A 57,671-nucleotide genomic window follows, 5' to 3' on the forward strand; every position below is an offset into this window, starting at 1 on the left:
AATCTAAACATTCCATCAAATATACTATCACTGTCTATATCTCCACTAAAATCAATATCATCCCCGGCATCGATGCCATCATCCATTCCAGTAAAGCTTAATACTAATTGAATAGTAAATACCAGTGTAAAAGGTATAGCGAAATACCAATAAATTTTTTCAAACCCGTCAATATTAGCCCACCATTCAGCCAATATACATCCCCCCTATAAAAATGAGATAATCACATAAAAATTCAACTTACATGTTATATATTACCATAAAGAACTTGACATTACTATTAATAAAATCTTAATTGAATAAACTGCATATAGTAATGCTATTATAAAAATTAATAAATACAAATATTAAAAAGACTGAAAGCTTTGGAAAGAATGGAAAGCTTTCAGTCTTTATATTAATTAATCATTATTCATCTAATTCATAGGTGTATGGATAAACGTCTTCTACACTTTTATTTAATTTATTTGCAAATTTATTTACGTCGATTTCTTCAAAGGTTTTACCATCTTTAAGAATCCTTGCATTCCAAACCTGTCCATCTTCTTTAACTAATAATTCTGCTGGATGAACGGTTCCATCGTCTAATTTGATTTTTCCTTTTTTCCAAGGCATAATATTTTCCTCCTTTCATTATACTATTATGGATAACCAACATTAGAATTTAATATAAGTTTCGCAGAAAATAATGAAGGCTTTTGCATTTTTTCTGTGAAATTTATATTATTTTAGAGTAGGTTATCTATATAGATTTCCCATAGTAAAACTTAATTTTAAATTTGTTTCATTATATATTGTTTTGTAAAAAATAAATAATTATAATTGAGAATAATTGGAGATATAATAACATTAAGATTTCTTTAAAAAATGATGGGTATATTATAAAAAAACAAAGGGTGATTTTATGGGGTTTTATGAGGAGCTAAGTAAATACTATGATGTGATTTTCCCCCTTGGAGAAGAAAAGCTTAAATTTATGAAGGATCGCATTAATGGTAAAGGAAATATATTGGATTTGGCAGCTGGGACTGGAAATTATTCTATCGAATTATCAAAGCTTGGTCATAATGTTGTTGCTGTAGATTTAGACGAAGAAATGATTAATAAAATAGAAGACAAAAACAAAAAAGAAAAAACAAATGTAAAACCATATAAACTAGATATGAAGAATATAGATAATCTAAGAAATTACGAGTTTGATGCAATAATATGTATCGGCAATTCCTTGGTGCATTTAGATAATCGTAAGGAAATTAAAGATGTACTTAAAAAGATGTATAATATACTAGACTATGAGGGCGTAGTAATTTTACAAATAGTAAACTATGACAGAATATTAGAATATAATGTAAAACAATTACCACTGATTGACAGGCCAGAAGCTAAGGTGAAATTTATAAGAAATTATGAATTAGAAAATGGTAAGATTTTATTTAAGACAAAATTAGTTATTAATGAGGATGAAATATATAATAATTGTATAAGTCTTTATCCATTAAAAAGTAAAGAGTTTGTTGATATATTAAAGAAATTAGGGTTTAAGAATATAAGATTATATGGAGGTTTTGATGAAAGGGAATTCAATTTAGATTCATTTCCATTAGTGGTAGAAGCCCATAAATAAGTGAGGAAATTGCACAATTACTTTTTGTAAATACTATCTATTATTTCTACATTTAAAATCTCTAGAGATATACCATATATATTATGCAATTCTGCCAAGTTAGAATTATGCAATTTCCTCATGTAATTATCTCAAGCATGTAATAATAAAGAAATAAGCCTTTAGGTGAGATGAGGGCTTATTTTTTTGATGGATTCGTTGGTAGTATATACATTGTCATATAAAATGGTATAATATGGTTAACACTATACATAAAAAAACATGTTTTTATTACTATATTATAAACACTCAGAAGAACTAGGTTTTGTTCATTTTAAAGTATGAAAATTATATTTTATATATGAAGAAGTAGTAAAAGAAATAAAAATTTGTAAACCATCAAATAAAGTTCGCTACGTGAAGTACTTGATGGAATAAAAAATATTAAAGGAGGGATTAAATGCAAACTGTAGTAATAAAAGAATGTGAAAATATTAAAACTCCAAACGTTTTTACACTTGATTTATCAAAAAAAATTGTAAAAGATTGCATTGGTTGTTGGTCTTGTTGGTGGAAAACACCTGGGAGATGTATCTATAAGGATTTAGATGAATTTTATCATCAGTATATAAAAGCGGATAGGGCTATTTATTTTCCAAAAATTACAAAGGGATTTGTCAGCGGCAATTTGAAAACTCTTTTTGATAGAATGATACCACTTTATCTGCCATATACTACCTATGCTACAGGTGAGTCTATGCATGTTCCACGATACGAAAAATATCCTGATATTGAATTCTATTATGATGGTAAATTTAAGAATGTTGCTGGTCGTCAGATTTTTGTGGATTATATAAACCGAGTATTTTATCAGTTTTACTCAAAAAACATTACCGTAAAACCTATTGAGGAATATATTGCAGAGGGAGGCGACAAAATGTGAATACTATAATTTTAAATGGTTCACCTAAAGGAAACTCTAAAAATAGTAATTCTCAAATTTTCGCAAAGGAGTTTGTAAGAAATATGAAAAATCCTTGTGAAATAAAATGTATAGCCAAAGCCGATCCTAGAGAGCTTGCGAAGTATGTTGAGAGTTTTGATACGATAATTATTATATTGCCCCTTTATATTCATGCTATGCCTGGAATTGTTATGAAGTTTATCGAAGGACTGGAGCCTGCAACAGACGAAGGTAAATACATAGGTTTTATTGTTCAGGCAGGATTTATAGAAACTGCACAGCATAGGTTTATTGAAAGATACTTTGCAGATTTAGCAAAGCAGCTCAATTATAAATATTTGGGTACAGTTTCAAAGGGTGAAGCTGCTGGGATCTACATGTTTCCTAAATTATTTAGAAAAGTTTTAAAACTAATTACTGAGCTAGGTATGGCATATGAAAAAAACCATTCTTTTGATAAAGATATTGTAAAAAGACTAGGCAAACCCTATGAGTTAACAAAGTTTCAGTCGATGATATTCGAGTTAGCTAATAAATTAGGATTAAACAATGTGGGTTGGCATAGAGTGTTAAGGAAAAACAATGCTTTAGATAAAAGATTAGATAGACCATTTTTGTAATAGTAAATGATGCTTTGTAATTGTAAAAATTGAGTATCAAGTTCTTAAAGGCTACCAAAGGCAAAATTTTTGAGATATTAGTGATGGGTAAGGAGCGATATCAATGAGAAATAATAAAGAAGTAGCTAGGTTATATGGACGGTTAAAGCAAGAATTATCTAAACGATACCCTAATGATATTAACTCCTATATTGAAGGTGAAACCGAGCTAATAACTTCAATTTTAAAATCGGAAGGTATGGCCTTAGAAGAATTAGAGCGGATTGATGAAATAAATAGGAAAAAATAGACAGGACACACCAGAAATAGAAGCAGTAAAAAATAAAGAGTATAAGTGATTATGAAGATAAAATTTTGACTTCAAATATAATTAAATAATATTTTAAGGGGGAGAAATAGAATGAGTAATTTGAACTTGCTTTTTCCACAATGGCAGGGTTCAGGGAGAACAAGAGATTTATATTATGGAGCATTAAAGATAGAAGAGGTACATCTCTCAGATGTTAAACTGGAAGAAATAGAAATATGTGATAATGATAGTTTGGTTATTGAAAATGATATTCTGGGATATAAGGAAATTTTAGAGCAATTGAAAGAAGTAACAAAACTAATAAATGATATTAAACCTGATACAATATTTACTGTAGGAGGAGGTTGTGATGTTGAATTAGCACCTGTTTCTTATCTTAATAAGAAGTATGATGGAAATTTAACAGTAATTTGGTTTGATGCCCATGGTGATTTAAATACGCCGAGTTCATCGCCAAGTAAAAAATTTCATGGTATGCCATTAAGGACTTTACTTGGAGATGGAAATCAAAATATAGTTAGACAATGTTTTTCACACATTAATCCTGAACAACTAATATTAATTGGCACTAGAGACTTGGATATTCCTGAAAAAGAATACATTAAAGAAAATAATATAATTACTTTTCCAGTTGAACTTATTCAAAAAGATACAATTTTAGATTCAATTGAGCATATGGGATTTGATAATGTATATATTCATATAGATTTAGATGTCCTTGATCCAAATATATTTCCAAGTGTTACATGTCCTACGCCAAATGGCATAAATTTTGAGAAACTAAATGATATCTTGATACATATTAAAAATAATTATAATATTGTCGGCTTAAGTCTATTGGAATATGCACCTGAAAAAGGAGATAATATTGATAATTTAAAAAGCATTGTTAATTTAGGTATAAATTTGTAAACATATGATTTAGAATCTTATAAATATAAAATTCTGAATTGAATATATTGAGATATTAAAGTTCAAGAAATTGAGTAATGGGAAATACCAATTTCAGTTCTACGACTCACAGAAAGTATACCAAATGTTGAAAAAAACCATTCTATTAGATTATGTTAAAGAGAGAATTAAAATATTTAATGAGAATGGGCAAGAAGTGAGGAATCAAATATGAAGATATGTCCAAAATGCAAATCAGAATACAGAAAAGGCTTTGAGTATTGCAGTGATTGTAATTTAAAGCTAGAAGATAAAAAAGATATTTCTGTTATCAAGAAATCAGATAAAGTTGAAATAGAGTATTTAATGTCAGTATCCAATGAAATTGAAGCAAAACAGATTGAAGATATATTAAAGTACAATGGTATTAATATATTAAAGAAGCATAGGGGGGCAGGAGAATATCTCCAGTTATATTTAGGTATGTCTAATTTAGGTATAGACATATATGTTTCTTCTGATTTAAAGGAAGTAGCAGAAAATATTATAATTGAGAATTTGAATATGCAGAAGTATTATGAAGAAAATATAGACCCAAAGAATAAAGAAGATTTTAATCAAGTGGGGGATAATTATAATAGAGAAAGAAAGATATGGATATTTCTTATCGTTTTTAGTATTCTTACAATAATAGGATTATTAATATATTTACTTTAGTAAATATATTAGAACTTGATATAAAGCCCAAGAGAATTATATAAAATATAGTTATAAAAGTAGTAAATATGATAAATTTGAAAAGTATTATTATATTGAAAAATCTTTATACACAATTGAATATGTAAAGTTTGCCAAAATGAATTTAATAATTGAAAGTCATACTTTTACTAGAGTTTTTGAGATTGAAGGGAGAAAATATCAAAGGCAGATAGTAAGGAATATATATTATTGGATGATGATATACAGATGTTTCAATCAATATTGAGTTTTTATACTAATACAAGGAAAGAAATTAATGATTTAATATATAATAATGTTTTGTAATAAAATAATCAAAATTATATAGCAAAGTAATTTTCATATAGTCTATCATTAAATCATTTATGGATGGGCATAAATATAAACCATTATTCTATCTCTGAGGAGGATTAGCTATGAATTATAGAAAAATTGAAATTAAAGATGATAGTACCAATAAGGAGCTAGAGTTACTTTTAGTTAAAATCGCAAAATGGCATAATCTTACACCTAAACTATGGAAATCAAATTACAGAGTATCAAGTTTAGATATAGAAAAAACAGTGCAAAGGATTAAAAGTACAAAAAGTGAAGAGTTATTTCTTATGATTGCAGAAGATGAGTACGACCAAATACAAGGATTTATATGGTCATATAAACAAGAAAAACCTCAAGATAGTGTTATGATTTTATCATTATATGTCACAGAAGGCTATAGAGGGAAAGGTATAGCAACAAATCTAAAGGTACTATTAGAAAAATGGTGTGGAGATGAAGGGATTAAAACCATACATACAACAGTTCATTATAATAATCATAATATGATTGGATTGAATCAAAAGCTTGGATATAGACCGGGTATGGTAAATATGACAAAGAACTTATAAGATACTATATAAGAAATTATTAAAGGAAATCTATTATGCTTGGAGGGTAATAGGGTGAAAAGAAAAGCTGTGAAAGGATTTTTCTTTATTGGATTTATTTTATTGGTTTTATTTACATATTGGGGTTTTAAGAATAAATTTATAGTTATCAATAGTTCAGAATTGTCAGTTAAAGATTTTATCCCTAGCAAGCCCATGATTAAGGTTTTTAAAAATCAATCTAATAGCCCTAGTAGGATAGATTTTGTTGATATTGTTTCAGAAAACAAAGTTCAAATAAGAAGCATTAGTAGTAATAATAAAAAATTAAAAATCAAGACCTTGGGAAAAAGCTTTGATATTAGTGGAAATATTAAAGTTTATGAAAAAATCGATGAATATTTTAGGCTTATATATATGAATCTTGGTATAGGACCTTTGTCAGAGAGTTATATAAATGAACCACAGGATATGGATTTAATATTTTTAAAAGGACCATTAAAAAAAGGGAATAAGTGGAATAATGAACTTGGAAACTTTGAAATAACAGCTGTAAATGTAAAAGTAAAAACCTCAATAGGTGAATTTCAAGCAATAGAAGTAAAACATGAGCAAGGGTCAGAAAGTGTAAAATTATATTATGCAATGGGAATTGGACTTGTAAAGATTGGGAGTGAAAATAAATTTACTGAAATAAGTGAATTAGACTACAATGTAAAAAAAATAAAGAGCATTAATGATTTAACAAAGCTTCTATTGTTTGAATAAGTACGGGATTTAGTTTTTTATGATATTAGCAGAGGAGAAAAGAAAACTATAGAAAAGGGAACTAGAGAATATGATTTTATACCCCAAAATGGGATGAAGACAGAACCCTTCATTATGAAAAGTATTATTATATTGAAAAATCCATTGAAGAATTGACATATTTATATAAATATGTTTTAAAGGGAGGAGATAATCATGAGCGAAATTTTTGATATTTCTTATGACCAAATTGAAACAATAAAGAATCTTTGGGAAAAAAATAGACAATATCATGAAAAAAGTTCAGAACATTTTAAAGAGTTGTACCGTTGTATTAACTTTGATCATATAATAAAAGCTTTAGATGGATTAAATAGGGAATCCTTGAAAATAACTGTGGCAAAATGTGATGATATATATGTTGGATATTGTATATCTACAATAATTGAGGGAAAGGGAGAAGTTAAATCACTTCATGTTGATGAGATTTATAGAGGAAATGGAATTGGAAAGAAAATTGTAGATAAACATATAAAATGGATGAGAGAAAATAATTGTAAAGTGATTGGGGTAATGGTATCTCAAGAGAATCAATCTACAATATGCTTTTATAGAAAACTTGGATTCTATCCAAATACCCTGTATATGCAAATTAAATAAAGAGCTATAAATGATATAATATAAAAGTTTTGTGGAGGACTAAATAGGAAAAACATCAAATTAAGTACCAGAGAATTCATTCCTTTATAGAAAGTCTTTGTAGAAGGGGGGCACAGCAGTGAAAAAAAAGTAGTTTTAATATATTTTTTAGTAGTATTATTATTAATAATTATTTCAGCACCATATCTTATTTCAAGAGGTTTTGATTCTATCATTGGTAAAGATATAACTCCAAAGAGTTTTGATGAACTTCATATAGGAAAAAAAGATTTCTATTATCCTGCTAAAAAAATAGTAATTAGAACAGATAAGAAAATAGAAGAAATTTTTAAATATTTCAAGAGTTTTAAATATTATCTATCATCTCAAAAATCATTTAAGATTGAAGAAGATCCCTTTGAGTTTATATTTGTAGATCAAGAAAGCAATTCATATATAAAGATATTTGTTTATAATAGGAGAAGTATCTCAATAAGAACTGGTAAAGAACACAAAGAGTATAAAATAAAAGGTGATAATGAATTTGATTTTAATTATTTTAAACAAATTTTACCTAAGAGCTAATTAGTAATTATAAAAATAGCCTGCTGAAGAGAAGGAAACTAAGGTGGAAATTTATGAAAATTTTTTTAAAGATTATTATAGGAATAATTATATTTGGAGTATTAGAACTTTTTTTCTATTTCTTAATTCAACCAAAGAATTTAGGACTTTTTTTCATCATATGGGCTGTAATACATTTTATATTTTTACTAAGTAATTTTAGTGGGAATAGAAGAAATGGTTCATATATGGGCAGTGGTAGCTTAAATGGTTTTGGTGATATATGTAGATATGATATGTATGATTCAGCTATGAATGAAATAACATTTAAAAAGAAAAAAAGTGAATATATAGGAAACAAATGGCCCGTAACAGACCCGTTGAATTTTATAAATTTGTTATTTATAGTAGTTAACGGTATTGGATTTGTTTTTTATAGATAACAAACTCAAAAGTATTATAAATTTCAAATGAAGAAGGTAGAAGCTTTCATTATTTCAGATAAAGAATTATTGAAGTAAGACAAGTTGGAAATAAAATTAATTAATAGTAAGGTTAGATATTCATTATTTAGTATCATATTGCGAGTAATTGTTATTACAATTTTAATTAAAGAATTTGTATTATCCAAATTATAAAACCAAAAAAGATATAGATAAAAAAGCATTGGTATTATTGTGGTGTATGGAATAATACGGTAAAAAATTGAGGTCGAAAAGGGTGATAAAACATGATCAGACCTTTGGAAAAGGAAGATTATAATATATGGCTACAATTAGCTAAAGAGGTAGAATCACTATTTGGTGAAATGGTAGGAAATAAAGATTTTGAAAGGGGAATACAGGAATGCATATCTAGCTTTTCAGCTTTCTGTATTGTAGATAACTGTAATGAAATTCAAGGAATAATTGCAGTTAATAAAACTGAAAATGAAATATGTTGGCTTGCAGTCAGAGAAAGAAGTAGGGGAAAAGGATATGGGTATCAACTATTGAAAACAGCAATTAGCTTTTTAGATGATAAAAAACCTATATATGTACAGACTTTTTCTCCAAATGTAAAGGCTGGTAAAGCAGCAAGAAAGATATACATGAGGTTTGGATTTAAAGATTATAAAGATGGCGGGAAAAATCCTGCTGGTATTAATACAATGATAATGAAACTAGAAAAAATAAATAGAAATTGAATAAATTAAATCCATCAATCTTTGTTTTATAAAAGTTTAATAAATTGCTAAAAATACAAACAGAGGTAATTATACAATTTCCTTTATAAGCAAAGATATGGAGTGATGATATGGCATTGATTTTAAAAACTGCAATTTTATTTGCTACTGGAATTTTACTTATGAGGGTGATGGGGAAGTCTGCAATTACTCAATTAACTCCCTATGATTTAATGGCTATAATAATTATTGGTACTGTTGTTGCAGAGCCTTTAATTAATACAAAGTTAAAGCCAACATTAATTGTACTAGGTGCTTTACTAGTACTATATATAATCTTTTCTGAACTATCATTAAATCAATTTTTTAATAAAATACTATTAGGAAGGCCAACAATTTTAATAAAACATGGAAAGATTATTGAAGAAAATATTGAAAAGGAAAAGATTTCTCTAATTCAGCTAACGGCAATTCTTAGAGTTAATGGATATCCAAAGGTTAATGATATTGAATATGCCATATTGGAACCTACAGGAGAAATAAGTATTCTTCCAAAGGCAGATATAAGAAGTGTTACTCCTTCAGATTTAGGTATTAATGTAGAATATGAAGGTCTACCAATTGGAGTAATTATCGATGGAAAAATTCAAAGGAAAAATTTAAAGCTTATAAATAAGGATGAAGAATGGCTGAAAAACAAAATGAGGGAAGAAGGAATAGATAATATAAAGAATATTATATATGCCTATGCCAGCGATGAAAAGGATGAGATTGTTTTTGACTTAAGAGAAAAATAACACTATATAAATTAACCTGTTGTGCTATTGAATCAAATTTTTGCTTTTAAATATAACTTAGGAAATATTAATACTCCCGATATAGGAACTAGCACAACCAGTTAAAATACTGTATATGAATACTTGCATATTTCAGGATCACTGTTGAATTTATTCCATTAAAGATATATAATGTTTATATAATTTCAAAATGTCGAAATTTTAAAAATTAATACTGTAACTCTCTTCGATTCCTTTTATCTAAGAACTCTAGGTTTATGATTTAAGGAACGTTAGGGTATGATTGGAAACGATTATGCCTCCCAGTGTGGAAAGAAGAGAAGTGATAGAGTATAACTAGAATGATGCTCAATTGATTGTTTGTTTTGGTAATAATATATCATCTTTGATTATTTTGACCATAACATTAAACTTGAGTAATTCTTTCCTTGTTCTATTTCTTATACTCAAATATCACCTTCTTTTTTGATAAACTCCTGGGAAATAATTATTACATCAAGTTTATTGACTAAGGAGGATTTTTTATGTCTAATGGGTATTTCAAAGTAAAAAAACCAGAAAATGAACCAGTGCTTTCTTATGGGGCCTATAGTAATGAGAGGGCCCAGCTTAAAGCCAAGCTTAGGGAGTTAAAAGAAACACAAATTGAAATTCCCTTAATAGTTGGAGGAAAAGAAATTTATACGGGTAATACAAAAAAGTGTTTAATTCCCCATAATAAAGACCATGTCCTTGGTATTTATCATATGGCTGGGGAACAGGAAATTGAAATGGCTATTGAAGCTGCATTACAGGCAAAAAAGGAATGGGATGAAATGCCTTGGCAGCATAGGGCTTCTATATTTTTAAAGGCTGCTGAGCTTTTATCTGGGCCATGGAGATATACCCTCAATGCAGCCACAATGCTGGGACAAAGTAAAACTGCTTATCAAGCAGAAATAGATTCAGCATGTGAGTTAATAGACTTTATAAGGTTTAATACTTATTTTATGACGGAGATTTATGATGACCAACTAATATCTACAAATGAATGCTGGAATAGAATAGAATATAGACCCCTTGAAGGATTTGTATTTTCAGTTACACCATTTAATTTTACTGCTATAGGAGGAAATTTAGCAATATCACCTGCTTTAATGGGAAATGTAGTTTTATGGAAACCTTCTAGGACGGCAGTGTATTCAAATTATTTTGTTATGAAATTGCTTCAGGAGGCAGGACTACCAGATGGAGTAATCAATTTTGTACCAAGTTCTGGAGGCTTAATAGGAAATAAAGTTTTCAATCACGAATCATTGGCGGGAATCCATTTTACTGGGTCTACTGGAGTATTTAATACTATGTGGAAAACCATAGGAGAAAATATAGATAAATATAAATCATACCCTAAAATTGTAGGAGAAACAGGAGGGAAAGACTTTATATTTGCCCATAGCTTAGCAAATATTAACAAGCTTGTTACAGCATTAATACGAGGCGCATTTGAATATCAGGGACAAAAATGTTCGGCAGCTTCCAGGGCATATATACCAAATAGCATATGGACTGTTTTAAAATGTAAATTAATTAGCGAAGCTTCTACTATAAAAATGGGAGATATAGAAGATTTCACTAATTTCATGGGTGCTGTTATAGATAAAGAATCCTTTGATAAAATCAAATCCTATATTGACTTTGCTAGAAATTCTGATGAAGCTGAAATAATATGGGGAGGAAAATGTGACGATAGAGTAGGTTATTTTATTGAGCCAACAATCATAGCTACTAAAGATCCATATTTTAAAACAATGACAGAAGAAATTTTTGGACCAGTACTTACAATATATGTATATGAAGATGAAAAATTTGAAGAAACCCTTAAAATATGCAATGAATCAACTCCATATGGATTAACAGGTGGAATTTTTTCACAGGATAGGAAAGCATTAATTCTAATGGAAAGACTGCTTAAATATGCAGCAGGAAATTTGTATATAAATGATAAGCCTACAGGAGCAGTAGTAGGACAACAGCCCTTTGGAGGAGCAAGAGCCTCTGGAACAAATGATAAGGCTGGCAGTAAATTAAATCTTTTAAGATGGGCGAATCCCAGAGTAATAAAAGAAACCTTTGACTCAGAAGATGATTATAGATATTCATTTATGGATGCAATTTAAAGATAATATAATTTACAAATCAGAGAACAGTATATAAAGATATGCTGTTCTTTTTTGGCTCTTTGTCCCTCTATTGACAAATATCTTTCACGGAGATATAATAGACCATATAGTCTAGACTGCATGGTCTATTAATTTTTTACAATATTAGTTTGCTGGAGTGAGTTGATTTGAAGAAGAAGAATTTAACACGAAAGGAAAAACTTATTAATGTGGCAATGGATGAATTTATTGAAAATAGTTACGATGAAGCTTCCCTTAATAACATACTAAAAGAAGCTAGGATTAGCAAAGGCTCATTTTATTATCATTTTAAGAACAAAAAAGAATTATACTTATATATATATGATCAAGTAGTAAAGGATAAGATTTCTTACTTAAATGAAGCTATGAAAGAAACAATGGGAGATATTTCAAGGAAAGATATCTTTACTATTTTAAGATTTTTAGGAAAAATTTCTTTGGAGTTTGCAGTAAAATATCCCAAATATTATAAATTAGGTAAGAGAATATTTGAAGAGAAAAATGAAGAAATAAAGGTGTTGACTATAGTAAAAGCAAAAAGTGATGAAAGTTTGATACTAATTGAAAAATTAATTAAAAAAGCAATAAATAATAATGAACTGAGGGATGATTTTTCAGTAGACTTTATCACTAGATTATTAAGACATTTAATGACAAATTTTTCAACTATATGTTTAGATGATATGAAGGATGAAATTGAGGGTTTTGATCTGGATAAGATTTTAGAAGTATATGACAGCTATATAGATTTTATAGAAAATGGACTTGGTAAGAAAAAATAAGGGGGGGTAAAATGGAAAAGAAGCCTTTGATGAAAATAGAGGATTTGAGCAAGTTCTATCAGATGGGAGAAGTTACTGTAAAGGCTTTAAAGAATTCATCCTTTGAAATATATGAAGGTGAGTTTGTTGTAATACTTGGACCTAGCGGTTCAGGGAAAAGTACCTTACTCAATATTTTAGGGGGCATGGATAAACCTACTACTGGAAGATTTTTTTTAAGGGAAGAAGAGGTTACAAAATATAATGAGAAAATGCTAACTAATTACAGAAGAGATAAAATAGGCTTCGTATTTCAGTTTTATAATCTTATGGCAAACCTTACTGCTAAAGAAAATGTTGAACTGGCCACTGAAATATGCAAAGACCCTTTAAATATTGAAAATGTCTTAAATGATGTTGGATTAGCTGATAGAAAAAATCATTTTCCTTCACAATTAAGCGGTGGAGAACAGCAAAGAGTAGCCATAGCCAGAGCTGTTGCCAAAAACCCCCTTGTGCTTTTATGTGATGAACCTACAGGAGCCTTAGATTATAAGACGGGTATAGCTATACTTTCACTTCTTAGTAAAATAAATAGGCAGTATAAAAAGACAGTTATGCTGATAACACATAATGCTCCTATAGCTCAAATGGCAGATAGAATAATAAAAATGAGAAGTGGAGAAATAGTTGAAAATGAAATAAATGAAAACCAAATAGATCCTGAAGGGATTGAATGGTAATGAAAAAATTAAATTTAAGATTGATGAGACTTATAAAAAAGTCCTATGGTCAAGTAATAGCAGTAATAACAGTGATTGCTGTAGGATTATTGGTATATACAGCAATGAAAATGGCTGCATTGAATTTGGAAAGTACCCTTAATAAATATTATAATGAAACAAATTTTGCAGATATGTATGCCCAGGTAGTGAAAATTCCTACAGGCGCAATAGAAGATCTTAAAAATAAATATGGAATAACAGATGCACAGGGGCGTATAGTATCTGATGTTCCGTTGAAGGTTGAAAAGGGAGAAGAAAAGGTAACTATTAGAGTTGTATCTTTGCCAAATAGTGATAAAAAAATAAACGGAACCTATTTAGTTAATGGTGAGGAAATACAAAATAAAAATAAAGAGGTATTAGTAGTTGAACAATTTGCCAATGCACGAAATATAAAGACAGGTGATTTTTTAGAAGTTCAAATAAATGGAAGACTATACGATCTAAAGGTTTCCGGTATAGTGGCCAGTCCCGAATATATTTATCTTATGGAGAGCGAACAAAGTCTTTTGCCTTTGCCAGAAAAATTTGGAGTTGTTTTTGTAGCCGATGAATTTGCAAGACAAAGCTTTGGATTTGGCGACAGCTATAATGAAATTATATTTAATGTTAATGATGAAAATCAATTAGATCAGATAAAGGATAAGCTAGAAAAGGTTTTGAAAAAATACGGTGTTAAGAGAATTATTGTTAAAGAAGACCAGCTGAGCAATAGAATGATATCAGAAGAGATAAAACAGCTGAAAAACATGTCAAAAATAATACCAATTATATTTCTTGGAGTGGCAGCTGTAATAATTGCAGTTATGATATCGAGAATGGTAAAGAAAGATAGAATCCCAATAGGTGTTATGAAGGCCCTTGGTTATAAAAATATAGATATTATTTCCCACTATACAAAGTATTCGCTGATTATAGGAATAATAGGGGCAATAATAGGAACAAACCTAGGGATGCTGTTGGCAGGTGCAATGACTAAACTTTATCTTCAGTTTTTCAACATTCCTATATTAAGGGTTAATTACTATTATAGATATACATTTTATTCAGTAGTATTATCAAGTATGTTTTGTATTGCGGCAGGATTCTTAGGTGGAAGGAAGGTTTTAAAGATACTTCCAGCTGAATCAATGAGACCTGAGGCTCCAAAGTCTGGTAAAAGAATACTTATAGAGAATATAAAAATATTATGGAATATATTATCCTTTAGCTGGAAAATAGTTGTAAGAAATATTTTTAGAAATAAAAAAAGAGTCATATTTGTACTTATGGGTATAGCATTATCTTTTAGCATGCTATTATTAACCTTCCATCAGTTAAATGCTTTTTTCCATATATTTAGAACCCATTATGGTGATTTTCAAAGAATGGATTATAGTATAAATTTTTCTAAGCCCATGAATAAGAGAGTTATAAAAGATATTAATCACTTAATTGATATTGATGAAATTGAGCCCAAGAGTGAATTTCCCTTTGAAATAATCAATGGCTGGAAAAGCAAAGTAGTTAATATTATTGGTGCTGAAAATGATACTGTTTTTTATAAGTTTATAAATTTAGAGGGTGAAGTAATAAATTTACCTCAAAAGGGTATAGTGATTACTGAAAATCTAGCAAAGTATTTACAGGTTGAAAAAGGCGATAGGGTAATAATAAATAGCTTTATTCCCCATAGGGAAGATATAAAGATTGAAGTTAAGGATATAGTAAAACAAAGTCTTGGAATCAATGCATATATGGATATTGAAGAAATGGATGAAATATTACTAGATAAAGAATTAATTACTGGGGCTTATTTTAATTCTGGGGATTATGTAAAGAAAAAGCTTGATAATCTCAAAAACGTAACTAGCTTGCAATCCCTTGAAGATTTGAAAAATGTATTTGAACAATTTTTAAGTCTGACCTATTCTTCTATCGGTATGCTTGTGGTCTTTTCAAGTATTCTAGGCTTTGCTGTAGTATACAATACAACTGTTATGGGAATATCAGAAAGAAGATTGGAATTTTCGTCTTTAAGGGTTATGGGTTTTTCAAGAAAACAGATATTCTGGATGATTGTAAAGGAAAATCTAGTTTTAACTGTTATTGGCATAGTAGTAGGTATTCCAATGGGAAGAGTTTTTATTACAGGAATTGAAGAGGCAATGAGTAATGATTTGTATACGCTGCATGTGGCAGTAAATCCTACAACCTATGTTTTTGCAGGATTATTCACTGTATTGTTTGTGGCAGCAGCACAATTATTTACCTTGAAGAAAATATATGGACTTGATTTTATGGAAGCTCTTAAGAGTAGAATTTCATAGTGGGGTGTGAAAATGAATAAAAAAATAATTAAAATAACTTCAATATCTTTAATAGTACTAATTGTTGTTTTTGGATTATATTATAAAGTGAAAAATGACAGCGCAGTAGTGGCTGAAATATATGAAGTGGGCCGGGGAGAAATATCTGAATATGTAGAGGAAACTGGAACAGTGAAATCCAGAGGAGAAAAAATTATTTATTCAAATGGAATTGGAGAAGTTAAAAATATAAATGTAGATGAAGGGGATTTTGTAAGAATAGGAGAAATATTGGCACAAATAGATTCATCTAAGACTGATCTCGAAATAAAAGCACTAAATGCTCAAATTCAGGGATTAAGAGCTACTTATAAGGAAGCTGTAAAGCCTGTTGATAAGTCAAAAATAGCTGGGGCCCAGGCAAAGGTTGAAACCATGAAGATTAATTTAGAAGAAGCTAGGAGAAATTTGGAAAATAGCAAAAAGCTTTATGAGGATGGAGCTATTTCCTTAGATGATTATAAAGGGGCTCAAAATAATTTTGCACTTCAGGAAAATTCCTTAAAAATAGCAGAAAATGAATTAAAACTCCTTGAAAAAGGGGTGTCGGGCAATATAAAAAATCAATATGAAGCGGAAATAGCTGGGCTAATATATAAAAAAGAGATTCTTGAAAAAAACAAAGAAGATCTTACGATAAAAGCGACTTCAAATGGAACTATAACTGAATTGTTTGTAAAGGAAGGCTTTTATGTGCAGCCTGGTGTAAACATATTAGAGATGGGAAATATTGAGGAGCTTTATGTAGGGGTAGATGTTTTAGCCAGTGAAGTTAGAGATATCAAGGTAGGTGGAGAGGTAATTATATATAATGATGATCTTGGTATTGATGAATTAAAGGGTAAGGTTGAAAAAATATATCCCAAAGCCTTTAGTAAGGTTTCGGATTTAGGAATCGAGCAAAAGAGGGTGAAAATAGATGTAAATATACCTCAAAATGAAAATCTAAAAATAGGATATGATATTGATACTAAATTTAAGCTATGGTCAAAGACAGATACATTAGTTGTACCCGATAACAGTGTGTTTGAAATTGAAAATAATAATTTTGTATTTGCTGTAGAAGACAATAAAGCTGTATTAAGAAAAGTAGAAATAGGACTTAAAGGTGAAGAATATATTGAAATCAAATCGGGACTAAAAGAAGGGAATAAGATTATTATTTCTCCCGATGAGGATATAGAAGAAGGAGTTACAATAAAAGAAGAAAAGAAATAACTATATAGATTTCCCATAGTAAAACTTAAGAAAGGAAGTGGCCACTGAAGTTTCTTTCCTCAGCCAAAAGGATTCTCAGTGGCTACGACCGCAAATTAAACTTTTAAGGGCGTACATCTATAAAGTTGCTTTTGTTAATGCATCTTAGAATTTTCAACAATCTTTTTATAAAGAGGATTATCTCCCATATATTTTTGTAAATAGGATATAAGTTTTTGGGAATTAACCCCTGAATACTCTAGCATTTTATCAGCTATATGATCTATAACCTCAGGTTCTTCACATTCAGATACTACTTCAAATATTTCTGATATATTTTGAGCCAGATGTGAAGTTGTATCATTATTTAAGTTTATGTCAGGTGTTATATTATTTTCTGACATATATTTTATAGCATCACATAGAATCCAGCCAGTTCCTTCTACGGTTTTTAAAAGATTGTGCAAATGTTTTTTATGTTCGGTTATACCTGTTGTCATAAAATATCACCTTCCGTATAATTTTATCTTCCAATAAATATTTGGGTAAATATTTTTCCATACTTAGATCCTTCCTTTATACCTACGCCAATATGAGTAAAGTTTGGATTAAGTATATTTTTCTTATGTCCTTCAGACTTCATTAAAGACTCATGGGCTGATTTAACAGTAGGGTCTCCAGCAATATTTTCACCGGCATAAATATACTTAATTCCAAAGTTTTTTAACATTTCAAAGGGACTGCCATAGGTAGGAGAATAGTGACTAAAATAATCATTATCTATCATATCCTGGGATTTATTTCTAGAAACGTCACAAAGCTCTAAATCAGCTTTTAGAGGAGTTAGCCCTCGTTTTGATCTTTCGGCATTAACAAGTCTTACCATTTCCTGTTCATTTGGGGTTAATTTCTTAATATTTGATTTTTGGCCTTGTAGGTTTGGTTTTTCTACTATGGGAGTTACTTCTTCTGGTTTTATAGCACCGATTTTTCCATTATCAAGGATGATTATATACCATTTACCCACTAATCCAGCCACATCTAATACATCATCTTTTTTTACAGTTGCCACAACGGGAAAGTTTTCAGAGTTACCGTTTCTAATATAAGCACTTTCCACATTAACCTTTACCTTTTCAACATTTCCTTTTTGAAATATTGAAGAAGCCATTGGATCTAAGGGCTTTTCTTGGGGATATCTTAAGCAACCGACAAAAGCTAATGATAATGTCAAGCTAAAAATGAGTATTAATAATTTGAGTTTTTTCATAGTAATCACCTCAAAATATAGTATCTCCCCTTAAAATCAAAAAAATACAAAAAGCCCTTAATTTTACCTAATGAAAGGTCAAATTTAGGGCTATAAGTACTTTATATTTTATATTTTTTTAGCTCAGTTTTTAAATTATTAGTAAGATTTTCTAGCTGGTCAACATAATCCAAAAGCTCAGTAATTTTATAAGAGTATTCAGTTACGCTAGCACTCATCTCTTCGGAAGAAGCAGAATTTTCCTGGGCTATAGCAGCTAGAGAATGAATATTTTCAAATACTTCTGAAATTTTCTTAGTTTCATATGTAAGATTATCAACAAGCTCAACAATTCCATTTGAGACATCGGTTATTTGCATGGTTGCATTTTTATTATCATTTGCAACAACTTGTAGGGTTGTACTACTTTCGTCTAATTGATAAAATTGATTAGAAACCTGATTTACCATATCCCTTACTTCCATAGTAAATTCATTTAAATTATTATTAATAGTTTTTACAGCCGTTTTGGAATCTTCAGCTAATTTTCTAATTTCCTCAGCAACAACTGTGAAGCCTCTACCCATTTCTCCGGCACGAGCAGCTTCTATAGCAGCATTTAATGCTAAGAGATTGGTTTGTTCAGAAATCTGTTCAACAGTAATAACAATACTAATAATATCCTGTACTTTTTTTGATAGCTCTTCTCCTTGAGTATTTACAGTTGAAAAGTTATTTTTAACAGTTAAAAGTTTGCCAGAAACATCGTTTAATTCTTCATAGGATTTTTCAATATCCTTTACAGCTTTCTCAAGCTGCTGTTTTCTGACACTTTCTTCGCCTGCTAAATTATTTAAATTTTCTATATTTTCATTCAAAACATATACGGATTTTTCTGTTTCTTCAGCTTGATGAACAGCTCCGTTTGCCACTTCTTGTACAGCATTGGATATCCCTTCAGAAACTTCCTTCATGCTACCGGCAATGCCTGAAAAGGTTTTAGTAAAATTATGTACATCATCCATACCGCCTTTTAAATATATGAAGTCCTTTTTTATAGTATCTTTTATACTATTAATATCCTTTATATGGTTTTCAAATTTATCTCCTGTTTTGATTTTCATATCCCCAACAAAATTCAAATCCTGAAGCTTTGCAAGTTCATCCTTTATAGATTGAAGAGGAGATATTACAATATTTGAAAATATTAAAGAAGAAAAGAAAACTATAACTGTAAAAATGAGGTTTTGGGTTAAGTTTTCTCCCCTATCATATAGTATAGAAACTAAAAAAAATACTATTGTAGTTGGAAAAGCAATTTTTAAAGATAGATTTTTAATAAATCCCATAGAAATAATATTAGACAATTTAAAGCTTTTATACTCCGATGTATCCTTTTCTAGCTTTATACTTACTTTCATAAAGCTTCTTCCATCATCATAGAGACCTTTATCTAATATATTTATGTCTATTTTTTCATTGAAAAAGTTAGCACTACCTTCTAATAGGCCTAAAAAATAGTCATACATACCCCTCTTGGATTCATATAGGAGCTCTATTTCTTTATGACCCGTTTCAGAAGCAATTAATCTTGGAGGTTTAGCTCCTCTTATCATTTTTGTTAGCTGAGAATGAACATCATCCATCATCATTAGGAATCCTTTTAAACTAAATCTCTCAAAATAGGAAGGAAACCATTTGCTAAAGGTTTCGATATTTCTTTTTCCTATTTCGCGCCAAATCTTACCTGTATCTTCGTCTAAAGAGACAGCAACTTTATCAATAATTTTTTTTACCTCATCATCGGGAATGTCTTCAAGGGGGGTGATAATTCTACCTGTGTCCCACCCGACGTTAATTAATGCTGAATCTACAATCTCATTGTCAAACAGCTGCCTGAGGGTTTTTATCCATGTAGAAACTACTGTACCTTTCATTTGAGTCATCCTTTCTATTTGAAAAAGATTATATACATATTATAATATAATAAATTAAATTTGTCGCATTAGTAATACAAATATCAAAAAAGACTTTTTTATAAAATCAAATTATACAATTATCTTATGTATAATTTGATTACTACTATGTGAAAAATATATATAAGATTGACACTGTAGACTTTGGAAACTATAATTGAAGGTATATGAAACAATTTTAAATATTCATATAAATTGACCTTTCAATATGTTTTACTATGTAAATCCTATATATAGTGAAATAAATTCAAAAGTAAATTTATACGTCAAAAAATCCCAGAAGCATCCATATTTTTAGGATGTATAAATTAAGTTTTAAGATTGATTCACTATAATTGACGATATAGTGACGTCTTTAAATTATAATTTAAATTAATAAATAAATAGATTTAAGATTTTATAATCCAAAGGAATGGAAAAAAATTTTTGAGGGGGAAATGAAATGAAAACAGATGTTCAAATTGCCCAAGAGGCTAAAATGCTTCCAATAGTTGAAATAGGCAGCAAATTGAATTTAAGGGAAGATGATCTGGAGCTTTATGGTAAGTATAAGGCTAAAATTTCCTTAGATGTGTATGAAAGGCTAAAGGATAAGGAAGATGGAAAGCTTGTTCTTGTAACTGCTATTAATCCAACACCAGCAGGTGAAGGAAAGACAACTACAAATGTTGGGCTAAGCATGGCATTAAATAAAATAGGTAAAAAAACAGTGACAACCTTAAGAGAACCTTCCCTTGGACCTTGTTTTGGAGTTAAGGGAGGAGCAGCAGGTGGAGGATATGCTCAGGTAGTACCAATGGAGGATATTAACCTACACTTTACTGGAGATATTCATGCTATAACTACAGCAAACAATCTTTTAGCAGCTCTATTAGATAATCATATCCATCAGGGAAATAAATTGGATATCGATCCTAGAAGGGTAACTTGGAAAAGAGCATTAGATATGAATGATAGAGCCTTAAGAGACATAGTTATAGGTTTAGGTGGTAGAGGAAATGGTATGCCTAGAGAAGATGGATTCGATATATCAGTTGCTTCAGAAATAATGGCTATACTTTGTCTTGCCACTGATATGGATGACTTAAAGGAAAGACTTTCAAAAATGATAGTTGGCTATACATATGATAATGAGCCAGTTACAGCAGGAGAGCTTGAAGCAACGGGATCTCTGGCACTCCTTTTAAAGGATGCAATCAAACCAAACCTAGTACAAACCTTAGAAAATACCCCTGCCATTATACATGGTGGACCATTTGCCAATATAGCCCATGGATGCAACTCAGTAGTAGCCACTAAACTAGGGTTAAAATTAGCCGATTACGTAGTGACTGAAGCAGGTTTTGGAGCTGACTTAGGAGCAGAAAAGTTTTTCAATATAAAATGTAGATATGCAGGATTAAACCCCGATGCAGTAGTTGTAGTTGCCACAGTAAGGGCCCTTAAAAATCACGGAGGAGTACCTAAAGCTGAACTTGGCAAAGAAAATCTTGAAGCATTGTCAGAAGGATTTGGAAATCTTGAAAAGCATATAGAAAATGTTCAAAAATTCGGAGTTCCAGTTGTTGTAGCATTGAATAAATTCCCAACCGATACCGATGAAGAGCTAAAATTATTAGAGGATAGATGTAAAAAATCAGGTGCAAATGTTGTATTATCAGATGTTTGGGCAAAAGGTGGAGAAGGTGGAATAGAGCTTGCAGAGAAGGTAGTAGAATTGGTTGAAAGCAATAGGGGAGAATTTAAACCCATCTATGATCTTAATCTGCCAATAAAGGAAAAGATAGAAGTTATAGCTAAAGAAATATATGGAGCTGATGGAGTTGAATTTTCTTCAAAGGCATTAAAAGAAATACAGAAGTATGAAAGAATAGGATTAGATAAGCTGCCAATTTGTATGGCAAAAACACAGTATTCCTTATCGGACAATCCAAAACTTTTAGCTAGACCACGAGGGTTCAAAATAACTGTTAAGGAAATTAGAGCTTCAGCAGGAGCAGGATTCTTAGTGGCTCTTACTGGAAACATAATGACTATGCCAGGACTGCCTAAGGTTCCTGCAGCAAATAATATGGATATATTGCCCGATGGAGAGATAGTTGGTTTATTTTAGGTTTTATGATTTATGAAATGAAACAAAAAAACCAGACAAAAACTATAGTTTTTGTCTGGTTTTTTAGTGCCTTTTAAAAAATACATAATAAAATTAACAAAACAAAGGTTAATAACAAATAGTTACATATCTATTAGCTAAAATTTTCAACTTAGACAAAAGCTGACGAACTTAGACAAAGGAAAATATTTTGTTGTATAGAATAGAGATATGTATGTCGATTCAACATAGATATTGAAGATTTATTTTATATAAATTTTTTTGCCATTCATTGGGAGGGCTAAAGTATATGTATAGGAAAAATAAAGGAGTAAGCAATATAATTATATATTGCTGTTTAGTATTAATTTTATGTATTTTTTTAGGAAATATATCTTTTTCACGAGCTAGTCAAAGAAAAAATATATTAATTTTAAGAGCAGAATGTAAAAATTACATAAATATCAATGAGCTTATGGAAGGAATAAGGGATAAACTAGGAAATAATAAAGATTTTAATATTCATATAGATATTATTAATTCTAGGAATAATAATATCTATGAGATGTACAAAATCTATAAAGAAAGGTTTCAACATAATAAATTTGATATAGTCATCCCATGTGATAATATTAGTCTAGAATTTACTAGAAAATATCAAAATCAGCTTTTCAAAAACATGCCTATAATATTTTGTAATATTACAGATGATTTCAACTATACAAAATTAGACCATTCCTATTTTACCGGAATTATAAATCAGCCGGATATAAAAAGCACTTTAAATACAGCATTAAAACTACATCCAGATACAAGAAAAATAATGATAGTAAATGACCAATCCTTTGAAACAATTAATAAGGAAAAAATTAGAAAAACATTAGACAGTGGATACGATATAGAATATATTTCTTGTGAGAATGTTAATTCAAAGGAATTCCAAGATAGAATACAAGCTGTTAATGGTAATGTTGTTCTATTATGTTTTGGAGTATCCAAGAATAATGCTAAAGACATGTGTATTTTTAACATAAAAAACATTTCTTCTACCTATAGAATTCCATCATACAGTATATCAGAAGCACTAATCGATAAGGGTATAATTGGGGGAATGATGCCTAGTGGCTATGAGCATGGTGAAAATGTGGCAGAAATAATATTACGCATTTTAAATGGAGAAAAAGTTAAAGATATTCCAATAATTAAGGATGATTCCAATAGATTTTTATTTGATTATATTGAAATGAACAAATTTGGAATTGAATTGTCTGATATACCAAAAGACAGTGAAGTCATCAATAAAGACAATTATGGCTTTTATGTTTCCAGAAAGCAGTTTTTTTATAAAATTATTCCGACATTTATATTTTTCTTAATAGTAATCATTGTTATTCAACTTATAAATATATCTAAATTGAAGAAGGTAAAACAAAAACTAAAGAAAAGTGAAGAAAGACTTCGTACAATTATTAATGCAACACCAGATTTGATTTTTATTAAGGATGGAGAAGGAAAACTCTTAGATTGTAATAAATCTTTTCTAAATGCATTTAGTTTAAATTATAAAGGGTGTATAGGAAAGTACGCCTTTGAGTTGGCTCAAACAAATGATATTTATAGACAATCCTATGTAAGCTCAATAAATAAAGATCAGAAAGTCTGGGAAAAGGGTAGGTTAATACAAGTAGAAGATAAAATAGTTTATAGTGATGGAAGAACAAAGGTTTTTGACTTGATAAAAGTTCCCATCTATGAAGATAATGGTAATCCTAGAGGAATAGTTGGTTTAGCTAGGGATATAACTACTCGAAAACAAATAGAAAATAAGCTTAGGGAGAGTGAAGAACGCTATAGAACTCTTTTAGAGCTTTTGCCTGTAACGGTTTGCTTGCACTATGAAGATATTATTCATTTTGTCAACAAGGCAGGAGCTGAAATAGTTGGAACAAAAGATGCAGATGAGCTAATTGGACGAAGTATTTATGAGTTTTTACACCCTAACTATCATGAAATGTTTAAGGAAAAAATAGAACAATTGTATAATAAAGGGATAACAATTACATCCCTAGATAAAGAAAAGCTTATAACAGTTGATGGTGAGTGCATTGATATTGAATGCATATCAAAGTGTCTTTTTTATGATGGAAAGGAAATGATACTATCGGTTATGAGTGATATCAGGGAAAGGAAAAGAGTTGAGGAATTAAGTAAAAATATAAAAGATAAAGAGAAATTATTAAATGAAACATTGGAGTATGATAAATTGAGAACTGAGTTTTTTGCAAATGTTTCCCATGAATTAAGAACTCCACTAAATATAATATTAGGTGTGGCTCAAATGTTTAAAATTCTTATAGATGATAAATCTTTAGATAATAACCCTAAAAGCTTAAAGAAGTATTTAAATATGATTGAACAAAACACCTATAGATTAATAAGGATTGTTAATAATCTAATTGATATAACTAAGATGGACTCAGGTTTTTATGAAATTAATTTTCAAAATTGTGATATTGTAAATATTGTTGAAAATATAACTTCTTCTGTAGCAAAATATATAGAGGACAAAAAAATAGAACTTATATTTGATACAGATGTAGAAGAAAAGATAATAGCATGTGATCCGGATAAGATAGAAAAAATAATGTTAAATTTATTATCTAATGCAACAAAGTTTAGTAAAGACAATGGAAAAATAAGAGTTAATATGTACGACAAAGTGGATTCAGTAGTTATTTCTGTTAAAGACAATGGAATAGGTATTCCTAATGAAAAATTAAAGGAGGTATTTGAAAAATTTAAACAAGTTGATAAATCCTTTAAGAGAAGTCATGAAGGTTGTGGTGTAGGATTATCCCTTGTAAAGGTTTTAGTTGAAATGCATGGAGGGATTATCTATGCCAAAAGTCAGTATAACGTGGGTAGTGAATTTATAATTGAACTGCCAGCCCATGTCATAACTGATAAAGGCATAAATCCAATAGATGGTGATATGAAGGAAAATCATGTTGAAAGAATAAATATTGAATTTTCTGATATATACAAATAAATTTTCAAAGGAATAACAAGAAAAATAGCGAACTTAATATATTATTAAAATTAGGAAGTGTTACTTTAAATGAATAAGGAGATATTTAAGAAAATCATTTTAGTTTCTATTGCTACAACATTAATGGGGCAGGTTTATATAAATCCATTCAATTCTGATTTTAGACTATCAATTGGTATAGCTATTCTTATATTTTTATTATTGAAATTTAATGATATATCTATTTTGCTAACAACAATGTGTACTGCATTATCAGTTTTTATTTTTAGATTTTCTATTGATTTTATACAATTAAATAAAATTGCCAGTGTATCAGATATAGCTTTAAAGCATCTTCCTTCAGCAGTATTTTATATAGTTTTTGGTATGGCACTTTATCAATTACATATAAGGGATTATAAGGAGCAACCAATTTTTTTTATATTTTTAGTTGCAATTTCAGATATACTTTCTAATGTATCTGAAGTTGCTGTGAGACAAGAATTTACAAAAGCTTCTATAGAGAGTATATTAACCAGTATTTTTACAGCTGGATTTTTGAGAGCTACTATTGCTTTTTTATTGCTTTCCAGCATTAAAGCATATAATATGCTTATTCTAAAGGAAGAACATCAGAAAAGATATATGAGTTTGCTTCTATTTACTGCTAATATGAAATCTGAAGTGTTTTTCCTTAAAAAAACTATGCAGGACATAGAACAGGCAATGGAAAGATGCTATTCTATTTATAGTGAATTGAAATATAAAGATGAGGTTTTAAACATAGATTATACTAATAGATTAAAAGATAGAATATTAAATCTTTCTAAGGATATTCATGAAATTAAAAAGGATAATAAAAGAGTTGTATCAGGTATAGAGAGACTGCTCCCCCAAAAGGAAAAGGAAAATGTCATGAAAATATCGACTATATTCAAATTGCTCAGCGATAATACTGTCAGATATATTGAAGATATAGGAAAAGAGATTGATATTTTTACTGACCATATTGATAATTATATTGTAAAGGATTATTATCCCCTTATATCAATAATTAATAATCTTATAAGTAATAGTATAGATGCCATAGAGAATAACGGATATATTAGAATTTCTCAATATACAAAAAACAACTATATAGTATTTAAAATTATAGATACAGGGATAGGAATAAAAAAAGAAGATATTAAAGTTATTTTTGAACCAGGATTTTCTACAAAATTTGATAAAAACACTGGTCATATGTCCACGGGTTTAGGACTTACCCATATAAAACATATTGTAGACAATTATTTTAAAGGAAAGATTGAAGTGATTTCACAAATGAGGCAAGGTACTAGTTTCATTATCTATATTCCAATTAATAATATAGTTGTAGAGGAGGCTAGAGAATGAAGCCATCATTTTATATTGTTGATGATGATCCGGGAATAAGAAGGATACTTTCAAATATCATTGACAATTATAGATTAGGTTATGTTATAGGACAAGCTAAAGATGGAAAGGAAGCGATAAATGAGATAGAAGAATTAATACCAGATATAGCTTTAGTGGATCTTTTATTACCGTCTGCTGATGGTATAGAGATTGTAAAAAAGATTAAGAATAAGAATATTAATACACAATTAATTATGATTTCAGAGGTTACTTCTAAAGAAATGATAAGTGATGCTTACAAAAGTGGAATTGAGTTTTTCATTAATAAACCAATTAATGTAATAGAAGTAGTATCAATAGTTGAAAATGCCATCGAAACTTTAAATCTTAAAAAGGCTCTAACTTTAATTGGAAAAACAATGAAAAACAGCAATTATAGAATTTTTAAGGATAATACAAATAATGTTGAAAATGATATTAAAGAAGAAATAGGTAAAGTATTTTCGGATATTGGAATTTTAGGAGAAGCAGGTAGCAATGATTTAATGAATATAATAAAGATTATTGCCGATGAAAGAAAACAGTTGGGAGTAAAGTTTCATAAATACAGAGCAAGTGATCTATATAGAAAATTAAACCAAAAATATAAAGATGAAAATAAACCTGTGGTATCTGTCAAAGCTATTGAACAAAGAGTCAGAAGAGTTATTCAGTCATCTTTAGAAAATATAGCTAGTCTAGGGATAGAAGACTATGGAAATATAAAATTTGAAAAGTATTCTACTTCGCTTTTTGATTTTACAGAAGTTAAAAGACAAATGGACTATATTAGAAAAAAATCTTCCTACAGGGGAAAAATTAGTGTTAAAAAATTTATTGAAGGAATATTCAATCATATAGATACATAGTTTGCAAATTAGAGAGAAAGACCTATTTACATTAAAGAATAATAAAAATAGGTCTTCTTATTATTTTTAAATTATTAGTATGTTTATTGAATGAGAAACTTGCATAATTAAAATTCTTTACATGTATTATGCAATTTCCTCGAATATGTAAAAAGGTAAAACATTTAAAAATTTCTATATGTAATTATTAGTAGTTATACGTAGTAAAATGTAGCAGGTGAGATATAATTATAGAAATTTAATAAAGATAACCAACTTTAGGGTTTAATAAATTTAAAATAAAAAATTTAACAGTATTCATTATTTTCTTTGAAACTTATTTTAAATGACATGTTGTTTATCTATAAAAGGTGGAGACATATGAAAAAGAAGATGAATATTACTTCTAAGATTTTTATTGGACTTATTTCAGGTATTATCGCTGGACTTATAGTCTATCAACTAAAGGGTAATACATTTGTGGATAACTATATTATTGGATTCTTCTTTTATTTAGTTGGTACAGTTTTTATTAATTCTATAAAGATGGTGGTTGTTCCACTAGTATTTGTTTCATTGACTATTGGAGTAACTTCAGTAAGCAATGCCAAAAAGCTTGGTAGAATAGGTGTTAAAACCATTGCATTCTATCTTATAACCACTGCTATAGCAGTGGCTATATCAATTGTATTATCTTCATATATGCAACCTGGTTCAGGCTTTGAACTTTCAAGTAATTCTGTATATGAAGCCAAAGAAGTTCCTAAGCTTATTGAGGTTATTATAAATATAATTCAAATTAACCCTATTAACTGGCTAGCAAAGGGTAAGATAATTCAAATTATAGTATTATCATTCTTTTTAGGAATTGCTATTACTTTTCTAGGTGATAAAGCAATTAAAGTAAAGGAGGGATTTGAAGCCCTTAATAAAGTCATTCTTAAACTAGTGATGATCATAATGAAGTTTGCTCCCTATGGTGTATTTGCATGGGTTGGAAAAATTTTTTTTGAGTTTGGCTATGGGGCAATGCTGCCATTACTTAAATATATGGGCTGTGTATTATTGGCATTAATAATTCATGTAATTATAACCTATCAAGGATTATTGTTTGTATTTACCAGATTAAATCCATTTAGGTTTTTCAAAAACTTTGTACCAGCTATGATGGTGGCTTTTTCAACTGTAAGTTCATTATCAACTCTTCCCATTACTATGGAAATTGCTGAAGAAAGGTTTGGTGTTTCAAAATCTGTAGCTTCATTTACATTGCCCCTTGGTGCCAAAATAAATATGGATGGCACAGCTATTATGCAAGGTGTTGCAACTGTATTCCTTGCCCAGGCCTATGGTTTACCCCTTGGTATAGATGATTTTTTAACAGTTATTTTTTTAATAATTATTTTAACAGCAACGATTGCATCAATAGGTAGGGCTGATATTCCTGGTGTTGGAGTAATTATGCTTTCAATGATACTTACTGAAATTAATATTCCTGTAGAAGGTATAGTAATCATAATGGGTATAGACAGAATACTGGATATGTGTAGAACTGTAATAAATATAACTGGCGATGTTGTTTGTACATTGATTATATCTAAGCAGGAAGGTAAGCTTAATCAAGAATTATACAATGCCAAATATCAGAAAATTAAAACTTAATAATCTATATAACAATAAAACGAAGCAGCTAAAAGATGCTTCGCTCTCATTTAATCTGCTTATATATTTTTAGTCAACTTTTTTAATTGGTGTGCCTTTAGATTCTTCTTCAGTCGTAACATTACTCCAACCTTTATGATTCATATATTCAATAAATTGTTTTTTAGGATCAGTTATATTTTCAGTTTTGCTTTCATAAGGCTTATCAGATTTAATATTATTTTTCTTAATGTCAGATTTGTAATATATATTTGTTCCATCAGCCTTCTTAGAAGCTACAATTACTTTTGTTCCATCCTTTTTAATGTATACTATAGGTATTATTGAACCTTTAGGTAATTTCCTTTTATTTAATTGAATTACATGGGAGATATAACTAAAATGTTCTTTTGACAAGTTTAAATATTCTTCTGGATTGCGATATAAGTCTTTTGAGTTAAAAAGAGTTACAGTGATATATTCATTTTTGTCTATGGAAATGTTTTTTTCTATATTCTTCCATGAATCTTCTATCCTATTCTTAACTTTTTCTAGCTTATCAACTCTTTTTGTAGTCAATTCTTTTGTCTCATTTTGCATTTTTTTTGCTTTTGAATTTTCATAGTGATTATATAATCCTGTATAAATATTTTGTTTACTATATGCAAAAACACTTAAACTAGTCATTAGTATTGTTAGTACACCTATTAATATTAATACTTTCTTTTTATTCACAATCACACCACCTTAAATTTAATATAATTATCTATAATTATACTGTTAAATTCCTAATTAGGTATTACGTATATTATAATATATGTGTATATATATAGCTAATTTTTTTTTACATTATATTAATTATTTAACAATTTATATAATATTACGGATATTTTTTAATATTTAGCAATAAATTAAAATATCAAAACTTGCAACCATAAAGTCATCATGGTAAAATAAAAATGGATAGTATCGTATATACGAGCTATACCACTTTAAATATTCATAATTTTCACAAAAATCAATATGGTTATTAATCTGCTCTGAGCCTATGCTATGGACCGAGACAGAAGGTATTAGTGTGAAAAATACCCTTCTTTGCTTATGCTCTGAAGGTTTTTTTATTATACACTATTATACACTCTTTTTATGTCTATTTATCCAAGTTAGGCTTAGAAAGGGTTTTTTTATATTATAAAAATTTATGGGGTGATCAATATGTCAAATAAAAAGTTTACAGTGAGTTCATTTTTAAAGGCTAAGAAGGATGATGAGAAAATTTCAATGCTTACTGCCTATGATTATTCTACAGCAAAACTATTAGATGAAGCTGGTGTTGATAGTTTACTTGTAGGAGATTCCCTTGGAATGGTTATGCTTGGGTATGAAAATACACTGCAGGTAACAGTAGATGATATGGTGCATCATTGTAAAGCTGTTACTAGAGGTGCAAAAAGAGCTATGGTAATAGGAGATATGCCATTTCTTTCTTATCATATTAGCGTTGAAGATACTATAAGAAATGCAGGCAGACTTGTTCAGGAAGGTGGGGCCCATGCTGTTAAGCTTGAAGGAGGTAGAGAAGTTGTTGATAAGATTAAAGCAATTGTTGATGCCCAAATACCAGTTATAGGACATCTTGGACTTACTCCCCAATCCATAAATATTTTTGGTGGATTTAAGGTACAGGGGAAAAATGAAGAGCAGGCCCAAAAAATTGTTGAAGATGCATTGCTGCTTCAGGAAGCTGGAGTCTTTGCTATAGTTTTAGAATGTGTTCCAGAGAAGCTGGCAAAACTAATTAGTGAAAAACTTAAAGTACCAACTATAGGAATTGGAGCTGGCAAATATTGTGATGGTCAAGTTTTGGTCACACAGGATATGTTAGGTATGTATACTGATTTTGTTCCCAAATTTGTTAAGCAATATTCTAATCTGTGTGATTCAATAAAAGAGTCGACAAAAAGATATATAGAAGAAATAAAGGAAGGTCAGTTCCCAGCTAAAGAACATACTTTTAAGATGGATGATGAAGTCCTTGAGAAGCTCTATTAAGAGCTGTTATTATCGATTGGAGGAATACTATGAAAATATTAAATTCAATAAAAGATGTTAGAGCGGAAATTAAACAAGCACGAAAAAATAGTAAATCCATAGGTATGGTTCCTACTATGGGATATTTACATGAAGGTCATCTTTCCCTTGTAAAAAGAGCCAGAGAGGAAAATAATATTGTTATAGTAAGTATATTTGTGAATCCTACACAATTTGGCCCTGATGAAGATTATGTAGCCTACCCTAGAGATATAGAAAGAGATAGTAGATTAGTAGAGGGAGAGGGAGCTGATATAGTTTTTGCACCAGAGGTTAATGAAATGTATCCTGATGGATGCAGCACATATGTTGAGGTAGAAGGTAATATTACTAAAAAGCTCTGTGGAGCTTCTAGACCTGGTCATTTTAAAGGAGTTACAACGATAGTAACAAAATTATTTAATATTATTACACCTGATAGAGCATATTTTGGACAAAAAGATGCTCAGCAGGTTGCTGTTATTGAAAAAATGGTTAAAGATCTATGCTTTGATATAGAAATAGTTCCATGTCCTATTATTAGAGAAGAAGATGGTCTTGCAAAGAGTTCAAGGAATATGTATTTGAATGAAAAAGAAAGAAAAGCAGCTACTATACTTTCCAAGGCATTATTTAATGTTAAAGAAATTATTGGGAAAGGTGAAATAAATCCATCGAAAATAGAAAAATTTATTGTTGATACCATAAATACAGAGGCACTTACAGATATTGATTATGTTGAAATTGTAAATGCCAGGACTTTAGAATCGATTAGAAAGATAAAAGGTGATGTTCTAATAGCACTGGCTGTAAAAATTGGTAAAGCAAGACTGATTGATAATATTAGATTGGAGGCATAATAAATTGCTAGTTAATATGTTTAAAAGTAAAATCCATAGAGCAACGGTTACTGAGGCAAATTTGAATTATGTAGGGAGTATAACAATAGATAGAACTTTAATGGAAGCTGCTGGAATTATTCCTGGTGAAAGAGTTCAAATAGTCAATAATTATAATGGCGCAAGACTTGAAACCTATGTCATAGAAGGGCCTCCCAAAAGTGGTATAATATGCTTAAATGGTGCAGCAGCAAGATTAGTTCAACCAGGAGATAATATTATAATAATTGCATACTGTTGGGTAACTAAAGAAGAAGCTAAAAAGATAAGGCCTAAAATAGTTTTTGTAGATAAAAATAATGGGATAATAGAAAAAACTGACATAGAGATTCACGGAGAAGAGAGATAAAAAAACGACTCAATTGAGTCGTTTTTCTTTACATAATAATCTGTGCAAGGATTCCTGCAGTTAAGAATGATATTATAAAACTGCCTACATAAATTAGTACTGATTCTTGCCAGCTTCTTTCTTTAAATATTACCATTATAGCTGCAATGCAAGGAACAAATAGAGTGATTGCAACTAGAGATGTTATAAGCTGTGGGCCGCTTAACAGTCCCTGGGATGCAAGATCGTTGAGTCCGGCAGCTCCAAAGTCTCTTCTTACTATTCCCATAATAAAGGCCTGTGAAACTTCAGGAGGTAACTTCAGAAAGCCTACAGTAAATGGAGACAATCCACTGGCAATACTATCTAATAAACCGGTATATTGAAGTACAGTAATAAGCAGACCACCTATGATAAATAGAGGAGTAGCTTCTTTTAAGAACATTATAGACTTAACATAGGTTTTCTTCAAAACATTACTTAGCCTAGGGAGTCTAAGAGGAGGAATATCTATTAAGAGATCACTGGATTCACCTGGCATTAATTTATTTAGTAATGTTCCTGTAAGTACAAATACAATAAATATTGTTAGGCAGTAAATAATTAGAGCCTTTAATCCCAATGGAGCAATGAGGCCCATAATTACACCTAATTGAGCAGAACAAGGTATGGCTAAGCCAAGAAGCATTGTTGCAATAAATTTTTCTCTTTTTGATCCTAATAATCTAGTAGTAATAGTTGCCATAGTAACGCAACCAAACCCTAATATCATAGGAATAATAGCTCTACCATTTAACCCTAATGAAGTTAATGCTCTATCAACAAGAGCAGCTATTCTGGGAAGATACCCTGAGTCTTCCAAAATAGAAAGAAAGAAATAAAAACCAACTACTAGGGGCAATAAGAGTCCAAGAATATAAATAGGAACCATAGTTATAAGTCCAAATTCACCAATTAATAATTGTCCAATCAAACTAGAATCCTTTAGCAAACTGCCTAAAATATTCATTATAAAGTTATAATAGTACTTACCCATAATAACTTCTTCAGTTATACCAACTACAGTTTGGGCCATAAAAACGCCTATTGCTTGATACATGATATATAGAGTAACAAATAATATTGGTATACCAGTTAATGGCTTAAGCATCATTCTACTTAGTTTAGTTTTAAAGGAAGCATTTTGATTGACTTCAAAAACGGTACTGTCTACTATTTCATCCACTCTATATCGTCTGAGTTTATATATATATTCTCTTTGGCCATTAAAATCTTTAATATTATGTCTGTCTATAATATTTTCATCTTCTTCAGCCAAAAGAAGAGCTTCTGATTCAGTATCTACTTTATTTATAATCTTATCAATAATTTCCTTAACTTCCTCTATTCTATTACCAGGCTTGGCCCTATATAATGCATCCTTTATTTTATCTAATCCTTCATTTTTTATGGCAGTCGTTGGAATAATTTCAACACCTAATTTTTTAGACAAAAGTTCTATATCGATTTTAAGTCCATTTCTTTGTACATCATCCATCATATTTAAGGCAACAACAACAGGTTTACCCATATCTATAATTTGCTGAGTTAAAAATAAATCTCTTTCTAAGTGTACAGCGTCTACAACATTTAATATAATATCTGCATAAAGTATAATATCCCTAGCAACTTTTTCTTCGTCATTAAATGAGGATACACCATAAACACCTGGAGTATCCATTACTACGTCTTTATTAAGTTTTCCAGAGCTTATATCAATAGTTGTTCCAGGAAAATTTGAAACATCTACATATAAACCAGTAAGATAATTAAAAAATACAGATTTACCTACATTGGGATTTCCTGCTAAAACTATTTTTTTTGCTTCTTTTGGTATATCTATTTTTGCAGCTGGATTATGACAGCTCATATATATCCTCCTTTATCGGTATGTATACTGGTATAAACCATAGTTGAATTACGGTATTATTTAAAATAATATTTTAATAATTAGATACGCTTTATTTCAATTGTTTTAGCCAGATTTCTACCAATAGCTATTTCTTGCATTCTATTTTGTAAAATCACAGGTCCAGCAGGAAGTTTTTCAGAGCATAAAAGTTTAGAACCTTCATAAATACCCAATCTGATTGCTTGTATTCTAATATTTGAATCGGGAATATTAATAATTTCAATTTTTTCACCTTTATTTGCAAGATCTAAAGTCATAAGATGGCCTCCTTTAAAATAAAAGATAATTTAAGCTAATAATAATCATTATCAAAACTATAATAAAAAAATATTTTTTATAAATTTTCTTTTATATAGATTTCCTATAGTAAAACCTAATTTATACGTATGAAAATATCCAATGTTTCTGAGGCTTTTTCATATGTATAAATTAATTGTTTTACTGGAATATCTATAATACCTTTCTTAAGCATACTATAAATGATAATGAATGTCAATATTGATAATTGTATTTTGATAAAAATAAAATATCCTATTTTTGAAAATAGGATATTTTATTAGAAGGTTCATCATGGATATTGTTAATAAATACCAGAGTTTTATGAGAGTTATGGTTAAAAGATTTAATAGGTTGAATAGGTAATATTATTGATATAGATAATATTAATAATGTAAATAGTTTAGTTGTTTTCATTATTATCCCCCATTTCTATTATTAAAATTTAATATTGTTTCACTGTAATTAATCGGTTTACTTGAATCTATATAATTAGTTTCTCACATTATTCTTTTTATATGTTAGAAATATTAGGGGGATATAGCAAAATTTAAATTTTTCTAAAATTTAGAAGGATATTTTGACTTTACGTAGAATAAGATTATTAAGAAAAACGTTACCAACATTTCTTGAAAACGTTATAGGGATTGCACCGAAAGGTGCTATTTTTTTGTCTTATTTTCTTTTATTTTTCTTTCTATATCATCAGCAAAGCTCACATGTTCATCAGTAAAGCTTAATCCTACACCTACATCTTCTCTATTATGGAAAGTAGGATTTTTTTTGCCAACAACACCTTTTCTATTTTTTCTAGTCATTAAAGAGCCTCCTCATAATAATTTATAATTTTATTTATATGAGCAAATTGCATAATTACCTTCTTGAAAAATCATCTACTACATATAGTTTTAAAATCTGCAAAGATATGCCACCTATATTATGCAACCCAGCCAAATTAGAGTTATGCAATTTCTTCATATAACTATTATGAGTAAAATTATATAATCATATTCTTATAAGGTGAAGTTATATTGTGAATGTAGATTTTTATAAGTTTGATAAAAGAAATAGGAAAAGTCTTATTTCCTTTATTCTTATAGTATTTCCACATTTCCATCCAGCTTATATATAACATCTTTTCTTTCAACAATAATTGTAATTTTTTCAAGTAATTCTTCATCGGTTTTTATGTTTTTAAGCAGCTCCTTAGATGGATTGATAGCAATAGGATGACCAAGCATTTTTAACATAGAATAATCACCATTTGTGTCTCCATAAGAATAGCTTTTATTTAAATCAACATCATATTTTTCTACAAAATTCATAATTGCTTTGTGTTTACTTTCAGAATCCCACATTTGTATGATTTCACCGGTAAAATTATTATTTTCATCTACAATATATTTAGTACCACAGTAGTCTGTTGCCTCGTATTTTTCTGCCATTCTTTCTACTAAATATGCTGGGCCTCCAGATATAAAGAATATTTTATGGTTTAGCGATTTATGCCAAGCTATTCTAGCTCTAGTATATCTATAAACTTTATCTCCCTTAAGATTTATTACTTGATCATTAATAAATTCTAGATGATTTTTGTTTAATCCCTTTAAAGATTGAATGTAAGCTTTTGCCAGTTCTAGTAAATAATCATCAAAGTTTCCACGACGCTTTTGCCAATCGTAATAGGTATGCTTAACATGACTGTGCCATAGGGCGGGGTCTATAACTTCGTATTTAAGCAATTTTTTAAAATGCTCTACCATAAGAGAATTTCTATATAATGTTCCATCAATATCAAAAAATGCACCAATTTTCCCCATTAATATCACCTCTTTAAATTTATATATAAATTCATAAAATATTGAAAATAAAGTTTAACGTTATTTCTATTTACAGTTATAGGGTTTTCTCAATTATATCAATTATTTGGTAACAAAAAACTTTTAAAACAATAATATGTATTAAAAAATGTTTATAATAATGATTAAATATTGAAAAAAATGGTATTAATTAAATATATAACATTAATTATTATATTAAAATAAATATAGTAAAAATCCAAGTATCATAACTATATAATAGTATATATCCCCTAAATTTCTACATTTAAACTCAATATAAGGATAAATAGCGATAAATTTATTAAATTAGGAAATTACATAAATTCCTCTTGTAAAAACCAACTACTATATTCAGATTTAAACACTCTAAAGTACTATCATATACCTTATGTGATTGTCTCAATTTAAAATTATGAGTTTATCCTAGATATTAAAATTATTTATCTTTATAGAGCTTATATAGTAAAATTTTTACATAGTTTCAAAATTAATGTGGGGTGATTATAATGTTAATTGCAATTATTTATGCTTTTATGCTAACCATTTTTATCGGGTTTATTATCGAAAATTTTAAACTAAGCTTTGATCTTAAAAAAGTAGAATTGATAAATTTCAAAATTATAAATATTATTTCTAAAATATTTTCAGGAAAAACCGACTTTGACATATTTATGATTAATGATCTTAGAAGGATTTTCAACGAAGAATTTTTAAATACAAAGATGCTAGATAAATATGAACTATACAAAGTAGATGATTCTAAAATAAAAGTAAAATATTTTAAAGGACATGTAATAGAAGAATTAGAGATATTAGCTTACAAAGGAGAAATCAAATTAATTGAGATAAATAAAGAAGTTTTAGAGTGAAATAAAAATGAGAATTATTTTCAAAAGCCTTTAGATATTTAATACAAGTGTAATTATTAAATAGATAACTCCTTTAAATATATTAATATGTCAGTTACTTAGCCCCTAACTAATGGAACCGACCTATTTATTCTTAAATAGGTCGGTTCCATTTAATATATAAATCAAATTATGAACTATTCTTGCAGTCATTCCCCAAATTATATAATTATTATATTCATAAAAATATATAGGATATTCTCCAGTTCTAAAATTATAAACTTTTCCGTTTTGAATTTTGTGAAATGGAAAGTTTTCTGGAATTTCTAATTTACTTTTTACTACATGTTTTTCAGGTTTAGTATCTAAAAAAAAATCTAGAGGTACTGTAAAAATTGAACCAACTTCATTGAGATTAAAATTAATATTCTGGGGATCAATAATATCTATAAATCCCACAAAAGGATATAATATAACATTGAATGGAGTAACTATGTAATCTGTTTTTCCAAATATTTTTATGCAAGATTTCTTTATATTCAATTCTTCACATGTTTCTCTTACTGCTGATTGTAGTGGAGTTTCATTTTTTTCAATTTTTCCTCCAGGAAAGCATATTTCACCTGGTTGAGTTTTTAAATTTTCAGAGCGAACTTCGAATAGAAGATGTATTTTTCCATCTACATAAATTAAAGGGATTAGTACTGCATAAGAGTTATATATTCCTTCAGGATTGGAAATCCTTGAATTTAATTTCATATATATATTGTCTAGTTTCATTAAATCACCTCAGATGATATTTATTATTATTATAACATCTAATTGTTAAAATACTATAGTGAAACATATTGAAAGGTCAATTTATACATTATAGAAAATCCTAAAAGCATAGATATTTTTAAAATCCCTTAAATTATATTTGAAATTAAATATTTAATTTACTAGCATAACAGGTTAAGTTAATGTTGTTTATCTATATATAAAATAAAAGATATATGTTTTTCAAATTTAAATGTATATATTATTGGAATAAAGTATAAAATACAAAAAAATATTAATATGGAGGTTTTAATATGAGTAAAATTGATCATTTGAGTGTAATGAGTATAAGTGTGGATCAGAGAACAAATTCAGCACCAAAGGTTCAGGAAATATTAACTAAGAATGGTGAGTTAATATTAGGAAGGTTTGGGATACATGATCCCAGAGAAGAAAATACAGGACTAATTACAGTTAATCTGAGGGGGGAAAGAAGTCGAATAAATAATATGATGGATCAATTAAATGGATTAGAAGGGGTAAAGGTTAATCATATGGAGGCATAAAATTTTAATTGAAAATAAATTTCAAAAAAAGTTTAAAGATACGATCGGGGGGTATAAGAATAATAAATCCCCCTTTTAAATATATATTTTGTTTTTTATTCCCTAGTTATTTCAATCGACCTATTTACAAATAATAGGTCGATTGATTTATTTTTGATATGATTTAAAAAACAAGGAGTATGATTCTGAAAGATTATTTTTAAAATTAAATGACCATTATATATTGACAATAATATCTATAAAGAGTATTATTATATCATATTAATAACACCACTGGAGAAATTATTAATAAAAATATTAATGTATCATACAAAAATTGGGTCTAAAAATATATTTTGCATTAAAATTCAATCTATTAATAATACGGTGTTATAAACTATAGGTTGGAGAGTGAAATATGAAAAAAATAAAAAAGAGAGATCAAGAGTATATAAAACAGAATAATTTGAAAATGATATTAGATATCATTAAAGATAAACGACCTATATCAAGGGCGGAAATAGTAAAAATAGCAAATATGAGTCCTACTTCAGTCAGCAGGATAGTAGGAAGCTTGATGGATTTAGGATTGGTTAAAGAGACGGAAACTTATTCTAATGGAGTAGGAAGAAAGGCGATTTTATTAGATTTAGATTTAGAGTCTGTAATAACTATAGGTGTGTATATTAACAAGCATATCATTAATGTAGGAGTTGTGAATTTTGGAGGTGAAATCTTATATAAAGATAAGATTGATCTAAATCCTAAAGATATATATCCAGATATACTAATAAAAAAAGCATGTGGTCTTATTAATGATGTAATTAAAAATTCTAAAATAGATTCCTCAAAGGTTATAGGTATAGGGGTTAGCTTACCTGGTATCATTAACTCTAAAAATGGTGAGGTTATTTTTTCAGCACCTTTAAACTGGAAAAACATACATATAGCTCAAGCTATTGAGAGTGAATTAAATATTAGAACAATAGTGGATAATGATGTGAAACTCAAAGCTTTAGCTGAAAGTTTGTATGGGGTAGGCAAAAATTCTGGAAAGACTGCTTTAGTTAACTTTGGAAAAGGCGTTGGGTCGGCTCTGATAATAAATGGTGAGATATTTAGAGGAGTAACAAATATCGCAGGAGAAATAGGGCATATAACAATTGATCCTAATGGAATCCTGTGTGAATGTGGAAGGCGTGGATGTCTTCAAACATTTATAGTTGAAGATAATTTAATTGAAGAAGCAAATAAAGTGAAAAAGATAGTTGATATCGAAGAAATATTTGAAGAGGCACGTATGGGAGAAGACTGGGCAGTAAGTATTTTAGAGCGTGCTGTAACATATATGTGCGTAACTATCAATAATATAGTTTGCATGTACAACCCTGACACTATAGTTGTAAGTGGAAGCTTAGTTGAAGCCTATCCAGAAATACTCAAAGAAGTTGAAGAAAAATGTAAAACATTTATTTGGGCTCCTCTTAGAGGAACTTTTAAAATATTATATTCTGAGTTGAAAAGTCAGTCCGATATTATTGGACCATCAACTTTAGCTTCAAATACTTTCCTGAGTTTTGATATTTAAAAATTTAAAGTTTTTATGACCAAATCAAATATAGTTTCACTATAGACTATTTGCTTATATTTCCTACTCAATATTTAAATTAAAATCTATTTTGATATTGAATATGTGAAATGTAGGTTTTAAATAGTATATATTTAAATGATCTATATGGGAGGTGGAATGAAGAAGCTATAATATAATAGATTCAAATTCAAATAATTCAGAAGGATAACAAGAAATATAATAGCTAACAAAAAAACGTTTTTCTTGTTAATCCGATGAAAACGAGTGAATGAAAAAATTGGGGGGATTATTTATGAAGAAACTAATTGCTTTGTTTATTGTGATCATAATGTCTGTTGCTTTTGTTGCATGTTCTAATGACATTGAAAAAGCAGAAACTAAGGCGTCAGATGAAACAACAGCAAATGCACCAGTGGAAAACGAAGATGTTAATATGACCATAGCAGTAAATGCTGAAATAATTTCGCTTGACCCACATGATATATCTGATACTTTATCAGGTTCAGCTACTAGTACAATGTACGAGCCACTATATGACTATAAACTAGATATGACTTTAGAACCTACTTTAGCTACAAGCTATGAAGTATCTGAAGATGGATTGGAATATACTTTTTACATAAGAGAAGGAGTTAAATTCCATGATGGAACTCCATTAAATGCAGAGGCTGTGAAATATAATTTTGATAGAGTTACCGATAAAGAGAAGAACTTGAAAAGACGTAGGAATCTTTTACATGTTGTTAGTACAGAAGTGATAGACGAATATACCTTGCTAGTTAAATTAGATGCTCCATTTGCACCAATGCTTAATAGAATTGCTTCTATTTCAATAATAAGTCCAGCTGCTCTTGAAAAGCATGGAGATAAGGGCATTATTACTAACCCGGTTGGGACTGGTCCATATGTATTTGAAGCGTGGACTCCAGGAGACAAAATGGTTGTAAGAACTAATGAAAATTATTGGAGAGAAGGACCAAAGATTGATACCCTTACATTTAAGCCTGTAACTGAGAATGGAGCTAGAATAGCAATGCTGCAAACAGGGGAGGCGGATTTTATTTATCCCATGCCTGCAGAACAGGTTAAAGCTGTAGAAGGTGATAAGAATATAGAAATAATAGAAGGACCGTCTACTATTGCAAGATTCACATTTTTAAATATGTCAAAGGATGTTTTTTCAGATGTAAGAGTTAGACAAGCTATTAATTATGCAATAGATAAGGAAGCTTATGCTAAGGTTGTAAAGGCAGGTTATGCAGAACCACTTACTTCTCATGTACCTTCAACTATAAATTATCATGCTCCGCAGCCAGAGTACGAATATAATTTAGAAAAAGCTAAGAAACTTATGGCTGAAGCAGGATATCCTGATGGATTTAAAACCCATGTTTGGGCACCAAATGATACCGAAAATATGAAAGGTATGCAGTTTATAAGGCAGCAATTAGCTGAAATAGGTATAGATGTAGAAGTAGTTCCGATGGAAGAAGGCACCCTATCAGATTCTATCTATAAGGCTCAAACTCCAGAAGAATCAGAAGTTAATATGTGGTATGTAAGCTGGTCAGCCTTTGATTTTGATGGTGCAACTGAGAAATTATTCCACAGTGCTAATATACCTCCAACTGCTCCTAATGTATCCTATTATATGAATCCTGAGGCTGATGCTCTTATTGAGGCAGGTGCTGTAGAGGTAAATCCTGAAAAGAGGGCTAAAATCTATGCAGATCTACAGGAAATTATTTGGAATGATGCACCATGGATTTTTATGGGATCAGATGTACTATTGGCAGCTGAGAGAAATACTACAGAAGGAATCTTTGTTGATCCAAGTGGTGGCATAATTGCCACAGAAGCATCTACTAGTAAATAGTTAGTAAAATTAAGGGCGGTTAAAGAGATTTAACTGCTCTTAAAATTTCATTAGAGAGTGGGGGAAAAAGTGAAACAATATGTTTTAAAAAGACTTTTAAATATAATTCCCATAATGATAGTTGTATCAATTATAATATTTATGTTTATTCATTTGATACCAGGTGATCCAGCTAGAATTGTCGCTGGACAAAAAGCAACTCTAGAAGAGATAGAGATTATGAGAGAACAGTTAGGGCTAAATGACCCTTATATTGTACAATATAAGGATTTTATGCTTGGAATATTCACAGGTGATTGGGGAAATTCGATTAAAACAGGACTACCGGTTTGGAAAGTGATAATACCAAGGGTGAAACCTACTTTAATCCTTGCAATATTCTCGATTGTATGGTCTGTTATTGCAGGAATAAGTATAGGTGTAGTATCTGCTATTAAGCGAGGGAAGCTGCTTGATTATATTGTTATGATTGGTGCGTCATCTGGTATTTCTTTGCCACTGTTTTGGCTGGGACTTATGCTTATGCAAATATTCTCAGTAAAACTTGGTTGGTTCCCTACAACGGGAGTAGATTCACTTTCAAGCTATATATTACCCTCGATTACATTAGGTGCAGGTATCACAGCTATGATTGCACGCTATACTAGATCATCAATGATTGAAATATTAAAAGAAAATTATATTAGGACATCTAGGGCAAAGGGTTTGAGTGAATTTATTGTTATAAATAAACATGCCCTTAGAAACTCACTTGTGGATGTAATAACTATAGTAGGCTTGCAGTTCGGTTTTTTATTAGCAGGATCAGTACTAGTAGAAACAGTTTTTGCAATACCTGGACTTGGGAGACTACTCATAGATTCAATATTATTTAGAGACTATACAGTTGTTCAAACTGTTTTGCTAATTTTCACATTCCAGTTTATTATAATTAATCTAATTGTGGATGTGCTTTATGGAGTGGCTAATCCGAAGATTAGATATCAATAAGGGGAAATGATTATGGAAGAAGTTAAGATGCAAGAAGCTAAGCATGAAGATTTTAAAATAGAAAATCCAATTAAGGAGTTTGTAAGAAAATTTCTTAAAAAGAAGTCTGCAGTAGTGGCCTTAGGGTTCATATTTTTTTTAGTAATTTTAGCTATTTTTGAGCCAACACCATATGATATTGACGAAACTGATTATGATAATATATTGAGCGAACCAAATTCAGAGCATTTTTTTGGAACCGATGAATATGGTAGAGATGTGTTAAGTCGCATTGTTACAGGGACGAGATTATCATTATCTGTTGCACTAACAGCTGTTACTATTGGTGCCTTTGTTGGTTCTGTCTTAGGAATTATTGCAGGTTATTATGGTGGCTTATTAGGGAGTTTAATAATGAGATTTTGCGATATTTTATTCTCCTTTCCGGGACTTCTATTGGCTATAGGAATTGTTGCTATAATAGGCCCAGGATTAACTAATGTGGTTGTGGCAATATCAATTTATGGGATACCGACTTTTACTAGGATTATTAGAAGTGCCACATTATCAATAAAAGAACTGCTCTATATAGAAGCAAGCAGATCAATTGGTGTAAGTGATACTAGACTATTGGTTAAGCATGTTTTCCCTGGAACTTTACCGTCACTTATAGTTGCTTATACAATGAGAATGGGTACTGCAATTATATCGGCTTCTTCTCTTAGTTTTTTAGGATTCGGAGCAAGTCCAACTAATCCTGATTGGGGAGCCATGTTATCAACGGGTAGAGATTATATTGGGGTTGCACCACATATGTTATTGTATCCCGGACTTATGATATTTTTTACTGTGTTGGCATTTAATTTATTAGGTGATGGTCTCAGAGACACTCTAGACCCCAAACTAGATTAAGGAGGGTAAATAGTGTCAGAAAAATTATTAGATGTGAAAAATTTAAGAACAGAATTTAATACAGATAAAGGAAGTCTCGTTGCGGTAAATGATGTTTCTTTCTATGTGGGAAAAGAAGAAATTGTTGGGCTGGTTGGTGAGTCGGGAAGTGGAAAATCAGTTACATCTTTATCTGTTTTAAGACTGCTTCCAGAACAAGGGAATATATCAGCAGGGGAAGTTTTTTTAGAAGGTAAAGATTTATTAAAAATGAATAAAAAAGATATTAGAAATATTAGGGGGAGAGATATAGCAATGATCTTTCAAGATCCTATGTCATCCCTTAATCCAGTGTTAAGAGTAGGGGAACAACTTATGGAGTGTACAAAACTTCATTTGAAATATAATAATAGTGAGGCAAGAAAGCATGCTATTAATATGATAAAGCGAGTGGGAATACCTGTTCCTGAGGATGTAATGAATAGATATCCTCATCAGCTATCTGGTGGAATGTCTCAAAGAATAATGATAGCTATGGCAATGTCTTGTAATCCAAAGGTGTTAATTGCAGATGAACCTACAACTGCTCTTGATGTGACAATTCAGGCACAAGTGATGGAGCTTATGTTGGAATTAAAAGAAAAAAATAAAATTGGGGTATTACTTATTACCCATGATTTAGGTGTAGTTGCAGAAATGTGTGACAGAGTAATGGTGATGTATTGTGGTAGGATTGTAGAGATGGCTGATGTTGTTTCTTTATTCAGGAATCCATTACATCCATATACAAAAGGCTTAATTGCTTCTGTTCCCAAGATAGGGAGAAATACAGATACTTTACCTTATATTACTGGCAGGGTCCCAGACCTTTCTCAAATGCCAAAGGGATGTAAATTTGCTCCCAGATGTAGTAAGGCAATAGAAAAATGTCATAGGGAAGAGCCTAATCTTATTGATATAGGTAGTAATAGACAATGTCGTTGTCATCTTATCCATGAGAGGAGTGAGATTAATGAGTAATCCTCTTGTTGAATTAAAAGATATTTATAAGACTTTTTTGGCATCAAAAACATTGTTTGGCGAGGATAAATATGTACATGCCCTCAATGGGGTTTCTCTTGAAATACAAAGTGGCGAAACTCTTTCTATTGTTGGTGAAAGTGGATGTGGAAAGAGTACAATGGGTAGAATCCTCAATAAACTATTACATCCAGACTCTGGAGAAGTATGGTTTGAGAATAAGAATATTACTGATTATACTTCTTATCAAATGAAATCTATTAGAAAAAAGATGCAGATGGTTTTTCAAGATCCATATGGCTGTCTTAACCCTAGAATGAAGATTAAAGATATAGTAGGTGAACCTTTATTGGTACATACAAATATGTCTAAGAAGGAAAGATATAAGACTGTTATAAAGCTTTTAGAAACCGTTGGACTCAATGAAAGACATGCTCAAGGCTATGCCCATGAGTTTTCTGGTGGACAAAGGCAGAGAATAGGAGTAGCTAGGGCGTTATCAGTGAAACCAAGTCTTATAATTGCTGATGAGCCTGTTTCTGCCCTTGATGTTTCGATACAGGCTCAGGTTATCAATATATTTAAGAAATTACAAAAGGAATTTAATTTAACATATTTATTTATATCCCATGATTTGAGTGTAGTAGAGGTAATATCAGATAGGATTGGTGTAATGTACCTTGGATATTTAGTAGAAATAACTACTAAAGAAAAATTATACAAAGATCCAATGCATCCATATACACAAGCGTTATTATCAGCTGTACCTATTGCAGATCCAATGCATAAAAGAAAGCGTATAATTTTAAAAGGAGATATACCTAGTCCAATTGATATGCCAAAGGGGTGTCCATTTAGTACTAGGTGTATGTATGCAAAGGATGAATGTTTTGAAACAATACCTTCACTTGTAGAAGTAGAGCCAGGTCATAAGGTTGCTTGTCATTTAAAATCGTTATAAATGGGGGATGAATTATAATGAAAAGAATTTTAATTGCAGGAATGCACCATGAATCGAATTCTTTTAATCCAATAACAGCTTGTGAAAAGGATTTTAATGTAATATATGGAGAGGATATTTTTAATAATTTACGTGATAATGACTCTGTAACAGGAATTATAAAGACTTTACAGAGGGAAGGATATGAAATAATTCCTACTGTATTTGCTAGAGCAGTTCCTAATGGTGAAGTAGATTATGATTTTTATATTAAGATAAAAAATGAAATCATAAAAAGAGCCAAGGCTGCTCAAAAAGAAGCTCCTATAGATGCTATAACCCTTTCATTACATGGGTCTATGAGAGTTAAGAAACAAGGAGAGGCAGAAGGATACTTTATTGAAGAATTGAGGACTATATTTCCTGATATACCCATTTTTTCTTCCCTTGATATGCACACTACTATGACTACAAGAATGCATGACAATTGTGATGGTTTTGTGGGATATAAATGTGCCCCACATACAGATTGCTTTGAAACAGGTGAGCATGCTGCAAAGATGACAATAGATACCCTTGAGAATAATGCAAATGCAAAATCAGCTTGGGTGAAAGTACCAATTTTAATTGCGGGAGAAAAGTCATCAACTAATGTAGAACCTATGATAGAACTTATAAATGCTCTCAGAGAATGTGAAAGAAAAGAAGGAATAATGGCGGCTTCATATTTGATGGGCTTTCCTTGGGCGGATAATGAAGATAGTTCTATTGCTGTTTATGTAGTTGCAGATGGGGATCTTGAGTTAGCCCAAAGGGAAGCTGTAAGATTAGCAGAGCTTATTTGGTCTAAAAAGGATGATTTCCGTTTTCATACAGAAACATATCATGAAAAAGAAGCTTTAGATATTGCTTTTGAGGCAGTAAAAGAAGGGAAATTACCTATTTATATTTCTGATTCTGGAGACAATCCAACTGCTGGAGCTTCTTCTGATTGTACTGATTTTTTAAGATTAATAATGGCTGATAATAGAACTGATAAACTTAGAAAACCTGTAATATATGGTGGAATATATGATCCAGTGGCTACAAAACAATGTGAAGGAAAAGTTGGTGAAGAAATAATCCTTACATTTGGTGCCAAGTTTGATACAGTTACTACATCTCCTATTACGGCAACTGGAACAGTAAAGGCTTATATTAAGGACTGGTCCAGAGGAGGAATGATTAAAGGAGATTTGGTTTTATTTAACAGCTGTGGAGTAGATATAGTAATTGCTGAGGCCCATGTGGGATATACACTACCTGAGATGTTTACAGATTTAGGAGTAGATCCTAAGGATGTAGAAATAGTAGTTTGTAAACTTGGATATCTTACACATCAACATAGTTTGGTAGCTAAACGTAGCATCATGGCACTTACTAAAGGTAATACAAATGAGGATCTAAAAACTCTTAATTATAATAAAGTTAAGAGGCCAATATTTCCATTAGATAGTAATTTTGAATATAATGCCTTAGACAATTTAATAAAGAAGGAAGGGTAAGTTTATGATATTAGAAATATGTGTAGATTCTTATACATCTATGGTAACGGCTAAAAATGCTGGAGCAGATAGGATAGAATTATGTTCTGCACTAAATATAGGTGGATTGACACCAAGCTATGGACTAATGAAAAAAGCAAAAGAAATTAAAGATATAGAAATTTTTGTGATGATACGCCCTCGCTGTGGAGATTTTTTATATGATGATAATGAGTTTGAAACAATGAAGCAGGACATTAGCATTGCAAAACAAATGGGATTTGACGGTATTGTTACGGGTATTTTATTAAGTAATGGCAGGATAGATATTGACAGAATGAGTCAGCTTGTAAAAATTGCATATCCCCTTAAAGTATCACTTCATAGAGCTTTTGATGATGCAAGAAATCCTATGGAAGATATTCCTAGACTCATTGAAATGGGAGTATGCAGAATTCTCACATCAGGACAAAGGGCAAATGCATTAGAGGGTGCAGATTACATTGCAAGATTACAAGAAAAGTTTGGAGATTCTATAACTATTATGCCCGGTTGTGGAGTAAATGCTGGAAATATAAAACAAATATATAAAATAACCAAATGTACCCATTATCACATGTCGGGAAAGATTAATGTAGATAGTAAAATGGAATACAGAGAGTGTATTAAAAGAATGAATACTCCTAAGAGTGAATTTGTAGTAGAAAGAGCAGATTATGATCTTATTAATAAGGTAAGGGACATTATTAATGATATTGAAAATGATATAATAACAAAATCATAGGACTAAGTAAAGTTCAAATTATAACTTATACTATTTATTGGAGGAGCAGTATGAAAAAGGTAGCTTGTTTTGATGTTGGAGGTACTTTTATTAAATATGGAGTAGTAAATGAGCAAGGAGAGATTTTAACAAAATCAAAATTACATACACCAAAAAAAAATTGCAAGAAAGAAATACCCGAAATAATTATACAGGAAATAGAGAAATTAAGTAATCATCACAATATTAATTCTGTTGGAATTAGTACTGCTGGTAAGGTAGATAGTGCTAGTGGAGAAATAATATTTGCAAGTGAAAACTTACCTGGATATAGTGGTACAAAGCTTTCTAAAAAGATTAAAAACAATACTGGATTAGAGTGTTTTGTTGAAAACGATGTGAATTCTGCAGCATTAGCGGAGAGCTGGAGGGGTGCAGGTAAGGAATTAAGTACATTTGTATGCCTTACACTTGGCACTGGTGTAGGAGGAGCAATAATAATTAACAATAAGCTTTATAAAGGAGTTATGGGAGGAGCAGGAGAAATAGGACACATGGTTATTAATGAAACAGGAGATAACTGTAACTGCGGTAGTAAAGGCTGTTTTGAGAGATATGCTTCAACATCAGCATTAGTAAGAAGCTATTCAATAAAATCTGGTGTACCTAAAGAGGATTTAAGTGGAAAGGATATTTTTGATAAAATTGAAAATGGAGATAAGCTAGCAATAGAAGTATATAAAGAATTTTTAAGTCATATTGTTACAGGTCTTGTTAATATAACTCATATATTTGATCCGGGTCTTATTGTTTTAGGTGGAGGAATTTCTGCCCAGGGAAAGTCATTTTTTAATGATTTAAATGAATTATTTAAAGAGCGAGTTATGCCTTCATATGGAGAATATACAAAAATTGTTCAAGCTCAGCTTGAGAATGATGCAGGAATTTTAGGTGCATGTTATATTGCATTGAACTATGGATAACCAACATTAGAATTTATAATACTTTAGAGTTGGTTATCTAAAGAACAAATTAAATAAAAAACCCTCATAATATAAAACCCTAATGATAAGATGATGATATCTTAATTATTAGGGTTTAATGTTTTTTACAAACTATGTTAAAATAAACTTGCATAGTAAATAATATAAATTAGCATATAAGGAATCATGGAAGTTTGCATATAAAATATCCAATGTTTCTGAGGAGTTTTGATGTGTATAAATTAACTATTTTGCTGGAATATCTATAAATATAAAGAAAGAGGTAAAAAAATGAAACGATTTGATATTATTATTATAGTTTTAGTAGTTCTGATTTCATTAGCTTCCTTAGGTTTTTTAAAATTAAATTCAGATAAAGAATATGAAAAAAAATATATTGAAATATCAGTAGATGGAGAGATTATAAAAACAATTCCCTTTGATGATAAATCTAATAATGATGAATTTACTGTTAAGACTAAACTTGGTACAAATACTATTAGTATTAAAGACGGAAAAGTAGAAATAATAGAAGCTGATTGTCCAGATAAACTTTGTGTAAAGGATGGCCCAATCAGCCAGCCAGGAGAAATTCTTGTTTGTTTACCAAATAAAGTTGTTATAGAGGTAAAGGGAGATAGAAAAAGGGAAGTAGATGATTTGTCTTATTAGTGTTATAGGTAGAAGGAGAAAGGCCAGATTACAGGATTTCTTTATATTTTGTTTTTCAGATACTAAATAAAATATATAATGAAATAATATTGAGTTCAGGAAATTGCATAATTCTGATTTGGCAAAATTGCATAATATATATGGTATAGCTTTAGAGATTTCAAAACTATATGCAGTAGATAGTTTTTGCAGAAGGTAATTATGCAATTTGCTCAGTTAATTAAAATTACGACTATTGGACTTTTTATAGTGAGTAATTGGTTTAATATTGCTAAATTATATGACATCTAACTAGTAATAGTGGATGTTTTTTATTTAATAAATAGATTGTTGCAGATTTTAACATATGTAATTTTATCCATAAAAATAGTTGCTAAAGCAACTTTAATATGATAGTATGTAAAAAGGAGAGAATCTTATGGAAAAGAATGCAAAAAAGAATAAATCATTTATAAAAGCAATATCTGCTATTTACAGATATAGTCAAGTTTACATAGGAGATAATGTTAAAAAATATAATATAGGTAAAGGGCAATGGAGTTTTTTAACACAACTTTTATTCAATAATGATGGTCTTACACAAGAGGAATTAAGCAATAAACTTTACATAAACAAGGCAAATACAGCTAGAGCATTGAAAAAGTTAGAGGATGAAGGATATGTATATAGGAAAGAAGATCCACAAGATGCTAGAAAGAAAAGAATATATGTAACAAAAAAATCTCTAGAATTTGAAAAAGAATTCCATCAGATTTTCAAAGATTTAAATAAAATATTAGCTAAAGATTTTACGGAAGTTGAAAAAGATATGGCAAGGAATCTATTTTATAGAATGCTAGAAAATATTGTAGAATATAAAGATACTCAAGGAAAATAGAGATATGCAATAAAGAAATTATTATTGTAAAAGTTCTAAGAAATTTAATGGCATAGACTGTGTTTATATTTAGATTTAAGAAAGTAAATAATAAAAAACTAAAAATTAAATAAACTTATAGGTTTACATTTTGTAATTAAAAGGGAAACAGGTGAAAAACCTGTACAACCCCCGTTACTGTAAGTGCCAAATAAATTTATTTATCATTATTCCACTGGTTGTATAACTGGGAAGGAGATAAATAAAGGCATAAGTCAGGATACCTGCCTATATGTAGGATGTTGCATTTTCCGGAGGGGAGAATAAAGCTATTTATTGATTTAAAACTCTGTGGAACAGAGTTTTTTTAATTTAATAAAAAGGAGGATAAAAATGAAAAAAATTATAACTATGGTTACTTTGATATTTATGGTAACAATATTATCATTAGGTTGTTCAAATGAAGTAAGAAATTCACAAATATCTACAGAAATTGATGGAGGTATATACAAAGGTATTGCAAAAGGATATCATGACGATATAAATGTTAAAGTAGAGATTGATAATGAAGGAGTAATTAATAGTATTATTGTTGGTGATAACACAGAAACTGAGGGTATTGGAACTGTAGCAATAGAAAAAATTCCTGAACGAATTGTTGAAGCACAGTCTTTAAAAATTGATGCTATATCTGGTGCAACTGTTACGAGTGATGCTGTTATAAATGCCACAGCAAATGCCCTTGAATCTTCAGGAGTAGATCCTGTTTCCTACGGATATGTGATACCATCGGAAAAAGCTGCAAAAGATATCGAAAAACAGGTGAAAAATGTTAAGATGCCTGAAAAAAAGCCTATCACTGGTTCAGTTACGATAACTGATGTTAAAGGAAGAGAAGTTACAATTGATACTCCTGTTTCTACATTTGGGATTAGCACCATGGATGTTATAGATTATATAGTGCCACTTAAAGGTGAAGATGCTTTTAATATGCTTGTTGCCACAGGTAAATCAGGAGGGAAACATGCCTATGATGATATATATTTTCCTATGTTTCCCAATCTTGAGGGTCAGGTTGGAATTATTTCAGAGCATAATGCTCCATTTGATTTAGAAATGATACTTTCCAAAGATCCTGATGTTCTTATAGTAAATTCTGCAATGCAGGCCCATAAATGGGCACTTGAAATAGAGCCACAGCTCAAGGAAGCGGGAATTCCATTGGTTCTTATTGATGTGCCTTCTACTGTTGATACATCTGTTCAAGAGACAATTACACTTCTTGGGAAGATATTTCAAGAGGAAGAAAAAGCAGAGGAAGTATCAGCATTTATCGATAAACAATTTGATATTGTACGTTCAAAAAATCTTTTGAAACGCACAGATAAACCTACTTTTTATTATGAGAAATCAGGATATTCTGAGGTTTTTGGAAGCACAAGTTCAAGTGATTCGGGATGGGGTTCTGTGATAGCTTTTGCTGGTGGTGAAAATATTGCTGACTCAATTCTTAAAGAAAGTGGAGCCTCAAAAGGAGGTAGGAATGTGATTGATCCTGAATATGTATTGAAAGCTGATCCAGAATACATTATTTTAAGTGGAGTACAATCCTTGGGTCTTAACTGCGACAAAGACATTACCAAGACTGCTGAATTTGATATAATAAACAGAACTGGATGGGAAGAACTTTCAGCAGTACAGAAGGGAAATGTATATGAAATAATGCATGAAATGAGTAGAACAGTTTACTCCTTTTATCCAACTCTTGTATTTGCAAAGATGTTTTATCCTGATGAATTTTCCGATGTGAATCCAGACGCTATCTTAGATGAGTTTTTTGAGAAATATACATTGATTGACGATGATATGGGGGTATGGACCCTCAAATATAAATAATATATCCATGAATACATCATTAAGTGGCAATAGAAAGCTTTATAACAATCTGGTTAGAAAAAAAATTATACTCATCGTTTGTCTGGTGGTAGGGACTTTTATTTCATTAATAATAAACATAGCAATTGGTTCATCTTCAATACCTATAATGGAGGTATTGAGTGTTCTGTTTGGTGGAGAAGGCATAGGGCACAATGGTATGATAATAAAAAATATTCGTTTACCTATGTCGTTGATGGCAATCGTTGTAGGTGGTGCCCTAGGTGTGGGCGGATGTGAAATCCAAACTATACTTAGAAACCCAATTGCTAGTCCTTATACTCTTGGAATTTCAGCAGCAGCTTCTTTTGGTGCAGCCTTAGGACTGATATTAGAATCAAATATTTTTTATGTTCCTAAGACTTTAATTGTTACTGTAAATTCTTTTGTATTCTCCATGCTTGCTGCTGCAGTAATATATCTTTTTTCTCGACAAAAATATATAGGAAAAAATGCCATCATTCTTTTTGGTGTTGCAATAAATTTTCTATTTAATTCTCTTACAATGACTTTGCAATATATTGCAGATGAAGATGAATTACAGAGTTTGGTATTTTGGAGTTTTGGAAGCTTACTCAAAACAAATTGGAGTAAATTTATTATCGTATTAATTGCGTTGGTATTGTGCTTTGCAATTTTATATAAAAATGCATGGAAGCTTACGGCAATGAGCTTAGATGATACGAAGGCTAGAAGTATTGGAGTGAATACATCAAAAATCCGTAGAATGGTAATACTTGTGGTTTCACTTTTGTCGGCATTTGCTGTTTGTTTTGTAGGCACAATAGGTTTTATTGGTCTTATAGCTCCTCATATAGCACGATTACTTGTAGGAGAAGATCAGCGATATTTTATGCCAATATCTTTATTGCTTGGGGCATTTGTATTATCGTTGTCATTTATGTTGAGTAAGTTAATTATACCCGGTGTAATACTTCCAATAGGGCTTGTAACATCAGTTATAGGCATACCTTTCTTTATGACTATAATATTTAATAAAAAAAGAGTGATATGATGATAAAAATACGAGATCTAAATTTTTCATACCGTAAAAATAAAAAACTACATAAGGTATTTGATAGTCTTACAGTATATTTCGAAAGGGGTTTTAATGTAATTCTTGGACCTAATGGAGCAGGTAAGTCTACCTTATTAAAATCAATATTCGGTTTACTTGAATATGAAGGTGAAATTTGTTATGGAGATCAAGTTATTTCTACCCTTACTAGAGATGAAATAGTTAATTTGATGTCATATTTACCTCAGATAGATATCGATAAATCGACTTTAAGTGTGTTGGAAATGGTATTGCTGGGACGATTGCCAGAACTTGGTCACAAGGTAACTGATAAAGATTTAGAACTTGCAATGAATACGCTAAAATCTCTTAACATTGATCATTTAGCACTGCGAAAAATAAATGAACTTAGTGGAGGACAAAAAAAGCTTGTGTTTATAGCCCAGACACTTTCAAGAAATCCTAAATTAATACTCTTGGATGAACCTGTGAATTCTCTTGATTTACAGAAACAACTTGAATTGTGTCAGCTTCTGCAAAGAATAGTTGTTAGTCGAAAGGTTGATATTATTGTTGCACTTCATGATATCAATCTTGCGGCAAGATATGCTCAACATATAGTTGTATTAAGAGATGATGGAACATACTATAGTTCGGGTTTATCGGGAGAAGTAATTACAGAGGAGATGCTTCATGAGGTTTATGGAGTAATAGCAAATGTTTCTTTAGATGAAGATAATGTACCTATTGTATCTCCTATACGTTCTATACGTACTGTATGAACAGCATTTATGCTTTAGCTCTTACATATTTATAATTTAGTAAGTATTTTTTAGATTCTTCTTATATGGTTTACTATTTGACTTCATAATAAGACCCTATGCCAAAATTTTCAAACTGTACCAATATGAACTTGACTTTGAAAATTTAAAATGCTAAACTGAATTTAATTTAACCACTGTGAGTAATTCTCCTATCTTCTATAAGTGGGAGATGTAAGCACTATAGAATCAATGATTTGATATCATTGATTTTATGATATAATGTAACTATGATAGTTCTTTGATAACTGGATATATAAGGTTGCAAGGAGAATCCGACAATAGCGAAAACCAAGCATTGCCTTCCTTGCGTAAAATATCCAAGGCACTTAAGAAACCGATAACATCGGCATCTACCCTCGGTGCAAGGGAAAGTTACGCCTGTAGAGAGTCAAATAAGACCTTGCTAATATAGAAGGCACAACTTTAGGAAACAGGAAAAGTTCTAGTACATGATACTAGAAGCTCTCACTTCTGCGTAAGCAAGTGGTGAGTAGTTCACTGACTATATGAAATCCTATTATAAACGTCAATACGATATTGATTTAACAGATGAACTTTTAGAGGAAATTCTAGATCCTATGAAATAGAATATTCTTATTTATAGCACAAGAGAAATAGCTGCTTATCATACGGTGATGATAATGATAATCATCGTTGATATTGTTAGTAAGCTTCCAAAGGAAAAAACGATAGAAGGAAATATTGAAAATTATGTAGGAATTAAAAATTTCTTATAAACTCAATATCTCCAAATAAATTGTTCAAATAATTTTCACCACAATAACTTACCAATAATTCCAAATTTAAGATATTATTATATTGTTTATCAATTAAAAAATTAATATAAGTTTTAAAGTCTATATCGCTCTCTTTCAAAGAAATATGTGATATAGATTTTTCTATATTTATACCATGAATGTGGCAATAAATTATATTGCTTAAAAAATCATCATTAAGTGGTGGTTTTCCCGGGTAATAATTAAAGGCGTCATGACATATGTCTAAACAGATACCTAGCTTTGATCCTCTAAATTTATTTAAATTATACTGGATATCTTCTCTAGAATTACCAATTACATTTTCATTTTTATTTAGTGTTTCAAGGGCCAAGTTGAGATCAATATTTTTATTGTCTAGAAAATTCAAAATCCAGTTAAGAAAGTTTAAAGTGTTATAAAGAGCAGTATTTTTTTCTTTGGCATCATCATAACTGGCTCCATGGATAATTAAAGTTGATGATTTACATATAATATTCTGTATATCTACAATCATAGAAATTAAGTCTTCATACTTTGTTTTAATTTCTTTTTTATATTCGGTAAAATTCATTATTTCATATAAAAAACTATCGGCAAAATATGGTACATGAAAATTTATATCAATCTCAAGTTCACTACAAAGTTTTGCTATTTCATAATATGTGTTTTTAGGTAAAATATTTTTATCAGGACTAATTTCTACACTTGAAACTCCTAATTTCTTTGCATAAGATAATAATTCACTTTGTGTTATTTTATTAAAGATTTTTTCATCTAGTGTGAAGCCGATTTTCATAATATTCCCTCCAGAATAGATATACGGTTCTTAATTGAGAAACTTGCATAATCAACATTATTAATTTTAAAATTCTTCACATGTATTATGCAATTTCCTCAATTATAATATGTGTATAAGATTTTATAACCCAGAGAATTGGTATGTCTTAAATTTATAATTTTAAGAAGTCCTTTAATCTATCATTTATACTATTCAGTTGATTTTCAATAAGCTTATAATATACAAATTTTTTAACTTTTTTTGTTTTAACTAGCTTAGCTTCTTTCATTGATTTTAGATGTAATGAAATTGTACTAGGGGTTAAGTTTAATATCTCAGAAAGTTCTTGCGTAGTTGCTTGATTTGACGATAAAATTCTAATAATTTTCAACCTAGTTTCATCACTTACAGCTTTTAATAATGTAATAAGCTCATCTGGTACTTTTTCACTCAACATTGCAGAATGAAAATTTAGATTTAAATATAGAATGAGTGAATTATGTACAATATTTATCATTAAATGGGGCGAAGTAAAGACTGATGGAAATAACCTAATTTCTTTAATATCATCAATATTAATTTTAAAATCAATATTTTTTTTCATAATTATAGAATTATTATTAATGGAAATATCATGGTGTAAATTTGAAATATAATTAAATACATTTGTATTTACTAGTATCATTTTTTGGTCTTTTATTGTTTTAATTATATACTTTTTAATAATGAACCATTCTTTTTTGAAGACTTTTTCCCAATACATTTCCAGCACGTAAATTAATTTGTTTCTTAATAAGTCAATGTTTTTTAAGAAATATTTTATATCACTTAAAGAAAGATAATTCCCAAGCATATTAATATCCTTTTCTGTTAATTTCTCAGGTTCAGCAATCCAATCAATTAAAATCTTTTTATCATAATACATAGCTGAAAAACCAAGAAATAGGTATGCGAAATCTATGTGCTTCATATTTTTAATTGTTTCTAAATCTTTATAAACATCATCATTATCTTCAGAGGCAATTTCTGTCATAATATCCATGATAAAGGCCCACTGGTTATAATGGATTGCAAAGTATTCAATTTCAGATTTTTCTCCATGATTAAGCTTTTGTTTAACCTCATTAGCCCAATTAAAACAATTAATATGGTGCCTTGCATCTGCAAGAACATGAAGACTTGCTACCATTTCAACAATTGGGCTGCAATAAAACTTAATATGATTATTTATATCGTAAGTTTTTTCTATTATCGGCATAGAATATCTCCTTTATTACTAATTTGATATAACTTTTGTAAATATATTATATTATACAATTTGGTTATAATCAA

55 protein-coding genes and 2 riboswitches (1 of these 57 only partly in view) are annotated in these 57,671 nt (G+C 29.8%); of the genes, 41 read left to right on the forward strand and 14 right to left on the reverse strand.

Annotated features, from left to right (window positions below; translation table 11 throughout):
- Window positions 1-194: the beginning of an NfeD family protein gene (locus B5X81_RS01980; RefSeq protein ID WP_079488959.1), read on the reverse strand. The gene continues 400 nt to the left of window position 1, outside the view; only the first 194 of its 594 coding nucleotides appear in the window; its start codon is at window positions 192-194; its stop codon lies beyond the left edge, outside the window.
- A gap of 214 nt (window positions 195-408) precedes the next feature.
- A complete protein-coding gene (locus B5X81_RS01985; RefSeq protein WP_079488960.1) occupies window positions 409-615 on the reverse strand; it encodes a hypothetical protein in 207 nt (68 codons plus the stop codon).
- A gap of 289 nt (window positions 616-904) precedes the next feature.
- Between B5X81_RS01985 and B5X81_RS01990 the strand changes: the two genes are divergently transcribed.
- The 17 genes from B5X81_RS01990 to B5X81_RS02070 all read left to right on the forward strand — a co-directional run bounded on the left by B5X81_RS01990 (window position 905) and on the right by B5X81_RS02070 (window position 17,196).
- Window positions 905-1,624 (forward strand): class I SAM-dependent methyltransferase, encoded by a 720-nt coding sequence (locus B5X81_RS01990; protein ID WP_079488961.1) that lies wholly within the window; start codon window positions 905-907, stop codon window positions 1,622-1,624.
- A 439-nt stretch (window positions 1,625-2,063) separates the two neighbouring features.
- Complete coding sequence (locus B5X81_RS01995; protein WP_079488963.1) at window positions 2,064-2,546, forward strand: hypothetical protein; 483 nt, start codon at window positions 2,064-2,066, stop codon at window positions 2,544-2,546.
- On the forward strand, window positions 2,543-3,187 hold the full coding sequence (locus tag B5X81_RS02000; RefSeq protein WP_079488964.1) for an NAD(P)H dehydrogenase: 645 nt from the start codon (window positions 2,543-2,545) through the stop codon (window positions 3,185-3,187). The genes B5X81_RS01995 and B5X81_RS02000 overlap by 4 nt, the downstream gene beginning before the upstream one ends.
- Before the next feature lie 103 nt (window positions 3,188-3,290).
- A complete protein-coding gene (locus B5X81_RS02005) occupies window positions 3,291-3,476 on the forward strand; it encodes a GrpB family protein (RefSeq protein ID WP_079488966.1) in 186 nt (61 codons plus the stop codon).
- 111 nt (window positions 3,477-3,587) lie between these two features.
- Complete coding sequence (locus B5X81_RS02010) at window positions 3,588-4,409, forward strand: arginase family protein (protein ID WP_079488967.1); 822 nt, start codon at window positions 3,588-3,590, stop codon at window positions 4,407-4,409.
- A 210-nt stretch (window positions 4,410-4,619) separates the two neighbouring features.
- Window positions 4,620-5,105 carry a putative signal transducing protein gene (locus B5X81_RS02015; protein WP_079488969.1) on the forward strand — a complete coding sequence of 162 codons (486 nt, stop codon included), beginning with the start codon at window positions 4,620-4,622 and terminating at the stop codon, window positions 5,103-5,105.
- 437 nt (window positions 5,106-5,542) lie between these two features.
- Entirely contained in the window at window positions 5,543-6,013 is a 471-nt protein-coding gene (locus B5X81_RS02020) for a GNAT family N-acetyltransferase (protein WP_079488970.1), read from the forward strand.
- 54 nt (window positions 6,014-6,067) lie between these two features.
- Entirely contained in the window at window positions 6,068-6,760 is a 693-nt protein-coding gene (locus B5X81_RS02025) for a hypothetical protein (protein WP_079488972.1), read from the forward strand.
- A gap of 195 nt (window positions 6,761-6,955) precedes the next feature.
- Entirely contained in the window at window positions 6,956-7,399 is a 444-nt protein-coding gene (locus B5X81_RS02030) for a GNAT family N-acetyltransferase (protein ID WP_079488973.1), read from the forward strand.
- Between the two features lie 617 nt (window positions 7,400-8,016).
- Window positions 8,017-8,385, forward strand: a complete 369-nt coding sequence (locus B5X81_RS02035; RefSeq protein WP_079488975.1) for a hypothetical protein — start codon at window positions 8,017-8,019, stop codon at window positions 8,383-8,385.
- A gap of 287 nt (window positions 8,386-8,672) precedes the next feature.
- Window positions 8,673-9,128, forward strand: a complete 456-nt coding sequence (locus B5X81_RS02040) for a GNAT family N-acetyltransferase (protein WP_079488976.1) — start codon at window positions 8,673-8,675, stop codon at window positions 9,126-9,128.
- 110 nt (window positions 9,129-9,238) lie between these two features.
- Window positions 9,239-9,904 carry a DUF421 domain-containing protein gene (locus B5X81_RS02045; RefSeq protein ID WP_079488978.1) on the forward strand — a complete coding sequence of 222 codons (666 nt, stop codon included), beginning with the start codon at window positions 9,239-9,241 and terminating at the stop codon, window positions 9,902-9,904.
- Between the two features lie 212 nt (window positions 9,905-10,116).
- Window positions 10,117-10,238, forward strand: a riboswitch (molybdenum cofactor riboswitch).
- 190 nt (window positions 10,239-10,428) lie between these two features.
- Complete coding sequence (gene pruA, locus B5X81_RS02050; protein WP_079488979.1) at window positions 10,429-12,060, forward strand: L-glutamate gamma-semialdehyde dehydrogenase; 1,632 nt, start codon at window positions 10,429-10,431, stop codon at window positions 12,058-12,060.
- 170 nt (window positions 12,061-12,230) lie between these two features.
- A complete protein-coding gene (locus B5X81_RS02055; RefSeq protein ID WP_079488981.1) occupies window positions 12,231-12,866 on the forward strand; it encodes a TetR/AcrR family transcriptional regulator in 636 nt (211 codons plus the stop codon).
- Window positions 12,867-12,877: 11 nt separating this feature from the next.
- Window positions 12,878-13,588 (forward strand): ABC transporter ATP-binding protein, encoded by a 711-nt coding sequence (locus B5X81_RS02060; RefSeq protein WP_079488982.1) that lies wholly within the window; start codon window positions 12,878-12,880, stop codon window positions 13,586-13,588.
- Window positions 13,588-15,939, forward strand: coding sequence for an ABC transporter permease (locus tag B5X81_RS02065; RefSeq protein WP_079489574.1), 2,352 nt, complete (start codon window positions 13,588-13,590; stop codon window positions 15,937-15,939). Before B5X81_RS02060 ends, B5X81_RS02065 begins: the two co-directional genes overlap by 1 nt.
- A 12-nt stretch (window positions 15,940-15,951) precedes the next feature.
- A complete protein-coding gene (locus B5X81_RS02070; protein WP_079488984.1) occupies window positions 15,952-17,196 on the forward strand; it encodes an efflux RND transporter periplasmic adaptor subunit in 1,245 nt (414 codons plus the stop codon).
- 134 nt (window positions 17,197-17,330) lie between these two features.
- Here the strand turns inward: B5X81_RS02070 and B5X81_RS02075 are convergent, their stop codons facing one another.
- From B5X81_RS02075 to B5X81_RS02085, 3 genes are all read right to left on the reverse strand, one after another.
- On the reverse strand, window positions 17,331-17,675 hold the full coding sequence (locus B5X81_RS02075; protein WP_079488985.1) for a hypothetical protein: 345 nt from the start codon (window positions 17,673-17,675) through the stop codon (window positions 17,331-17,333).
- 23 nt (window positions 17,676-17,698) lie between these two features.
- Window positions 17,699-18,445, reverse strand: coding sequence for a CAP domain-containing protein (locus tag B5X81_RS02080; protein WP_079488987.1), 747 nt, complete (start codon window positions 18,443-18,445; stop codon window positions 17,699-17,701).
- Window positions 18,446-18,546: 101 nt separating this feature from the next.
- Entirely contained in the window at window positions 18,547-20,361 is a 1,815-nt protein-coding gene (locus tag B5X81_RS02085; protein WP_079488988.1) for a heme NO-binding domain-containing protein, read from the reverse strand.
- Between the two features lie 481 nt (window positions 20,362-20,842).
- On the opposite strand from B5X81_RS02085, the gene B5X81_RS02090 reads away from it, so the two are divergent.
- The 5 genes from B5X81_RS02090 to B5X81_RS02110 all read left to right on the forward strand — a co-directional run bounded on the left by B5X81_RS02090 (window position 20,843) and on the right by B5X81_RS02110 (window position 29,446).
- Window positions 20,843-22,513 carry a formate--tetrahydrofolate ligase gene (locus tag B5X81_RS02090; RefSeq protein ID WP_079488990.1) on the forward strand — a complete coding sequence of 557 codons (1,671 nt, stop codon included), beginning with the start codon at window positions 20,843-20,845 and terminating at the stop codon, window positions 22,511-22,513.
- A 289-nt stretch (window positions 22,514-22,802) separates the two neighbouring features.
- The gene (locus tag B5X81_RS02095) at window positions 22,803-25,541 is read left to right on the forward strand and encodes a sensor histidine kinase (protein WP_079488991.1); all 2,739 of its coding nucleotides are present in this window, start codon (window positions 22,803-22,805) and stop codon (window positions 25,539-25,541) included.
- Between the two features lie 69 nt (window positions 25,542-25,610).
- The gene (locus tag B5X81_RS02100) at window positions 25,611-26,915 is read left to right on the forward strand and encodes an ATP-binding protein (protein WP_079488993.1); all 1,305 of its coding nucleotides are present in this window, start codon (window positions 25,611-25,613) and stop codon (window positions 26,913-26,915) included.
- Window positions 26,912-27,805, forward strand: a complete 894-nt coding sequence (locus B5X81_RS02105) for a response regulator (RefSeq protein ID WP_079488994.1) — start codon at window positions 26,912-26,914, stop codon at window positions 27,803-27,805. Before B5X81_RS02100 ends, B5X81_RS02105 begins: the two co-directional genes overlap by 4 nt.
- A gap of 360 nt (window positions 27,806-28,165) precedes the next feature.
- Window positions 28,166-29,446, forward strand: coding sequence for a dicarboxylate/amino acid:cation symporter (locus tag B5X81_RS02110; protein ID WP_079488996.1), 1,281 nt, complete (start codon window positions 28,166-28,168; stop codon window positions 29,444-29,446).
- Window positions 29,447-29,515: 69 nt separating this feature from the next.
- Here the strand turns inward: B5X81_RS02110 and B5X81_RS02115 are convergent, their stop codons facing one another.
- Window positions 29,516-30,160 carry a hypothetical protein gene (locus B5X81_RS02115; RefSeq protein ID WP_079488997.1) on the reverse strand — a complete coding sequence of 215 codons (645 nt, stop codon included), beginning with the start codon at window positions 30,158-30,160 and terminating at the stop codon, window positions 29,516-29,518.
- Between the two features lie 480 nt (window positions 30,161-30,640).
- Between B5X81_RS02115 and panB the strand changes: the two genes are divergently transcribed.
- The 3 genes from panB to panD are packed head-to-tail and all read left to right on the forward strand — an operon-like array spanning window position 30,641 to window position 32,743.
- The gene (panB, locus tag B5X81_RS02120) at window positions 30,641-31,477 is read left to right on the forward strand and encodes a 3-methyl-2-oxobutanoate hydroxymethyltransferase (protein WP_079488999.1); all 837 of its coding nucleotides are present in this window, start codon (window positions 30,641-30,643) and stop codon (window positions 31,475-31,477) included.
- 29 nt (window positions 31,478-31,506) lie between these two features.
- Window positions 31,507-32,355, forward strand: a complete 849-nt coding sequence (panC, locus tag B5X81_RS02125) for a pantoate--beta-alanine ligase (RefSeq protein ID WP_079489000.1) — start codon at window positions 31,507-31,509, stop codon at window positions 32,353-32,355.
- Between the two features lie 4 nt (window positions 32,356-32,359).
- Entirely contained in the window at window positions 32,360-32,743 is a 384-nt protein-coding gene (gene panD / locus B5X81_RS02130; RefSeq protein WP_079489002.1) for an aspartate 1-decarboxylase, read from the forward strand.
- 28 nt (window positions 32,744-32,771) lie between these two features.
- On the opposite strand, the gene feoB is transcribed toward panD, so the two are convergent.
- From feoB to B5X81_RS02145, 5 genes are all read right to left on the reverse strand, one after another.
- Window positions 32,772-34,631 (reverse strand): ferrous iron transport protein B, encoded by a 1,860-nt coding sequence (feoB, locus tag B5X81_RS02135; RefSeq protein ID WP_079489003.1) that lies wholly within the window; start codon window positions 34,629-34,631, stop codon window positions 32,772-32,774.
- Between the two features lie 80 nt (window positions 34,632-34,711).
- Complete coding sequence (locus B5X81_RS02140) at window positions 34,712-34,930, reverse strand: FeoA family protein (protein ID WP_079489005.1); 219 nt, start codon at window positions 34,928-34,930, stop codon at window positions 34,712-34,714.
- A 274-nt stretch (window positions 34,931-35,204) separates the two neighbouring features.
- Window positions 35,205-35,366, reverse strand: a complete 162-nt coding sequence (locus tag B5X81_RS27235) for a hypothetical protein (RefSeq protein WP_170917237.1) — start codon at window positions 35,364-35,366, stop codon at window positions 35,205-35,207.
- Between the two features lie 245 nt (window positions 35,367-35,611).
- A complete protein-coding gene (locus B5X81_RS27240; protein ID WP_170917238.1) occupies window positions 35,612-35,767 on the reverse strand; it encodes a hypothetical protein in 156 nt (51 codons plus the stop codon).
- Window positions 35,768-36,043: 276 nt separating this feature from the next.
- Window positions 36,044-36,769 carry an HAD family hydrolase gene (locus B5X81_RS02145; protein ID WP_079489006.1) on the reverse strand — a complete coding sequence of 242 codons (726 nt, stop codon included), beginning with the start codon at window positions 36,767-36,769 and terminating at the stop codon, window positions 36,044-36,046.
- A gap of 554 nt (window positions 36,770-37,323) precedes the next feature.
- Here B5X81_RS02145 and B5X81_RS02150 point away from each other — a divergent pair.
- A complete protein-coding gene (locus B5X81_RS02150) occupies window positions 37,324-37,659 on the forward strand; it encodes a hypothetical protein (protein WP_208984962.1) in 336 nt (111 codons plus the stop codon).
- Window positions 37,660-37,782: 123 nt separating this feature from the next.
- Here B5X81_RS02150 and B5X81_RS02155 read toward each other — a convergent pair whose 3' ends face one another.
- Entirely contained in the window at window positions 37,783-38,418 is a 636-nt protein-coding gene (locus B5X81_RS02155) for an NUDIX hydrolase (protein ID WP_079489009.1), read from the reverse strand.
- A gap of 293 nt (window positions 38,419-38,711) precedes the next feature.
- Here B5X81_RS02155 and B5X81_RS02160 point away from each other — a divergent pair, with 293 nt between their 5' ends.
- The 15 genes from B5X81_RS02160 to B5X81_RS02230 all read left to right on the forward strand — a co-directional run bounded on the left by B5X81_RS02160 (window position 38,712) and on the right by B5X81_RS02230 (window position 54,761).
- Window positions 38,712-38,963: a hypothetical protein gene (locus B5X81_RS02160; RefSeq protein ID WP_079489011.1), complete on the forward strand. Its 252-nt coding sequence runs from the start codon at window positions 38,712-38,714 to the stop codon at window positions 38,961-38,963.
- 397 nt (window positions 38,964-39,360) lie between these two features.
- Window positions 39,361-40,530: an ROK family transcriptional regulator gene (locus B5X81_RS02165; protein WP_079489012.1), complete on the forward strand. Its 1,170-nt coding sequence runs from the start codon at window positions 39,361-39,363 to the stop codon at window positions 40,528-40,530.
- Window positions 40,531-40,825: 295 nt separating this feature from the next.
- Window positions 40,826-42,409 (forward strand): glutathione ABC transporter substrate-binding protein, encoded by a 1,584-nt coding sequence (locus tag B5X81_RS02170; RefSeq protein WP_079489014.1) that lies wholly within the window; start codon window positions 40,826-40,828, stop codon window positions 42,407-42,409.
- Between the two features lie 69 nt (window positions 42,410-42,478).
- Entirely contained in the window at window positions 42,479-43,399 is a 921-nt protein-coding gene (locus B5X81_RS02175; RefSeq protein ID WP_079489015.1) for an ABC transporter permease, read from the forward strand.
- A gap of 12 nt (window positions 43,400-43,411) precedes the next feature.
- The gene (locus B5X81_RS02180) at window positions 43,412-44,290 is read left to right on the forward strand and encodes an ABC transporter permease (RefSeq protein ID WP_330397322.1); all 879 of its coding nucleotides are present in this window, start codon (window positions 43,412-43,414) and stop codon (window positions 44,288-44,290) included.
- 12 nt (window positions 44,291-44,302) lie between these two features.
- Window positions 44,303-45,289 carry an ABC transporter ATP-binding protein gene (locus B5X81_RS02185; RefSeq protein ID WP_079489018.1) on the forward strand — a complete coding sequence of 329 codons (987 nt, stop codon included), beginning with the start codon at window positions 44,303-44,305 and terminating at the stop codon, window positions 45,287-45,289.
- Window positions 45,282-46,250, forward strand: coding sequence for an ABC transporter ATP-binding protein (locus tag B5X81_RS02190; protein WP_079489020.1), 969 nt, complete (start codon window positions 45,282-45,284; stop codon window positions 46,248-46,250). Before B5X81_RS02185 ends, B5X81_RS02190 begins: the two co-directional genes overlap by 8 nt.
- Window positions 46,251-46,267: 17 nt before the next feature.
- Window positions 46,268-47,773 (forward strand): M81 family metallopeptidase, encoded by a 1,506-nt coding sequence (locus tag B5X81_RS02195; RefSeq protein ID WP_079489021.1) that lies wholly within the window; start codon window positions 46,268-46,270, stop codon window positions 47,771-47,773.
- Window positions 47,774-47,777: 4 nt separating this feature from the next.
- Entirely contained in the window at window positions 47,778-48,536 is a 759-nt protein-coding gene (locus B5X81_RS02200) for a copper homeostasis protein CutC (protein ID WP_079489023.1), read from the forward strand.
- A 50-nt stretch (window positions 48,537-48,586) separates the two neighbouring features.
- On the forward strand, window positions 48,587-49,498 hold the full coding sequence (locus B5X81_RS02205) for an ROK family protein (RefSeq protein WP_079489024.1): 912 nt from the start codon (window positions 48,587-48,589) through the stop codon (window positions 49,496-49,498).
- A 291-nt stretch (window positions 49,499-49,789) separates the two neighbouring features.
- On the forward strand, window positions 49,790-50,170 hold the full coding sequence (locus B5X81_RS02210) for a NusG domain II-containing protein (RefSeq protein ID WP_079489026.1): 381 nt from the start codon (window positions 49,790-49,792) through the stop codon (window positions 50,168-50,170).
- A 418-nt stretch (window positions 50,171-50,588) separates the two neighbouring features.
- A complete protein-coding gene (locus tag B5X81_RS02215) occupies window positions 50,589-51,047 on the forward strand; it encodes a MarR family winged helix-turn-helix transcriptional regulator (protein WP_079489027.1) in 459 nt (152 codons plus the stop codon).
- 102 nt (window positions 51,048-51,149) lie between these two features.
- Window positions 51,150-51,332, forward strand: a riboswitch (cobalamin riboswitch).
- Window positions 51,333-51,419: 87 nt separating this feature from the next.
- The gene (locus B5X81_RS02220) at window positions 51,420-52,922 is read left to right on the forward strand and encodes an ABC transporter substrate-binding protein (RefSeq protein ID WP_079489029.1); all 1,503 of its coding nucleotides are present in this window, start codon (window positions 51,420-51,422) and stop codon (window positions 52,920-52,922) included.
- 7 nt (window positions 52,923-52,929) lie between these two features.
- Window positions 52,930-53,976: a FecCD family ABC transporter permease gene (locus tag B5X81_RS02225; RefSeq protein WP_079489030.1), complete on the forward strand. Its 1,047-nt coding sequence runs from the start codon at window positions 52,930-52,932 to the stop codon at window positions 53,974-53,976.
- Window positions 53,976-54,761, forward strand: a complete 786-nt coding sequence (locus B5X81_RS02230; protein ID WP_079489032.1) for an ABC transporter ATP-binding protein — start codon at window positions 53,976-53,978, stop codon at window positions 54,759-54,761. The genes B5X81_RS02225 and B5X81_RS02230 overlap by 1 nt, the downstream gene beginning before the upstream one ends.
- Window positions 54,762-55,523: 762 nt before the next feature.
- Here the strand turns inward: B5X81_RS02230 and B5X81_RS02235 are convergent.
- Window positions 55,524-56,357, reverse strand: coding sequence for a TIM barrel protein (locus tag B5X81_RS02235; RefSeq protein ID WP_079489033.1), 834 nt, complete (start codon window positions 56,355-56,357; stop codon window positions 55,524-55,526).
- A 154-nt stretch (window positions 56,358-56,511) separates the two neighbouring features.
- Window positions 56,512-57,597: an ArsR/SmtB family transcription factor gene (locus tag B5X81_RS02240; protein WP_079489035.1), complete on the reverse strand. Its 1,086-nt coding sequence runs from the start codon at window positions 57,595-57,597 to the stop codon at window positions 56,512-56,514.
- Between the last annotated feature and the right edge of the window lie 74 nt (window positions 57,598-57,671).

The organism is Maledivibacter halophilus, assembly GCF_900167445.1.
Lineage (GTDB): Bacteria > Bacillota > Clostridia > Peptostreptococcales > Caminicellaceae > Maledivibacter > Maledivibacter halophilus.

Bases quoted from the DNA above. Each gene is read 5' to 3' on its own strand.
- B5X81_RS01985 (WP_079488960.1), bottom strand. From the start codon at position 615: ATGCCTTGGAAAAAAGGAAAAATCAAATTAGACGATGGAACCGTTCAT.
- B5X81_RS01990 (WP_079488961.1), top strand. From the start codon at position 905: ATGGGGTTTTATGAGGAGCTAAGTAAATACTATGATGTGATTTTCCCC.
- B5X81_RS01995 (WP_079488963.1), top strand. From the start codon at position 2,064: ATGCAAACTGTAGTAATAAAAGAATGTGAAAATATTAAAACTCCAAAC.
- B5X81_RS02005 (WP_079488966.1), top strand. From the start codon at position 3,291: ATGAGAAATAATAAAGAAGTAGCTAGGTTATATGGACGGTTAAAGCAA.
- B5X81_RS02010 (WP_079488967.1), top strand. From the start codon at position 3,588: ATGAGTAATTTGAACTTGCTTTTTCCACAATGGCAGGGTTCAGGGAGA.
- B5X81_RS02015 (WP_079488969.1), top strand. From the start codon at position 4,620: ATGAAGATATGTCCAAAATGCAAATCAGAATACAGAAAAGGCTTTGAG.
- B5X81_RS02020 (WP_079488970.1), top strand. From the start codon at position 5,543: ATGAATTATAGAAAAATTGAAATTAAAGATGATAGTACCAATAAGGAG.
- B5X81_RS02030 (WP_079488973.1), top strand. From the start codon at position 6,956: ATGAGCGAAATTTTTGATATTTCTTATGACCAAATTGAAACAATAAAG.
- B5X81_RS02035 (WP_079488975.1), top strand. From the start codon at position 8,017: ATGAAAATTTTTTTAAAGATTATTATAGGAATAATTATATTTGGAGTA.
- B5X81_RS02040 (WP_079488976.1), top strand. From the start codon at position 8,673: ATGATCAGACCTTTGGAAAAGGAAGATTATAATATATGGCTACAATTA.
- B5X81_RS02045 (WP_079488978.1), top strand. From the start codon at position 9,239: ATGGCATTGATTTTAAAAACTGCAATTTTATTTGCTACTGGAATTTTA.
- pruA (WP_079488979.1), top strand. From the start codon at position 10,429: ATGTCTAATGGGTATTTCAAAGTAAAAAAACCAGAAAATGAACCAGTG.
- B5X81_RS02060 (WP_079488982.1), top strand. From the start codon at position 12,878: ATGGAAAAGAAGCCTTTGATGAAAATAGAGGATTTGAGCAAGTTCTAT.
- B5X81_RS02065 (WP_079489574.1), top strand. From the start codon at position 13,588: ATGAAAAAATTAAATTTAAGATTGATGAGACTTATAAAAAAGTCCTAT.
- B5X81_RS02070 (WP_079488984.1), top strand. From the start codon at position 15,952: ATGAATAAAAAAATAATTAAAATAACTTCAATATCTTTAATAGTACTA.
- B5X81_RS02075 (WP_079488985.1), bottom strand. From the start codon at position 17,675: ATGACAACAGGTATAACCGAACATAAAAAACATTTGCACAATCTTTTA.
- B5X81_RS02080 (WP_079488987.1), bottom strand. From the start codon at position 18,445: ATGAAAAAACTCAAATTATTAATACTCATTTTTAGCTTGACATTATCA.
- B5X81_RS02085 (WP_079488988.1), bottom strand. From the start codon at position 20,361: ATGAAAGGTACAGTAGTTTCTACATGGATAAAAACCCTCAGGCAGCTG.
- B5X81_RS02090 (WP_079488990.1), top strand. From the start codon at position 20,843: ATGAAAACAGATGTTCAAATTGCCCAAGAGGCTAAAATGCTTCCAATA.
- B5X81_RS02095 (WP_079488991.1), top strand. From the start codon at position 22,803: ATGTATAGGAAAAATAAAGGAGTAAGCAATATAATTATATATTGCTGT.
- B5X81_RS02100 (WP_079488993.1), top strand. From the start codon at position 25,611: ATGAATAAGGAGATATTTAAGAAAATCATTTTAGTTTCTATTGCTACA.
- B5X81_RS02105 (WP_079488994.1), top strand. From the start codon at position 26,912: ATGAAGCCATCATTTTATATTGTTGATGATGATCCGGGAATAAGAAGG.
- B5X81_RS02110 (WP_079488996.1), top strand. From the start codon at position 28,166: ATGAAAAAGAAGATGAATATTACTTCTAAGATTTTTATTGGACTTATT.
- panB (WP_079488999.1), top strand. From the start codon at position 30,641: ATGTCAAATAAAAAGTTTACAGTGAGTTCATTTTTAAAGGCTAAGAAG.
- panC (WP_079489000.1), top strand. From the start codon at position 31,507: ATGAAAATATTAAATTCAATAAAAGATGTTAGAGCGGAAATTAAACAA.
- feoB (WP_079489003.1), bottom strand. From the start codon at position 34,631: ATGAGCTGTCATAATCCAGCTGCAAAAATAGATATACCAAAAGAAGCA.
- B5X81_RS02140 (WP_079489005.1), bottom strand. From the start codon at position 34,930: ATGACTTTAGATCTTGCAAATAAAGGTGAAAAAATTGAAATTATTAAT.
- B5X81_RS27235 (WP_170917237.1), bottom strand. From the start codon at position 35,366: ATGAAAACAACTAAACTATTTACATTATTAATATTATCTATATCAATA.
- B5X81_RS27240 (WP_170917238.1), bottom strand. From the start codon at position 35,767: ATGACTAGAAAAAATAGAAAAGGTGTTGTTGGCAAAAAAAATCCTACT.
- B5X81_RS02145 (WP_079489006.1), bottom strand. From the start codon at position 36,769: ATGGGGAAAATTGGTGCATTTTTTGATATTGATGGAACATTATATAGA.
- B5X81_RS02150 (WP_208984962.1), top strand. From the start codon at position 37,324: ATGCTAACCATTTTTATCGGGTTTATTATCGAAAATTTTAAACTAAGC.
- B5X81_RS02155 (WP_079489009.1), bottom strand. From the start codon at position 38,418: ATGAAACTAGACAATATATATATGAAATTAAATTCAAGGATTTCCAAT.
- B5X81_RS02160 (WP_079489011.1), top strand. From the start codon at position 38,712: ATGAGTAAAATTGATCATTTGAGTGTAATGAGTATAAGTGTGGATCAG.
- B5X81_RS02165 (WP_079489012.1), top strand. From the start codon at position 39,361: ATGAAAAAAATAAAAAAGAGAGATCAAGAGTATATAAAACAGAATAAT.
- B5X81_RS02170 (WP_079489014.1), top strand. From the start codon at position 40,826: ATGAAGAAACTAATTGCTTTGTTTATTGTGATCATAATGTCTGTTGCT.
- B5X81_RS02180 (WP_330397322.1), top strand. From the start codon at position 43,412: ATGGAAGAAGTTAAGATGCAAGAAGCTAAGCATGAAGATTTTAAAATA.
- B5X81_RS02190 (WP_079489020.1), top strand. From the start codon at position 45,282: ATGAGTAATCCTCTTGTTGAATTAAAAGATATTTATAAGACTTTTTTG.
- B5X81_RS02195 (WP_079489021.1), top strand. From the start codon at position 46,268: ATGAAAAGAATTTTAATTGCAGGAATGCACCATGAATCGAATTCTTTT.
- B5X81_RS02200 (WP_079489023.1), top strand. From the start codon at position 47,778: ATGATATTAGAAATATGTGTAGATTCTTATACATCTATGGTAACGGCT.
- B5X81_RS02205 (WP_079489024.1), top strand. From the start codon at position 48,587: ATGAAAAAGGTAGCTTGTTTTGATGTTGGAGGTACTTTTATTAAATAT.
- B5X81_RS02210 (WP_079489026.1), top strand. From the start codon at position 49,790: ATGAAACGATTTGATATTATTATTATAGTTTTAGTAGTTCTGATTTCA.
- B5X81_RS02215 (WP_079489027.1), top strand. From the start codon at position 50,589: ATGGAAAAGAATGCAAAAAAGAATAAATCATTTATAAAAGCAATATCT.
- B5X81_RS02220 (WP_079489029.1), top strand. From the start codon at position 51,420: ATGAAAAAAATTATAACTATGGTTACTTTGATATTTATGGTAACAATA.
- B5X81_RS02225 (WP_079489030.1), top strand. From the start codon at position 52,930: ATGAATACATCATTAAGTGGCAATAGAAAGCTTTATAACAATCTGGTT.
- B5X81_RS02230 (WP_079489032.1), top strand. From the start codon at position 53,976: ATGATAAAAATACGAGATCTAAATTTTTCATACCGTAAAAATAAAAAA.
- B5X81_RS02235 (WP_079489033.1), bottom strand. From the start codon at position 56,357: ATGAAAATCGGCTTCACACTAGATGAAAAAATCTTTAATAAAATAACA.
- B5X81_RS02240 (WP_079489035.1), bottom strand. From the start codon at position 57,597: ATGCCGATAATAGAAAAAACTTACGATATAAATAATCATATTAAGTTT.